59 protein-coding genes, 1 pseudogene and 1 riboswitch (1 of these 61 only partly in view) are annotated in these 53,925 nt (G+C 67.1%); of the genes and pseudogenes, 25 read left to right on the top strand and 35 right to left on the bottom strand.

Translation table 11 applies throughout. From position 1 onward, the window contains the following. The 3 genes from AC5Y4C_RS08630 to AC5Y4C_RS08620 form a co-directional block, all read right to left on the bottom strand. A protein-coding gene (locus AC5Y4C_RS08630; RefSeq protein WP_499906693.1) for a TetR family transcriptional regulator crosses the window boundary here: on the bottom strand, nt 1–466 show its 5' portion. It extends 209 nt beyond the left edge of the window; the window shows 466 of its 675 coding nt (coding positions 1–466); it begins with the start codon at nt 464–466; the stop codon falls past the left edge of the window. A 72-nt stretch (nt 467–538) separates the two neighbouring features. Beyond that, nucleotides 539–2,398 (bottom strand): putative bifunctional diguanylate cyclase/phosphodiesterase, encoded by a 1,860-nt coding sequence (locus AC5Y4C_RS08625; protein WP_499961754.1) that lies wholly within the window; start codon nt 2,396–2,398, stop codon nt 539–541. A gap of 44 nt (nt 2,399–2,442) precedes the next feature. Then, a complete protein-coding gene (locus tag AC5Y4C_RS08620) occupies nt 2,443–4,605 on the bottom strand; it encodes an Rv1355c family protein (protein ID WP_499961617.1) in 2,163 nt (720 codons plus the stop codon). A 413-nt stretch (nt 4,606–5,018) separates the two neighbouring features. On the opposite strand from AC5Y4C_RS08620, the gene AC5Y4C_RS08615 reads away from it, so the two are divergent. Beyond that, a complete protein-coding gene (locus AC5Y4C_RS08615; RefSeq protein ID WP_499906697.1) occupies nt 5,019–5,747 on the top strand; it encodes a hypothetical protein in 729 nt (242 codons plus the stop codon). Nucleotides 5,748–5,838: 91 nt separating this feature from the next. Continuing rightward, the gene (locus AC5Y4C_RS08610; RefSeq protein ID WP_499961615.1) at nt 5,839–7,071 is read left to right on the top strand and encodes an alpha/beta hydrolase family protein; all 1,233 of its coding nucleotides are present in this window, start codon (nt 5,839–5,841) and stop codon (nt 7,069–7,071) included. Between the two features lie 9 nt (nt 7,072–7,080). On the opposite strand, the gene AC5Y4C_RS08605 is transcribed toward AC5Y4C_RS08610, so the two are convergent. After that, complete coding sequence (locus AC5Y4C_RS08605; RefSeq protein WP_499906701.1) at nt 7,081–7,416, bottom strand: nuclear transport factor 2 family protein; 336 nt, start codon at nt 7,414–7,416, stop codon at nt 7,081–7,083. Nucleotides 7,417–7,487: 71 nt separating this feature from the next. On the opposite strand from AC5Y4C_RS08605, the gene AC5Y4C_RS08600 reads away from it, so the two are divergent. After that, nucleotides 7,488–8,423: a LysR family transcriptional regulator gene (locus tag AC5Y4C_RS08600; protein WP_499906703.1), complete on the top strand. Its 936-nt coding sequence runs from the start codon at nt 7,488–7,490 to the stop codon at nt 8,421–8,423. On the opposite strand, the gene AC5Y4C_RS08595 is transcribed toward AC5Y4C_RS08600, so the two are convergent. The 3 genes from AC5Y4C_RS08595 to AC5Y4C_RS08585 form a co-directional block, all read right to left on the bottom strand. Beyond that, nucleotides 8,377–10,050, bottom strand: coding sequence for a 4Fe-4S binding protein (locus AC5Y4C_RS08595; protein ID WP_499961613.1), 1,674 nt, complete (start codon nt 10,048–10,050; stop codon nt 8,377–8,379). The genes AC5Y4C_RS08600 and AC5Y4C_RS08595 overlap by 47 nt on opposite strands. Before the next feature lie 4 nt (nt 10,051–10,054). Further along, a complete protein-coding gene (locus tag AC5Y4C_RS08590; protein WP_499906707.1) occupies nt 10,055–11,080 on the bottom strand; it encodes an AurF N-oxygenase family protein in 1,026 nt (341 codons plus the stop codon). Nucleotides 11,081–11,225: 145 nt separating this feature from the next. Beyond that, a complete protein-coding gene (locus AC5Y4C_RS08585; protein ID WP_499961612.1) occupies nt 11,226–12,074 on the bottom strand; it encodes an aldo/keto reductase in 849 nt (282 codons plus the stop codon). 55 nt (nt 12,075–12,129) lie between these two features. Here AC5Y4C_RS08585 and serC point away from each other — a divergent pair, with 55 nt between their 5' ends. Both serC and sepH read left to right on the top strand, forming a co-directional pair. After that, nucleotides 12,130–13,248 carry a phosphoserine transaminase gene (gene serC, locus AC5Y4C_RS08580; protein ID WP_499906713.1) on the top strand — a complete coding sequence of 373 codons (1,119 nt, stop codon included), beginning with the start codon at nt 12,130–12,132 and terminating at the stop codon, nt 13,246–13,248. A gap of 83 nt (nt 13,249–13,331) precedes the next feature. Next, a complete protein-coding gene (gene sepH / locus AC5Y4C_RS08575; RefSeq protein ID WP_499914059.1) occupies nt 13,332–14,099 on the top strand; it encodes a septation protein SepH in 768 nt (255 codons plus the stop codon). On the opposite strand, the gene AC5Y4C_RS08570 is transcribed toward sepH, so the two are convergent. Further along, entirely contained in the window at nt 14,096–14,371 is a 276-nt protein-coding gene (locus AC5Y4C_RS08570; protein WP_499914057.1) for a DUF2537 domain-containing protein, read from the bottom strand. The genes sepH and AC5Y4C_RS08570 overlap by 4 nt on opposite strands. Further along, nucleotides 14,368–15,186, bottom strand: a complete 819-nt coding sequence (locus AC5Y4C_RS08565) for a TrmH family RNA methyltransferase (RefSeq protein WP_499961610.1) — start codon at nt 15,184–15,186, stop codon at nt 14,368–14,370. The genes AC5Y4C_RS08570 and AC5Y4C_RS08565 overlap by 4 nt, the downstream gene beginning before the upstream one ends. A gap of 37 nt (nt 15,187–15,223) precedes the next feature. Here AC5Y4C_RS08565 and AC5Y4C_RS08560 point away from each other — a divergent pair, with 37 nt between their 5' ends. Next, on the top strand, nt 15,224–15,487 hold the full coding sequence (locus tag AC5Y4C_RS08560) for a DUF2530 domain-containing protein (protein ID WP_499906721.1): 264 nt from the start codon (nt 15,224–15,226) through the stop codon (nt 15,485–15,487). 16 nt (nt 15,488–15,503) lie between these two features. Next, nucleotides 15,504–15,959, top strand: a complete 456-nt coding sequence (locus AC5Y4C_RS08555; RefSeq protein WP_499906723.1) for an SRPBCC family protein — start codon at nt 15,504–15,506, stop codon at nt 15,957–15,959. Here AC5Y4C_RS08555 and AC5Y4C_RS08550 read toward each other — a convergent pair. After that, entirely contained in the window at nt 15,956–16,726 is a 771-nt protein-coding gene (locus AC5Y4C_RS08550; RefSeq protein ID WP_499914053.1) for a DUF3027 domain-containing protein, read from the bottom strand. The genes AC5Y4C_RS08555 and AC5Y4C_RS08550 overlap by 4 nt on opposite strands. A gap of 188 nt (nt 16,727–16,914) precedes the next feature. Here AC5Y4C_RS08550 and AC5Y4C_RS08545 point away from each other — a divergent pair, with 188 nt between their 5' ends. Together AC5Y4C_RS08545 and AC5Y4C_RS08540 are read left to right on the top strand one after the other, a co-directional pair. Beyond that, on the top strand, nt 16,915–18,501 hold the full coding sequence (locus AC5Y4C_RS08545) for an MFS transporter (protein WP_499914099.1): 1,587 nt from the start codon (nt 16,915–16,917) through the stop codon (nt 18,499–18,501). Beyond that, entirely contained in the window at nt 18,498–18,983 is a 486-nt protein-coding gene (locus tag AC5Y4C_RS08540) for a DUF2771 domain-containing protein (RefSeq protein WP_499906727.1), read from the top strand. Before AC5Y4C_RS08545 ends, AC5Y4C_RS08540 begins: the two co-directional genes overlap by 4 nt. Here the strand turns inward: AC5Y4C_RS08540 and AC5Y4C_RS08535 are convergent. Together AC5Y4C_RS08535 and AC5Y4C_RS08530 are read right to left on the bottom strand one after the other, a co-directional pair. Beyond that, a complete protein-coding gene (locus tag AC5Y4C_RS08535) occupies nt 18,980–19,990 on the bottom strand; it encodes a glutathione S-transferase family protein (protein WP_499961608.1) in 1,011 nt (336 codons plus the stop codon). The genes AC5Y4C_RS08540 and AC5Y4C_RS08535 overlap by 4 nt on opposite strands. An 82-nt stretch (nt 19,991–20,072) precedes the next feature. Beyond that, on the bottom strand, nt 20,073–20,483 hold the full coding sequence (locus AC5Y4C_RS08530; RefSeq protein WP_499914049.1) for a cold-shock protein: 411 nt from the start codon (nt 20,481–20,483) through the stop codon (nt 20,073–20,075). A 175-nt stretch (nt 20,484–20,658) separates the two neighbouring features. Between AC5Y4C_RS08530 and AC5Y4C_RS08525 the strand changes: the two genes are divergently transcribed. The 4 genes from AC5Y4C_RS08525 (at nt 20,659) to AC5Y4C_RS08510 (ending at nt 23,854) form a co-directional block, all read left to right on the top strand. Further along, nucleotides 20,659–21,051: a YccF domain-containing protein gene (locus AC5Y4C_RS08525; protein ID WP_499906733.1), complete on the top strand. Its 393-nt coding sequence runs from the start codon at nt 20,659–20,661 to the stop codon at nt 21,049–21,051. After that, the gene (moaA, locus tag AC5Y4C_RS08520; RefSeq protein ID WP_499961606.1) at nt 21,048–22,109 is read left to right on the top strand and encodes a GTP 3',8-cyclase MoaA; all 1,062 of its coding nucleotides are present in this window, start codon (nt 21,048–21,050) and stop codon (nt 22,107–22,109) included. Before AC5Y4C_RS08525 ends, moaA begins: the two co-directional genes overlap by 4 nt. 1 nt (nt 22,110) lies before the next feature. Then, nucleotides 22,111–22,380, top strand: a complete 270-nt coding sequence (locus AC5Y4C_RS08515; RefSeq protein WP_499906737.1) for a MoaD/ThiS family protein — start codon at nt 22,111–22,113, stop codon at nt 22,378–22,380. A gap of 233 nt (nt 22,381–22,613) precedes the next feature. Next, nucleotides 22,614–22,780: riboswitch (cyclic di-AMP (ydaO/yuaA leader) on the top strand. Between the two features lie 9 nt (nt 22,781–22,789). Next, complete coding sequence (locus AC5Y4C_RS08510) at nt 22,790–23,854, top strand: transglycosylase family protein (protein WP_499914044.1); 1,065 nt, start codon at nt 22,790–22,792, stop codon at nt 23,852–23,854. A 6-nt stretch (nt 23,855–23,860) separates the two neighbouring features. On the opposite strand, the gene AC5Y4C_RS08505 is transcribed toward AC5Y4C_RS08510, so the two are convergent. From AC5Y4C_RS08505 to AC5Y4C_RS08490, 4 genes are read right to left on the bottom strand one after another with little or no spacing between them, the layout of a single operon-like run. After that, entirely contained in the window at nt 23,861–24,286 is a 426-nt protein-coding gene (locus tag AC5Y4C_RS08505; protein ID WP_499961605.1) for a molybdenum cofactor biosynthesis protein MoaE, read from the bottom strand. Further along, entirely contained in the window at nt 24,283–24,759 is a 477-nt protein-coding gene (locus tag AC5Y4C_RS08500) for a MogA/MoaB family molybdenum cofactor biosynthesis protein (protein WP_499961604.1), read from the bottom strand. Before AC5Y4C_RS08500 ends, AC5Y4C_RS08505 begins: the two co-directional genes overlap by 4 nt. Continuing rightward, entirely contained in the window at nt 24,756–25,238 is a 483-nt protein-coding gene (gene moaC / locus AC5Y4C_RS08495) for a cyclic pyranopterin monophosphate synthase MoaC (RefSeq protein WP_499961602.1), read from the bottom strand. Before moaC ends, AC5Y4C_RS08500 begins: the two co-directional genes overlap by 4 nt. Before the next feature lie 8 nt (nt 25,239–25,246). Continuing rightward, nucleotides 25,247–25,441 carry a hypothetical protein gene (locus AC5Y4C_RS08490; protein ID WP_499906749.1) on the bottom strand — a complete coding sequence of 65 codons (195 nt, stop codon included), beginning with the start codon at nt 25,439–25,441 and terminating at the stop codon, nt 25,247–25,249. Between the two features lie 65 nt (nt 25,442–25,506). On the opposite strand from AC5Y4C_RS08490, the gene AC5Y4C_RS08485 reads away from it, so the two are divergent. Together AC5Y4C_RS08485 and AC5Y4C_RS08480 are read left to right on the top strand one after the other, a co-directional pair. After that, a complete protein-coding gene (locus AC5Y4C_RS08485) occupies nt 25,507–27,759 on the top strand; it encodes a helicase-associated domain-containing protein (RefSeq protein ID WP_499961601.1) in 2,253 nt (750 codons plus the stop codon). 27 nt (nt 27,760–27,786) lie between these two features. Further along, nucleotides 27,787–29,436, top strand: a complete 1,650-nt coding sequence (locus AC5Y4C_RS08480; protein ID WP_499906753.1) for a DNA repair helicase XPB — start codon at nt 27,787–27,789, stop codon at nt 29,434–29,436. A 22-nt stretch (nt 29,437–29,458) separates the two neighbouring features. Here AC5Y4C_RS08480 and AC5Y4C_RS08475 read toward each other — a convergent pair whose 3' ends face one another. Continuing rightward, nucleotides 29,459–30,832 (bottom strand): HNH endonuclease signature motif containing protein, encoded by a 1,374-nt coding sequence (locus AC5Y4C_RS08475; protein ID WP_499947797.1) that lies wholly within the window; start codon nt 30,830–30,832, stop codon nt 29,459–29,461. 133 nt (nt 30,833–30,965) lie between these two features. Between AC5Y4C_RS08475 and AC5Y4C_RS08470 the strand changes: the two genes are divergently transcribed. Continuing rightward, the gene (locus AC5Y4C_RS08470; RefSeq protein ID WP_499947799.1) at nt 30,966–31,985 is read left to right on the top strand and encodes an NADP-dependent oxidoreductase; all 1,020 of its coding nucleotides are present in this window, start codon (nt 30,966–30,968) and stop codon (nt 31,983–31,985) included. Here AC5Y4C_RS08470 and AC5Y4C_RS08465 read toward each other — a convergent pair. Next, a complete protein-coding gene (locus tag AC5Y4C_RS08465; RefSeq protein ID WP_499947800.1) occupies nt 31,982–32,968 on the bottom strand; it encodes an LLM class F420-dependent oxidoreductase in 987 nt (328 codons plus the stop codon). The genes AC5Y4C_RS08470 and AC5Y4C_RS08465 overlap by 4 nt on opposite strands. A 57-nt stretch (nt 32,969–33,025) precedes the next feature. Here AC5Y4C_RS08465 and AC5Y4C_RS08460 point away from each other — a divergent pair, with 57 nt between their 5' ends. Genes AC5Y4C_RS08460 through AC5Y4C_RS08450 form a run of 3 tightly spaced genes read left to right on the top strand, consistent with a single transcriptional unit; the run spans nt 33,026 to nt 34,178 of the window. Continuing rightward, entirely contained in the window at nt 33,026–33,148 is a 123-nt protein-coding gene (locus tag AC5Y4C_RS08460; protein ID WP_499906759.1) for a hypothetical protein, read from the top strand. Nucleotides 33,149–33,181: 33 nt separating this feature from the next. After that, on the top strand, nt 33,182–33,607 hold the full coding sequence (locus AC5Y4C_RS08455; RefSeq protein WP_499947801.1) for a pyridoxamine 5'-phosphate oxidase family protein: 426 nt from the start codon (nt 33,182–33,184) through the stop codon (nt 33,605–33,607). A gap of 1 nt (nt 33,608) precedes the next feature. Further along, the gene (locus tag AC5Y4C_RS08450) at nt 33,609–34,178 is read left to right on the top strand and encodes a class I SAM-dependent methyltransferase (RefSeq protein WP_499906763.1); all 570 of its coding nucleotides are present in this window, start codon (nt 33,609–33,611) and stop codon (nt 34,176–34,178) included. Here the strand turns inward: AC5Y4C_RS08450 and AC5Y4C_RS08445 are convergent. Next, the gene (locus AC5Y4C_RS08445) at nt 34,161–34,781 is read right to left on the bottom strand and encodes an NADPH-dependent FMN reductase (RefSeq protein WP_499906765.1); all 621 of its coding nucleotides are present in this window, start codon (nt 34,779–34,781) and stop codon (nt 34,161–34,163) included. The genes AC5Y4C_RS08450 and AC5Y4C_RS08445 overlap by 18 nt on opposite strands. Before the next feature lie 76 nt (nt 34,782–34,857). Between AC5Y4C_RS08445 and AC5Y4C_RS08440 the strand changes: the two genes are divergently transcribed. After that, a complete protein-coding gene (locus tag AC5Y4C_RS08440) occupies nt 34,858–35,250 on the top strand; it encodes an antibiotic biosynthesis monooxygenase (protein ID WP_499906767.1) in 393 nt (130 codons plus the stop codon). A 6-nt stretch (nt 35,251–35,256) separates the two neighbouring features. Next, nucleotides 35,257–35,898, top strand: a complete 642-nt coding sequence (locus AC5Y4C_RS08435) for a TetR/AcrR family transcriptional regulator (protein WP_499906769.1) — start codon at nt 35,257–35,259, stop codon at nt 35,896–35,898. A 25-nt stretch (nt 35,899–35,923) separates the two neighbouring features. Here the strand turns inward: AC5Y4C_RS08435 and AC5Y4C_RS08430 are convergent, their stop codons facing one another. The 8 genes from AC5Y4C_RS08430 to AC5Y4C_RS08395 form a co-directional block, all read right to left on the bottom strand. Then, complete coding sequence (locus tag AC5Y4C_RS08430) at nt 35,924–38,068, bottom strand: 3-hydroxyacyl-CoA dehydrogenase NAD-binding domain-containing protein (RefSeq protein WP_499906771.1); 2,145 nt, start codon at nt 38,066–38,068, stop codon at nt 35,924–35,926. Between the two features lie 5 nt (nt 38,069–38,073). After that, entirely contained in the window at nt 38,074–39,285 is a 1,212-nt protein-coding gene (locus tag AC5Y4C_RS08425; protein WP_499906773.1) for an acetyl-CoA C-acetyltransferase, read from the bottom strand. A gap of 146 nt (nt 39,286–39,431) precedes the next feature. Continuing rightward, the gene (locus AC5Y4C_RS08420; RefSeq protein ID WP_499906775.1) at nt 39,432–40,202 is read right to left on the bottom strand and encodes a hypothetical protein; all 771 of its coding nucleotides are present in this window, start codon (nt 40,200–40,202) and stop codon (nt 39,432–39,434) included. After that, nucleotides 40,199–41,218 (bottom strand): hypothetical protein, encoded by a 1,020-nt coding sequence (locus tag AC5Y4C_RS08415; protein WP_499914032.1) that lies wholly within the window; start codon nt 41,216–41,218, stop codon nt 40,199–40,201. The genes AC5Y4C_RS08420 and AC5Y4C_RS08415 overlap by 4 nt, the downstream gene beginning before the upstream one ends. Continuing rightward, entirely contained in the window at nt 41,215–42,225 is a 1,011-nt protein-coding gene (locus AC5Y4C_RS08410; protein ID WP_499906779.1) for a hypothetical protein, read from the bottom strand. Before AC5Y4C_RS08410 ends, AC5Y4C_RS08415 begins: the two co-directional genes overlap by 4 nt. Further along, entirely contained in the window at nt 42,216–42,689 is a 474-nt protein-coding gene (locus tag AC5Y4C_RS08405) for a hypothetical protein (protein WP_499906781.1), read from the bottom strand. Before AC5Y4C_RS08405 ends, AC5Y4C_RS08410 begins: the two co-directional genes overlap by 10 nt. Beyond that, on the bottom strand, nt 42,679–43,542 hold the full coding sequence (locus tag AC5Y4C_RS08400; RefSeq protein WP_499906783.1) for a DUF58 domain-containing protein: 864 nt from the start codon (nt 43,540–43,542) through the stop codon (nt 42,679–42,681). Before AC5Y4C_RS08400 ends, AC5Y4C_RS08405 begins: the two co-directional genes overlap by 11 nt. A gap of 6 nt (nt 43,543–43,548) precedes the next feature. Then, entirely contained in the window at nt 43,549–44,550 is a 1,002-nt protein-coding gene (locus AC5Y4C_RS08395) for an AAA family ATPase (protein WP_499906785.1), read from the bottom strand. A 160-nt stretch (nt 44,551–44,710) separates the two neighbouring features. Here AC5Y4C_RS08395 and AC5Y4C_RS08390 point away from each other — a divergent pair, with 160 nt between their 5' ends. Then, a complete protein-coding gene (locus AC5Y4C_RS08390) occupies nt 44,711–45,880 on the top strand; it encodes a pyridoxal phosphate-dependent aminotransferase (RefSeq protein WP_499906787.1) in 1,170 nt (389 codons plus the stop codon). Between the two features lie 165 nt (nt 45,881–46,045). Further along, the gene (locus AC5Y4C_RS08385; RefSeq protein WP_499906789.1) at nt 46,046–46,531 is read left to right on the top strand and encodes a DUF2834 domain-containing protein; all 486 of its coding nucleotides are present in this window, start codon (nt 46,046–46,048) and stop codon (nt 46,529–46,531) included. Nucleotides 46,532–46,535: 4 nt separating this feature from the next. On the opposite strand, the gene AC5Y4C_RS08380 is transcribed toward AC5Y4C_RS08385, so the two are convergent. The 6 genes from AC5Y4C_RS08380 to AC5Y4C_RS08355 form a co-directional block, all read right to left on the bottom strand. Then, nucleotides 46,536–47,000: an SRPBCC family protein gene (locus AC5Y4C_RS08380; protein WP_499951629.1), complete on the bottom strand. Its 465-nt coding sequence runs from the start codon at nt 46,998–47,000 to the stop codon at nt 46,536–46,538. A gap of 55 nt (nt 47,001–47,055) precedes the next feature. Beyond that, nucleotides 47,056–48,135, bottom strand: coding sequence for a CaiB/BaiF CoA transferase family protein (locus tag AC5Y4C_RS08375; RefSeq protein ID WP_499906794.1), 1,080 nt, complete (start codon nt 48,133–48,135; stop codon nt 47,056–47,058). 9 nt (nt 48,136–48,144) lie between these two features. Further along, a complete protein-coding gene (locus AC5Y4C_RS08370) occupies nt 48,145–48,591 on the bottom strand; it encodes an SRPBCC family protein (RefSeq protein ID WP_499906796.1) in 447 nt (148 codons plus the stop codon). 70 nt (nt 48,592–48,661) lie between these two features. Then, nucleotides 48,662–49,453, bottom strand: a complete 792-nt coding sequence (locus AC5Y4C_RS08365) for an SDR family NAD(P)-dependent oxidoreductase (protein ID WP_499961598.1) — start codon at nt 49,451–49,453, stop codon at nt 48,662–48,664. Between the two features lie 28 nt (nt 49,454–49,481). After that, nucleotides 49,482–50,498, bottom strand: a complete 1,017-nt coding sequence (locus AC5Y4C_RS08360) for an SDR family NAD(P)-dependent oxidoreductase (RefSeq protein ID WP_499961597.1) — start codon at nt 50,496–50,498, stop codon at nt 49,482–49,484. An 81-nt stretch (nt 50,499–50,579) separates the two neighbouring features. Next, the gene (locus tag AC5Y4C_RS08355; protein ID WP_499961595.1) at nt 50,580–51,776 is read right to left on the bottom strand and encodes a lipid-transfer protein; all 1,197 of its coding nucleotides are present in this window, start codon (nt 51,774–51,776) and stop codon (nt 50,580–50,582) included. A 114-nt stretch (nt 51,777–51,890) separates the two neighbouring features. On the opposite strand from AC5Y4C_RS08355, the gene AC5Y4C_RS08350 reads away from it, so the two are divergent. Continuing rightward, nucleotides 51,891–52,763 carry an alpha/beta fold hydrolase gene (locus AC5Y4C_RS08350; protein ID WP_499961594.1) on the top strand — a complete coding sequence of 291 codons (873 nt, stop codon included), beginning with the start codon at nt 51,891–51,893 and terminating at the stop codon, nt 52,761–52,763. On the opposite strand, the gene AC5Y4C_RS08345 is transcribed toward AC5Y4C_RS08350, so the two are convergent. After that, nucleotides 52,760–52,924 (bottom strand): hypothetical protein, encoded by a 165-nt coding sequence (locus AC5Y4C_RS08345; protein ID WP_499906805.1) that lies wholly within the window; start codon nt 52,922–52,924, stop codon nt 52,760–52,762. The two genes, AC5Y4C_RS08350 and AC5Y4C_RS08345, sit on opposite strands and share 4 nt — an antisense overlap. 428 nt (nt 52,925–53,352) lie before the next feature. Here AC5Y4C_RS08345 and AC5Y4C_RS08340 point away from each other — a divergent pair, with 428 nt between their 5' ends. Next, a complete protein-coding gene (locus AC5Y4C_RS08340; RefSeq protein ID WP_499961593.1) occupies nt 53,353–53,679 on the top strand; it encodes an LGFP repeat-containing protein in 327 nt (108 codons plus the stop codon). Between the two features lie 75 nt (nt 53,680–53,754). Here the strand turns inward: AC5Y4C_RS08340 and AC5Y4C_RS08335 are convergent. Then, a pseudogene (locus tag AC5Y4C_RS08335) lies at nt 53,755–53,862 on the bottom strand (short-chain dehydrogenase); the annotation flags it as partial. Nucleotides 53,863–53,925 lie beyond the last annotated feature (63 nt).

The following is a 53,925-nucleotide window of genomic DNA, read 5'->3' as shown; positions in this document are numbered from 1 at the left end:
CCGCCGCGTCGGGCGCCACGTCTGCCTTGACGTCACCCTCGGAAATCGCGCGCTCGAAGATGATCGCGAATGCGTCGATCCATTCGCCGAGCAGTTTCGCCTGCACACCGTCGGCACGACCGACGCTCTCGACCAGGTTCATTGCGGCACGGCACACCTCGTCGCTGAGGTCAAGTGTGGCAACGAGATACGACATGTCGATCAACGTCTCAAGACCAGAGAGCCGACGCGAGAAGGCAGCCTTCGCGGCGACCCGGCCTCTGTCCAGTTGTTCCTCGATGATCGCCAGTGCCAATGCGTACTTGGACCGGAAATGGAAATACATCGCGCCCTTGGTGACCGCGGCATTGGCGAGAATGTCGTCGAGGCTGACCTGACTGTAAGGCCGATGCGCGAACTGATGAGCCGCGGCATGAAGAATCTGCCGACGTGTGAGGTCGGCTCGCTTATCGCTCGGTTCGGTCACGTGACGCTCGGAATACCTTTACGGAATACGGACTTTCTTTGAGGTATTGTGCCACTTCGGTCTGCACTTCGGTCAATGGACCCGGTCGGTAGACGAATGGTGACCGTGTTCACCGCCGTCGGCGTCGGATCCACCGGCCGCCTCGGTGACGGGAAATCGCATCGGAACTCGACCGGCAGCCAAAAGCCTCTCGGTCGCATCGTGAGGCAGCGGCCGCGACAGCAGAAAGCCCTGAGCGCGGTAGCAGCCGTGGGCCACCAGTGTCTGAGCGGCCAGTTCGGTCTCCACTCCTTCGGCGACCAAAGTGAGATCGAACGCCTCGGCAAGTCCGATGATGGCGCGCACGATCGCCAGATCCCCGGCGTTACTGCCGAGTTCACGCACGAAGCTCCTGTCGATCTTGAGTGTGTCGACAGGCAGGTCCTTGAGGTAAGACAGCACGCTGTAGCCGGTGCCGAAGTCGTCGATGGCAACTTGCAAACCCAGCGCGCTCAGCCCCGCGAGAGTCGTGCGTGTGGTCTCAATGTCTTGCACCACAACGCTTTCCGTGATTTCGAGGCATAACGAACTGCCGTCGAGCGAATACTCGTCCATGATGTTGGCGACTGTCGATACGAAACCGGCCGCGACGAGCTGCACGGGGGATACGTTGAGCCGCAGAAGCGCATTGTGTCCCAGACCACGTTCGCGCCAGGCTGCGAATTGCGAACATGCTGCCCTGATCACCCAGCGGCCCAATTCGCCTGCGAGGTTGACCGATTCCGCGACACCGATGAACGCGTCCGGCGACAGCAGGCCCCACACCGGATGCTGCCATCGGACCAACGCCTCGAGCGCCAGGATCTCGCCGGTGCGCATGTCCACCTCGGGAAGGTAGTGCAGCGTCAGCGCCCCACTGTCGATCACGTCTTGCAGGTGCAATTCGATGTCGTTGCGGAATTCACTGCGCTTCGCCATTTCGTGGGTGAACACCGCGATCTGATTCCCGCCGGCATTCTTCGCGGCCAGCACCGCCTGATCCGCACGCCGCAGCAGATCCGTTGTGCTGTCTTCTCCGGGAATACCGGTCGCTACCCCAATGCTGACGGTCCGCGTTACCAATTCGCCTTCTATATTGACGCGGTCGCACAATGCGGCGTGCAATTCCTGCGCCAGCGCTTCCGCGTCGTGGATATCGACAGCCGAGCGCGGAACCACCACGAATTCGTCGCCGCCGAGTCTGGCGATCAGCGCGGTAGTACCGACTTTGTCGGAGAGCCGCTGCGCGACGGCCCGGATGAACTGGTCTCCCGCGGTGTGCCCGAGGAAGTCGTTGATGGCTTTGAGACGGTCGAGGTCCAGGAACAGCAGCGCCACCGCAGGAGGCTGGCTCGGTTGCAACCGCCCGTCGAGATAGCTCAGCAGGGACCGGCGGTTGTGCATGCCGGTGAGGTCGTCGTGGTCGGCGAGGTAGCGCAGCTGCTCTTCGGCGTTGATCCGCGCTTGAAGCTGGGCGAACAGCGACGCGATCGCTTCCACCGCATTCAGCTCTTCGGTGGTCCATTCACGGTCGCCGTATTTCACGAAACCGAGTGCCCCGGTGGTGGTCTCACCCGAGACGAGCGGCGCTGCGGCCATGGACGTCTCCACGATGTGGCGGCCCTCTTCGATGCGACGCTGGTAGTCGTTGGTCGTGGGATCCGGACGAATCACCAGCGGCGCTTTGGCGTGCTCAGATACCGCGAACACCGGATCGGCGTTTTCGAAGTAGACCACCGCGAGTGGGTCCGGATCCGGGATGTCCTCGCGCGGTGGCCATTCTGCGATCAGCCGCGAGGCCCGGATCTTGTGGTCGTTGTGCCGCAGAAAGCTCACGTCGACGTCGAAGTACTCGACCATGGTGGCCAGAACGTCCTGACTCACCTGAGCGGCATTCGCCGCCGTCGCCGACATCAGCTTCGTCGCAACGGAGGTGACCAGGACATCGAGGGTTACGGTCACCGCAGCTCCGCAGATCGAAGGTGCGCGTCGGACCGACCGGCAGTCAACGGACGCCGACGGCTCTTCACCGACGGACGCGCTGCGTAGAACATCCGCAGCACCAGCACCGGCGACTCCCCCGTTTCCAGACCGACAAGATCAGCGAACTCGTCTCGCAGCGTTGTCAATTCGGCGACATGGGAGGGCGACAGACTGATGAGCTCGTCAGCGGTGTGGGCGTACAGGAACACCGGCGAGATGGGCTGCACCGCAATGCCATGCTGCTCTGCCACCACCCAAACCGCTTCCAGCGCTGATCCGCCGCGTGCATAGTCCAGCAGCGTACGGCCATGCACGTAGACAACCGCAACGGCGGATGATCCCGCGACACGGTCACGGGTGTCAGCGGCCAAGGCGGCGCCGCCATCCCACGCGGCGAGTTCAGCCATCACATCGGATCGGCGGAGAATGTCGAGCACCGCCCACTGGTTTGCATCGAGTTCCAGGCTCGCAACGTCGATACCCGACTCGGCCGCGTCGTCGCCTGGCCACCGCAGTTCCGAGATCATCTCCGCGTGCAGCTTCGGTGTCAGATAACGGATTCGGTCGGATTCGCCGAGAATCGCTGCGCAAGAGTTGATTTCGGCGGCGTCGGTCAGGAGCCGCAGCCGGCCGCCTTCGCTGGCGGCGGCGGCCGTCAAATCCGCAATTGCGGCGGGGGGCAACGGTTTCGTTGTTCCCGCGTGCCGGTTGGTCGCCCTGTTGCGCATGGCATCGGCCAGCGCGGACAACCTATCCGGCTGCTCGTCACCGAGGGTCAGCACCGCATGCAGCGGTGAGCCGTTGCCGCCTTCCGATATCGACACCGGACCGAGAACGCCTTGCGCGGCCGCGGCGACACGCGCATTGAACACGGCCGCGCCCAGGGCGACTGCGCTGGCGCGAAGGCCGACATCCATGGTCGACGTGTGCTCCGGCACGAGCGACACACTGACCGAGTGGTCGCTGAATTCGATTTTCCACGGCTGTGCGTTCCCGCCCGATGGTGCCCGGATGGCTGCGGCAGCAACGGATTCCGCAACGCGCTCCGGCTCTGCCGTCTCAGGCGCAGAGGTCGACGGAGGTGGCGTCGGGGTGGGCCGTGACAGCGGATCGTCGAGGTTGCACAGCGCGGCTGCGACGTCGACGCGGATTCGTCCCGACGGAAGGGGTTCGCCGAGTCCTATCCGGCGGATGGCCTCCGCGATCGTCCCGGCGCCGACCGCGACGTCGCCGGCCAGTTGAGGCCAGGTGAACAGCGTGTGGCCGATTTCGAGCAGCGATGCTGCGCCGCGTGAGGAGAGCGCGGCACCGTCGATCAGGCGCAGCAACTGTGCAACCCTGTCCGCGCCTCCAAGCGAGCCGATTCCTTCGCCGTCGATATCCCCTATCAGGCCGTGAAAAATCGGGCGATCGGGTTGGAGGTCAAAGCGTTCCACGTCGACCAATCCACGGTCGCTGGTCGCCATCAGCACCGGTCGACGGCGGGCCCGCGCCGCCAACCGCACACCGGCCTTCATCTGGAACGAATCACATTCCTCCACAACGATGTCGACACCGTCGACGAATTCGTCGAGAGACTCCGGCGTGATGCCGCAGGGCATCACGTCCACCGAAAGATACGGGTCGACCTCCGCGATGCGACGGGCTGCGACTACCGCCTTGCTCAGGCCGAGGTCGAGGACGGTGGCCGGCACCCGGTTGAGATTGGTCAACTCGAGATCGTCGAAGTCCGCCAGCCGCAGCGATCCGCACACTCCTTGCAGCGCAACGGTGTGCGCGATGGCGTGACCGACGCTGAGCCCCACGATTCCCACGCGCAGCGCGGCGAGCCGCTCGTGCTCTGCGGCGGTGATGAGGTTGCGGTTGCGGTCCAGTCGCACCAGCCGATACCCACGCGGACCCAGAATCGCCGCGAGCGTTCGGCGCCACGGGAAGTACGCCCAGCGCGTCGGCTCGGTGGTCACCTCGGGTGGCGGCGAGGGCACGATGCCGGCGAGGGTGCGCTTCTGTTGCGCGACTGTGTCGACCACGTCGATGCGCTCGTCGGCGCGCAGCCGCGTCAAGAGCGCATGGTCGTCAGCATCGCCGGCGTCGAGGACGCGCGCGCGGTGCTCATCTGGGTCAGGCGCCTGTGTCACAGCAGATGTAGGGTGGCATGCGCACGTCGCCGTGTCGAGGCGGCCCGCGCTCGTCAGTACCTCGAGTCGCCGGTCGAATTTGCGCCATGGCGACGGCTAAAGGGTGTCGTAATGGTCGCCCGCCGCGTTCGGAAAAGCACCCGTCAATAATGGCGATTGCCGGAATTCCGTCGCAGCATAACCGCAATACGTTGTGGTGGTAGCCGCGCCAAGGGCACCGGGCTGTGGAAAACTAAAAGTATGAAACTAGCACTAATTACATACCCTTCGCATCTAGATTTGCATTAACCGAACTATTAGAATTAGCCCGGGATTTATGCCTGGTCATTATGAAAACATATGACCCTCGGGGTGCGAGTTGATGCAGGGAGCAAAAGTCGTCCACCCCAGCCAACCCGCGAAGGAGATGAGTAATGCCGATCGCATTCTCGCAACAGCAAATCACGAATTTCCAACTCAGCGAGCGACTGTGCTGGCATGACGACGAAACGGGCTACCGCCTCATGGTGTCTCAGCCCGGCGTGGATCCGCAGTTGTGGGAGCAGTACGGCGAAGGTGCCGTGCACAGTTACCGGCGCCACGGCGTCGAATGCGCCCTCGACCAAGCCGCTCTGGAGAGCGGAGACGACACGATCATGTTCTTCGCAGCCCTCGACGCCGACGACACCGTGGTTGCCGGGGTGCGCGCGATCGGTCCGCTGAGCTGCGCTGACGACTCGCATGCCGTCGTCGAATGGCAAGGCCAACCCGGGCAAGAAGCCGTACGCAAGATGATCGAGGACCGGATTCCCTATGGCGTCCTGGAGATGAAATCCGCCTGGGTCGGCGAGAAAGTTGCGCACAGCCAGCAACTGACCGAGGCCATTGCCCGCAGCGGATATCACATCGCCACGCTGCTGGGCGTGCAGTTCCACATGGCCACTGCCGCCGCCTATGTCCTCAACCGATGGCGGTCGTCCGGCGGCGTCATCGCCCCCATTCCGGCGGCGCCGTACCCCGACGAGCGCTACCAGACCAAGCTCATCTGGTGGGACCGGCGTACCTTCATCCGCCACGCTGCGCCGCACCAAGCCGCCAAGATGCTCATCGAAAACAGTGCGATCCGAAGTAACTTTGCTGCCGTCGCCGAATCGACGCGCTGAGCCTCGTCCGAGGCGGCCGGCCTGCCGGTGAGTCTGGGCAGGGGTGGGCGACTGTCCGGTGCCGTTGGCACTAGGCATAACATCGCCTTACATGGCAGCACCCCATCGCGACGAGCCGCAGGACAAGCCCGCACAAACGTCTGCCGACAAGCCTTCCCGGGTGCAGGCGGTGCGGTCGGCGGTCATTCGCCCGTTCGCTCGCACGGGTCGCTACTACGCCCAGTCCTGGCGCGACTACCTCGACGGTAAGCCCAGCGAGCTGCCGATCGCCCGGCCTACCGTGTCGCTGGCCGCGCAGGCGTTGCGCGACGAGATCGTGCTCAGCGGGCTGCGGATGAGCCGGCCGGTGAGCGAACCGGTGGCCTTCGAGCGGATCACCCAAGAGGTGACCGCCGCGTTGCAGTTCTATGGCGACAAGGGCTGGCTGGACGCGCCCGAGGGCTTCTTCGCCGCGCCGCCGGAACTGACCGACATCGGACTGCGCGAGGTCAAGCGGCGCAACCGGTCCTACCACCGGTTCGCATTCGATAGCGGCTACGAACCCTACGACGGCGAGCCCGGCCGCGAACGCTGGCTGTCCTACACGGCCAACAATCGTGAATACGGCTTGATGCTGCGGCATGACGAGCCGCGCCCGTGGCTGGTGTGCGTGCACGGCACAGAGATGGGCCGCGGCGGAATCGACCTGAGGCTGTTCCGCGCCTGGCACCTGCACGAGGACCTGGGCCTCAACGTCGTGCTGCCGGTGCTGCCGCTGCACGGCCCACGCAAGCGCGGGGTGCCCAAGGGCGCCGTCCTGCCCGGCGAAGACGTGCAGGACGACGTGCACGCGGCGGCGCAGGCTGTGTGGGACATCCGCCGGGTGCTGTCGTGGATCCGGTTGCAGGAGCCCGAATCGCCGATCGGGCTGGACGGCATCTCTCTGGGTGGTTACATCGCGGCGCTGGTGGCAAGCCTCGAAGACGGCCTGACGTGCGCGATCCTCGGTGTCCCGGTGGCCGATCTTGTCGACGTCCTGGCCCGTCACTCGGGGCTGAGCAGTGACGACCCGCGCCGCGAGACGATCCGGATGGCCAGACCGATCGGTCGGATGGTGTCACCGTTGTCGCTGACACCGAAAGTGCCGATGCGTGGCCGCTTCATCTACGGCGGTGTCGCCGATCGCCTGGTCCACCCGCGCGAGCAGGTGGTGCGGCTCTGGGAGCACTGGGGCCGCCCCGAGATCGTCTGGTATCGCGGCGGCCATACCGGATTCTTCCGCTCTCGGCCGGTGCAGGACTTCATCGAGGCGGCCCTGGTTCAGTCGGGGCTGCTGCACCGCTGAGGGGGTCCGTTACAGCAGCGGCCGCGGATCGAAGGTCACCCGGACCCGCTGCACACGGCCGTTTTCCAGGTGGCACCAATTGACGACGGGCACCGGGTCGCCTCCTTTGGGGTGGAGGTGAAACCAGGTCAGCACGTCGCTGTCGTCGGCGATCATCTTCTCCACCGAGACGCCATCGAGGGCTTGCGCGAACCGGGCGAGCGACGCGACGTAGTCGTCGGCTCCGCTCGCCGACCCCAGCGGCCCGGAGAATGTCACATCATCGGCGAGAATCGACCGCAACCGGTCGAAGTCCTTGTCGTTCCAGCTGTCGAAGTAGGTCTGGGCAATCGTCATAGGTTCCATGCCCTCATGGTGCGTCGGTTCCCGTCCATAAGTCCAAGATATGATCCTTATGCGATCCATAATGATTGGTTATGGAACTTCACCAGTTGGAATACTTCGTCGCGGTCGCGGAGGAGAACAGCTTCACCAAGGCAGCGGCCAGGCTGCATGTCGCGCAGCCCGGGGTGAGCACACAGATCCGCCGGCTGGAGCAGGAGCTCGGACAGACCTTGTTCGACCGCTCCGGCCGTTCTGTGCGGGTCAGCGACGCTGGCATCGCGATGCTGCCGCTGGCCCGGACCGCATTGGCGGCCGTCGCCGAAATCCGTAGCATTGCAAACGAATTCAGTGGAGTGCTACGCGGCCACGTCGCGGTGGGAATGATGACGTCGTGCCCGCCCGGCGTCGTCACCGCAACACTGGCGCGGTTTCATCACCGCCACCCCGACGTACGGGTCACCCTGATCGAAGCGCCGACCGCCGAGCTGGTCGCCGGTCTGCGCGACGGGTCGCTGGATCTGGCCGTCATCGGGTTCTCCTCTCCGCCGGGCGGCCTGCACGTCGAGGTGATCAACGACGACGTCCTGGTGGCGGCGGTCGACCCGGCTCACCCGCTGGCCAGGCACGGCACTGTGTCGTTGCGCCGTCTGGTCTACTACGACCTCATCTGTCTGCCACGGGGGGCCGGCATTCGGGCCAGCCTGGACGAGGGGTGCGCGCACACCCGGCTCACCGCCCGGGTCACCCTCGAGGTGAGCAATCCGGAGGTGGTCGCGGACCTGGCGGCGCAGGGACTCGGGGTGGCAGTGCTGCCAGAGTCGTATGCGCGCACCCGCGACGACGTGCGGCTGGTGCGCATCGTGCGGCCGGTGCTGCGCGGAGGAGTCGCTGTCGCGTGGCGGGCGGACCGCCGGCTGTCTTCAGCGGCCGCGGCGCTGGTGCGGCTCTGGCCTCTTCCCGCAGCCGCTTCCCGGGCCGACGCTACTGCAGCACACCGGCCAGCAGGCCGCGGCGTGGCCGGGCGCTAGCGGCCACCTGCAGCATCTCCTCGACGGTGGCGAACTTGTCGCGCGGCCGGCCGTCCGCGCGACCGCGTTCGATCTCGGCGCGATCGATGGCCTGCCAGCCCGTCCGGTCGATGACCTCAGGCTGGCGCGCGCGCAGCAGCCGGTCCAACGCCCGAGGGCCTGCCACCGGATCGGCGAGCCTGCCGGCGTTGTAGTCGTCGACGAGCGCGTTGACGGTCTCTTGGGCGCACGACTTGTTGGTGCCGATGAAACCTGTTGGCCCCCTTTTGACCCAACCGGTGACATAGCTGCCCGGCATCGCCGAACCGGTCTGCGGGTCGAGCACGCGGCCGCCCCGGTTTGGCACCACGCCCGCGTCGTCGTCGAACGGCAGACCCGGTACCGGCCGGCCGCGGTAGCCGATCGAGCTCAGCACAAGCCCAGCGGCGACGTCGCGGACCGTGTCGGTGCCGGTGACCAAGAACTCGATGCCTTCGGCGCGCCGACGCCCGCGCACCCGCGACGGCGTCATGCGGTAGGCCAGCCGGACCACCGGCGCGTCGCCGTGATCGTCGTGAACGTCAAGGGAGGCCAGTAGTTCGAGCTTGTGCCGGGTGAGGCGATCGGAGCAGTGGGCGAGATCCGCTCGGACCAGCTCGTGGTCGTCGGCGCTCAACGCCACCCGCGCGGCATTCGTCAGCCCGATCATTTCCGGCAGGGTGAACGCCGACGCGGCCGGGCCCCGACGGGCTGCGACCAGCACCTCGCGCACCTTGCTGCCCGCCAGTGCCGTCAGTGCAGCACGCGAAATATCAGTGGCGGCAAGCTTTTTAGGGTCTGCGGTGAGCAATCGTGCGACGTCGAGCGCGACGTTGCCGTTGCCGACGATAACCACGCGCTCGTGGTCCAGCGGCACGTCCAGGTCACGGTAGTCGGGGTGGGCGTTGATCCAGCCGACCAGTTCGGTGGCGGTGGCGGTGCCGGGCATGCCGAAGCCCTCGATGTCCAGGCGCCGGTCTGCCGATGCGCCGACTGCATAGACCACCGCGTGGTGGTGGCGCAGGAGCTCTTCGTGCGAAAGATGCTTTCCCACTTCGACATTGAGATAGAAGCCGAACCCGGGCTGGCTGGTGATCCGGTCGAACAGCCGCGTCACACGCTTGGTGGTCTGGTGGTCGGGCGCCACGCCCGCGCGGACCAGGCCGTACGGCGTGGGCAGCTTCTCGAACACGTTGACCCGCACGTCGGGTTGGGTCAGCAACTCGTCGGCGGTGTACATCGCCGCGGGACCCGATCCCACGATGGCCACCCGCAGCGGGCCGCGCCGCCGGATCGCCGGCGCCTCGATGACGGGCGCGAGTTTCGATGTGAGAGGCAGCTTTTCGCCTGGCGGCCGAGGCGGATAGAACGACGCGTTGAGCTCGACGAACGGCAACTGCTCAGCCGTGAGCCGAGTGTCCGGGGCGATCGCACCGACCGGGCAGGCCGATACGCAGGCGCCGCAGTCCACGCACGCGTCCGGATCGATGTGCAGCATCTCCGCGGTGGCGAAGCCGGGTTCGTCGGGCGTCGGGTGAATGCAGTTCACCGGGCACGCGTAGACGCAGGACCCGTCGCTGCAGCACGACTGGGTGATGACGTGCGGCATCCGATTACGCCGCCGGAAGGTGCTGGCGCTGCGGCTCTGAGCGGTAGCGCGACGGCCGGCCGTCGATCTTGCAGAGCCGCCACATCAGCCGCGCCGGCCGGTTCATCAGGCCGACCTCGTGGCACAGCATGCGGACGTCACCGAACATGTCGCGCAGCCACTGCCGCGAGTCGGGTGAATCGAAGAAGAGCTCCTTGCGCACGGAGCGCGGGATGTCGAACTCTTTGAAGAACTGCCGCGGCGGCACCGTGATCGCTTGGCACAGCACCCTCATGATGATCGGCACGTGAAGCGACAGCCAGAACTTCGGCCGCCGGCGCATGTGCGGGACGCGCTTGCGCAGGTATTCGTGCGCGAACGAGATGTGGCGAGCCTCCTCGGCGACGTGGATCGCCATCACCTTCTCCATGATCGGGTGCAGTGACTTGCCCTCGCGAAGGATGTTCTTCTGCGCGTGGTCGATCGGCTCCTCCCCCGCCAGCACGCCGAAGAAGAACACGATCGGAAGTGGCCCCGCTGCAAGCGGAATCAGCGGCGAGATCCACCGCAAAAGCCTCGGCATGCCCGGCACGTCGACGCCGATGCGGTTGACCATTTCCTGGAACATCATCGTGTGGTTGCACTCCTCGACCGACTCGTGCAGGCAGTACCGGTACTCCGGCGACCCGTTGGGCACCCAGAACGTGTACTGCATCAAGCCGCGGACCAGGATGCTCTCGAAGTGCAGGCCCACCTTCGCGACGTTGGCCTGACGCCACATGCCGATCGCGATCTGCTTCTCCAGCGGTTGGGCCTTGTACCACGGGTGCCGCCCGAGCGGGTCGGTGGCCGGCAGCACCCACCGGGGGTCGTTCTCGGTGACGGCGAACGCGGGGTCATCCCAGTCGATGTCGGTGTACGGGTTGAAGTTCCGGCGCACCGAGCCCTCGGAGAGGACGGCCAGGGTGTCGACGTATTCGCGGTCGGCCGGGTTGCCAGGGTCGACCTCCATGTTGCGCTTCCACCGCTTGATCACGCGCGTCCGAGCCATTCGTACCCTCCCCTATGAGGTTTACATCGATGCGCTTTATGTCCAGAGACGGTACCGCGGGTACTGGGTAACTGTCTAGACCTTGCGCCGTCGTGTGGGCGACGGGCACTTGACGCATGTCACGTGATCTAGGTCACTGCCATGGCTAGTCGGGGATGTAGTCGAAGGTATCCGGGTGGGCTCCGGTCCTGCCGTTTTCACCGCGGTCGAGTCCGGAGATCGCCTCCACCTCGTTGTCGCTGAGCTCGAAGTCGAACACCTCGAAATTGGACCTGATGCGCTCGGGCGTCACCGACTTCGGAATGACGATGTCGCCGCGCTGAAGATGCCAGCGCAGCACCACCTGGGCGGGCGACTTGTCCACCGACGCGGCGATCCGCATGATCACCGGGTCGTCGAGCACCTTGCCCTGCGCGATCGGCGAGTACGCCTCGGTCGCGATGCCGTGCTCGCGGTTGTAGTCGCGGACCTCGTCGTTGGTGAAATACGGGTGGATCTCCACCTGGTTCACCGCGGGCACGGTGTCGGTTTCGTTGAGCAGCCGCAGCACGTGATGCGGCTGGAAGTTCGACACCCCGATGCTGCGGGCGCGCTTGTCCTTCGCGAACTCTTCGAGGGTCTTCCAGGTCGAGACGAAGTCGCCGTCGTAGAGCGTCGGAAGCGGCCAGTGGATCAGGAACAGGTCGACGTAGTCCGAGCCCAATTTGCGCAGCGTGTCGTCGAACGCGCGGCGAGCGTCGTCGGGCCGATGGAACCCGTTGTTGAGCTTGCTGGTGACGAACACGTCCTCGCGGTCCAGGCCGGCGTCGCGGATGCCCTGCCCCACGCCTTCCTCGTTGCCGTACATCTGCGCGGTGTCGATGTGGCGGTAACCGATTTCCAGCGCGGTGCGCACCGCCTCGGCGGTGTCCTGCGGCTCGATCTGGTACGTGCCGAAGCCCAGCTGCGGAATGCGGTTGCCGTCGTTGAGGTCGATCAGTGCCACAGTGCTCATACGGAGGCTGTGCCCGATAGCCGACGGCCACAAACGCTTGCCTAACCTGGACCCCATGGCGCAAGCACTCACGATCCCCGACTCGATCAAGCCGAAAGACGGCAGGTTCGGATCGGGACCGTCGAAGGTGCGACCGGAGCAACTGCAGGCGCTGGCCACCACCGCGGCGCCGCTGTTCGGCACCTCGCACCGGCAGGCTCCGGTGAAAAACCTGGTGGGACGCGTGCGCAAGGGACTGGCCGAGCTGTTCTCGCTGCCCGACGGTTACGAGGTGGTGCTGGGCAACGGCGGCGCCACCGCGTTCTGGGATGCCGCCGCCTTCGGGCTGATCGACAAGCGTTCGCTGCACCTGGCGTACGGCGAGTTCAGCTCCAAGTTCGCAAGCGCGGTGGACAAGAACCCGTTCGTGGGCGAGCCGATCATCGTCAAGGCCGAGGCGGGCAGCGCGCCGCAGCCACAGTCGGACCCGTCGGTGGACGCCATCGCCTGGGCGCACAACGAAACGTCGACCGGCGTCGCCGTCCCGGTGCGTCGGCCCGCGGATTCCGGCGGCGCGCTGGTGCTGATCGACGCCACTTCTGGCGCCGGCGGTCTGCCCGTTGACGTGTCACAGGCCGACGCTTACTACTTCGCGCCGCAGAAGAACTTCGCCAGCGACGGTGGCCTGTGGCTGGCCTTGCTCAGCCCGGCGGCGCTGGAACGCGTCGAGTCGATCGCCGCGGCCGGCCGCTGGGTGCCGGACTTCTTGTCGCTGCCGATCGCGGTCGAAAACAGCCGCAAGGACCAGACCTACAACACTCCGGCAATCGGCACGCTGGTGCTGCTGGCCGAGCAGATCGACTGGCTGTTGGACAACGGTGGACTCGAGTGGGCGGTGAAACGGACCGCCGACTCGTCGCAGCGGCTGTACTCGTGGGCGGAGGCGACCTCGTACACCACGCCCTTCGTCGCCGACCCCGAGCTCCGCTCGCAGGTCGTGGGCACCATCGACTTCGCCGACGAGGTCGACGCCAACGCAGTGGCCAAGACGCTGCGGGCCAACGGCATCGTCGACACCGAGCCGTACCGCAAGCTCGGCCGCAACCAGCTGCGGGTGGCGATGTTCCCCGCCGTCGACCCCGACGACGTCAGCGCGCTGACCGCGTGCGTGGACTGGGTGGTCGAGCGGCTTTAGCGCGTGTCAGCGCCGCTTGCGCCCCGTCCTCGTCTAAAGTGCGCAGCTGACGGGCATGTCGTGACAGCCCGGAGGAGGTCGGCATGCGAGAACTCACGGTGGTCGGCCTAGACGTCGACGGCAAACACATCATCTGCGAGAGCAAGCACTCGGGCGAGAAGTTCCGGCTGCGCGCCGACGACCGGCTGCAAGCCGCTGTGCGGGGCGAGGTCGCTCGCAACCGCCAGCCAGAAGTCGACATCGAGGTCACAAACGTGCTCAGTCCCAGGGAGATTCAGGCCAAGATCAGGGCGGGTGCGTCCGTCGAGCAGGTCGCCGAGTCGGCCGGGGTGGACGTGTCCCGGGTGGAGCGGTTTGCGCACCCGGTGCTGTTGGAGCGCTCCCGCGCGGCTGAGCTGGCAACCGCATCGCACCCAGTGCTCGCCGACGGGCCCGCGGTGCAGACCCTGCTCGAGACCGTGGCCAGCGCCCTCGTCGCGCGCGGCCTGGACCATGACGCCACGTCGTGGGACGCCTGGAAGAACGCCGACGGCCACTGGACCGTGCAGCTGACCTGGCAGGCGGGCCGCTCGCGAAACGTCGCGCACTTCCGGTTCACCCCCGGCGCGCACGGCGGCACGTCGACTCCGCTCGACGACACCGCCACCGAGTTGATCGACCCGAACTTCGAGCGGCCGCTTCGCCCGGTGGCAGCGGTGGCCCAGCTGGACTTCGAGGAGGCACCCGCCGAGGAGCCGGCGCCGACGCCCGAGCCGCCCGCTCAGCCCGCGCCGCCTCGGGCACGGCGCCGCAGGCCCGCCGTGCCGGCGTGGGAGGACGTGCTGCTCGACGTTCGCTCCGGCAACCACTAGACGGCGATGGCGAGCAGCGCCAGCCACGCGATCAGCACACCGGCGCCGCCGCCCAGCACAAACCACCTCAGCACCGGGACAGTCCGCCACCCCCACAACGTCGGCGCGAGGCCGCCGACGGCGATCAGGTTCAGCGCAACAGTCAACAGCGGATGCACCCGCGACACGCCAAGGCTCAGCACCACGACGGCAGCCGCAGTGACGGCCGCGACGAATCCGGCGACCGTCAGCCCTGTCCCCCACGGCGTGCGCGCAAGGTCGTCGTCGGTCATCGGCCGAGCCTAGCCCGCTCGTAGAACGCCAGCGCCGCCGCTGTCGCGACATTCAGCGAGTCGGTGCCTCGCGACATCGGAATCCGCACCCGAATGTCGCTGGCGCACATGGCTTTTCGGCTGAGGCCGGGGCCTTCGGCGCCGACCAGGATTGCCACTTTCTCATGTCGCAGACTGGCCATCGCGTCGGGCAGGGCCACGGCGCTCGAGTCGGGTGTCATCGCCAGCACGTGAAAGCCCTTGTCGCGCAGGGTGTTCACATCACCAGGCCAAGCCTGCGCACGAGAGAACGGCACCAGCAGGACATGACCCATCGACACTCGCACCGCGCGTCGGTACAGCGGATCGGCACAACCAGGACCGAATACCACCGCGTCGACGCCCAGTCCGGCCGCGTTCCGGAAGAGCGACCCGAGGTTTTCATGGTCGTTGACACCCTCGAGCACCGCGATCGTGCGGGCGTCGGCGATCAGTTCGAGCAGCGGGGGCATCGGCGGTCGGCGTGCCGCCGCCAGAACCCCGCGATTGAGGTGGAAGCCCACCACCTTGGCCATGACATCGGCGTGCACCCGGTAGTACGGGACGTCCACGCCGGCGAGGTCGTCGCGAAGCTCGCCGAGGCGCCGGTCGGTTCCGAGCAAGGCGAACGGGCGAAAGCGCGAGGCCAGCATCCGCTGCACCACGAGCACGCCCTCACCGATGACCAGGCCCTTGCCGCTGGGCAGATCGGGGCGGCGGTCGATGCTGTTGAGGTCGCGGAAGTCGTCGAGGCGCGTGTCGGCGGGATCGGCGACGTCGATGACCTGTGCAGCCACGGCCGAACACTATGACAGTGGGCTAGGTTTGGTGCCGATGAGCACCGACGGGAACCCGGACCACGACGTGAAGCCGCCTCCGCTGCCCGATGCTCTGCTCGACCCCCGTCCGGTGATCGCCGTGTGCACGCTGGCCTGGATCGCCGCGGCGATCGCGGCTTTCACTGTGCCTGAGCTGCAGACTTGGCGGCCGGTCACCGTCGCCGGCCTCGGCGTCGCGGCATTCGGCACGTTGCTGTATTTGTGGCAGCGTCGCGCGGCCCGCAGCGGATCGCGCGGCGCTCAAACCGGCCTGTACTGAAGAACAGGAGGCACCAATGGCCGCACCGCTGTTGCAAGCCCAGATCGACATCGACGCTCCCGTCGAGAAGGTCTGGCAGTTGATCACCGACTTCCGCCGGATGCCGGAGTGGAGTCCGCAGTGCCGCATGATGAAGCCGCTCGGACCGTTGCGTCCGGGCACCCGGACCGTCAATCTCAACCGCCGCAACCGGCTGTTCTGGCCGACCACGAGCACGGTCATCGAGGTTGTGCCGCAACGCAAATTCGCGTTCCGGGTCAACACCAACAACACCGTCTGGAGCTACGAGCTCGAACCGACCGCCACCGGTACCCGCGTGGTGGAGTCGCGGCACGCCGAAAATGGTGTGAAGGCGGCGTCGAACATGTTGGTCAACATGTTGTTCGGCGGAGTGCCCAGTTTCGAGCAGGAGCTGCTCGACGGGATGAACGCATCGCTTGCCAAGATCAAAGCGGCGGCCGAAAAGGCTTAGCCCTGTTGAGGTTCCACTAGATCCAGCACGCCGTCGTCGAACGGGTCATAGCGCGGCGAACCATTGCCGGGGGGTGCCGGAGTGTCCGAGTGCGCGCCGCATCCGTATTCGGAGTCGACGACGTGGCCGTCGGCGGACATCTCGTTGGCGCACACGCCGAACATCCTGCCGAGCGAGCCCGCGAGTGGAAGGTAGAACGCGCAATCACGGCAGACCCTCCGAACGGACCGCGCCATCGGCGACTGCGGGCCGTAGTCGCCGTCGTGCCAACGCTGCGCGGCCGCGGCGCGCCCGAACGCGCTGAGCACCTGCCGCCGCCCCAGACCGAGTTCCACCGCGACGTCGTCGACGGCCGGGTCGCCGGTGAGAACGTAGCCGGGTTCGAGTCTGGGATCGTCGCGCGGCGGGGCGAGCAGGTCGCCGGGGCCGAGGTCGCCCGGCCGGATCCGGTCCTGCCACGGCACCCACTGCGGGGCCAGCAGCGCCGTCGGCCCGGGCACCAACACCACCTCGCTGATGGTCGCGTGGTCGGCGCCCGGATGCGCGGCCACCACCACCGCCCACTGCCAGCCGCAATAGCCGGGCAGGTTCGCCAGGAAGCGATGGGTGGCCGCGGTGGCGTCGTCGAACGTCACGCCGATGTACTCGCCGACGGTCTCACCGCTGAACTCGACGATCGCCGCGCGGGCCTGCTCGACCGCGCCGGCCAGCACGTCCGCGGCCGGCGCTTCGGTGGCCTGCGCGTCGGCCACGGTCACGTCGTCCATTGCATCCCCAATAGTGCCCGACGCACCCGCCCGCAGCCACACCGGCTAGCTGCGCCACCGCGTCCGCCCGATAGTGGACAATCGACGCTGTGAGCGGACCGCGGCGAGACGCCCTCGGCGGTGATCGCGGCGGTGATCACCGGTATTACCCACCCCGGCCGGCTCCCGACGCCGACGAACATCCCGGCATGGCCAACTACCCCACCGACGGCGTGCCGTACCGCCGGGCTTCGCGGTCATCGATGCCCAGCGGCAACCGGTATCTGCCGCCGCTGGACGAGCCGGCAGGCCAGGGGTATTCGCCTCCGCCTCGCTCCGGAGTATCCGACGGGCAGAAGGTCACCGTGACCCGGGCAGCTGCGATGCGCAGCCGGGAAATGGGTGTGCGAATGTACGGGCTGTTCCATCGGGCGGCCACCGCTGACGGCGCCGACAAGTCCGGCCTGACCGCGTTGACCTACCCGGTGATGGCCAACTTCGCAGTCGACGCCGCGATGGCCGTCGCACTGGCCAACACACTGTTCTTCGCGGCCGCGTCGGCCGAAAGTAAAAGCCGGGTGGCGCTGTACCTTCTCATCACGATCGCGCCGTTCGCGGTGATCGCTCCGCTCATCGGTCCGGCGCTGGACCGGCTGCAGCACGGGCGCCGTGTCGCGCTGGCCATGTCGTTCGCCTTCCGGACCGCGCTGGCGGTGATCCTCATCGCGAACTACGACGGCGCCAGCGGCAGCTTCCCGCCGTGGGTGCTGTACCCGTGCGCGCTGCTGATGATGGTGATGTCCAAGTCGTTCAGTGTGCTGCGCAGCGCGGTCACACCGAGGGTGATGCCGCCGACCATCGACCTGGTGCGGGTGAACTCCCGGCTCACGGTGTTCGGGTTGATCGGCGGCACGATCGTCGGCGGCGGCATCGCCGCGGGTGTCGAGTACGTCTTCACCAAGCTGTTCGGCCTGCCCGGCGCGCTGTTCGTGGTCGTCGTCGTCACGGTCATCGGCGCCTACCTGTCGATGCAGATTCCCCGCTGGGTGGAGGTCACCGCGGGTGAGGTGCCGACCACGCTGACCTACCACAGCCACAGCGCGCCGTTGCGCCGAGACCGCGAACCCCGGCCTGCCAAGCGGGCCAAGCCGCGACAGCCGTTGGGCCGCAACATCATCACGTCGCTGTGGGGCAACGTCACGATCAAGATGATGGTCGGGTTCTTGTTCTTGTATCCGGCGTTCTGGGCCAAGTCGCACGACGCGACCGGGCTGGAGCAGGTGGCCATGCTGGGGCTGATCGGGGCAGCGGCCACCGTCGGCAACTTCGCGGGCAACGGGCTGAGCGCGCGGCTGAAGTTGGGCCGGCCGTCGATTCTGGTGGTGCGCTGCACGATCATCGTCACTGTCGCCGCACTGGCGGCGGCGTTCTTCGGCAACCTGCTGTTCACCGCGATCGCGGCGCTGTTGACGTCGGGCTGCAGCGCAGTGGGCAAGGCGTCGCTGGACGCGTCGCTGCAGGACGATCTGCCGGAGCAGTCGCGGGCGTCGGCATTCGGGCGTTCGGAGTCGCTGCTACAGCTGGCCTGGGTGGCCGGCGGCGCGACGGGCGTGTTGGTGTACACCGATCTGCGTGTCGGGTTCACCGCGATCTCGTCGTTTCTGATTCTCGGCCTGGCGCAGACCATCGTGAGCTATCGCGGCGACTCGCTGATCCCGGGCTTCGGCGGCAACCGGCCGGTGGTCGCGGAGCAGGAAGGCAGCACGCCTGCCGGCGCGATGGCAACACCGCAGTGACCCGCGCCCTGACGGCGATAGGCGCCGTCATCGTGGTGTGCGGCGTTGTCGCCGTTGGCATTTGGCTTGTTGTGCGCGGCCATCCGCCGGCGCGACCGGAGATCAGCGCCTACTCGCGCGGCCAGCTGGCTCGGGTGGGACCGTATCGGTACTGCAGTCCGATCGACCTCAACGACTGCGAAAATGCCGGAGCCCAAGGCGAATTGGCCGTGGACGACCGCAATGTGGTGCAGCTGTCGGTGCCGCCCTCGATCGGGCGCACGCCGTGGCTGCTGCGGGCCTTCTACGACGATCCGCGCGACACCTCGCTGCAGGTCTTCCGACCGAATTCCCGCCTGGCGGTGACGATCCCGACCGTCGGCGCCGCCGGGGGGCGGCTGAATCGGGTGGTGGTGCAGATTCTGACGTTGGTGTCCGACGAGAAGGGTGATTTGTTCCCGATGCCGCACGCCGAATGGTCGGTGCGGACGGCCTGGGCTTAGCCCAGCGGTGTGTGACCCGGCGGCACCTGCTCCCCTTCCGCCGGCGGACCAGGCGGTGTCCCGTCACCAAAAGGCCTGCCGCCCAGCTCTTCTCGACCATGCGGCGTCAGCCAGTTGGCGAGGTCCGGCCCCTTGGGCACGATGCCCGTCGGGTTGATGTCCTTGTGGACGATGTAGTAGTGCTGCTTGATCTGGACGAAGTCGATGGTGTCACCGAAGCCGGGGGTCTGGAACAGGTCGCGGGCGTAGGCCCACAGCACCGCCATCTCCGAGAGCTTCTGGCGGTTGCACTTGAAGTGGCCATGGTAGACGGGGTCGAACCGGGCCAGCGTGGTGAACAGCCGCACGTCGGCCTCTGTGATGGTGTCGCCCACCAAAAACCTTTGGCGGCTGAGTCTTTCGGACACCCAGTCCAGCGCGGTGAAGAGCCGCTCGTAGGCCCGCTCGTAGGCTTCTTGTGACCCGGCGAACCCGCAGCGGTACACGCCGTTGTTGATTTCGGTGTAGATGCGCTGGGCAACCTCGTCGATCTCGTCGCGCAACGGCTCGGGGTACAGGTCGGGAGCGCCGTCGCGGTGGTATTGGCGCCATTCGGTGGACAGATCGAGCGTGATCTGGGCGAAGTCGTTGGTCACCACTTCACCGGTGCGCACGTCGACGATTGCCGGAACTGTGATGCCTTTCGGGTAGTCCGGAAACCGCTTGAAGTAGGCGTCTTGCAGCCGCGGGATCTTCAGCACCGGGTCGACGCCACCGGGATCCAGGTCGAAGGTCCAGCTGCGCTCGTCGTGCGTGGGACCGCAAAAGCCAATGGACAGCACGGGTTCCAGACCAAGCAGCCGGCGCACGATGATGGCCCGGTTGGCCCACGGGCACGCCCGCGCGACGATCAGCCGGTAGCGGCCGGGCTCCACCGGATAGCCGTCACGACCGTCGGCCGTGATGCGGGTGGTGATGTAGTCGGTGTCGCGTTCGAACTCGCCGCCACTGGCGACATAGGCTGCCATGGCTTCAGGATGCCCGGCGAGTGCCGGCTTAATCCACGCCTCCCCGTCGCGGCCATGCCTCGAGTCACCACTCGGCGCGCGGTCAGGCGTCCAGTTCGCGTGCTACCCGCTTGAGCGTCTCCGCGACCATGTGGCCAGTCTTGCGGTCCGGATAGCGGCCTCTGCGAAGTTCCGGCTGCACCTTGCCCTCCAGCAGCTTGATCATGTCCTCGACCAAGGCGTGCAATTCGTCGGGCGTGTGCTTGTGCTCGTGCTGTGCCGCTTCCCGACGCGTGCGCAGCGGCGACGGCGGCGGGTCGATCAGCTTCAGGCTCAACGCTTGCGGGCCTCGCCGCCCCGTCGCCACACCGAACTCCACCCGTTGGCCGGACTTGAGCGCCTCGACGCCGGCGGGCAGCGCAGACGAGCGGATGTAGACGTCCTCGCCGTCCTCTTGGGACAAAAAGCCGAAGCCCTTCTCCGGGTCATACCACTTCACCCTGCCGGTCGGCACTTGTCTCACCTGCTTGTCTCGACGGTCACTCGCAAAGATCGCGCCCCGCACAGTCGCAGGACGCGATGAGCAAATCCTACTCGGCTCACCCAGCGCGAAGCAGCCCCGTTTGGTCGGTAGGCTGGGGAAACCCCCTGGAGGAACTGATGAGCCGCTTGGGCGAAGAGCCGATACCATGCGCTTGATACTGAACGTCATCTGGTTGCTCTTCGGCGGCCTGTGGCTGGCGCTGGGATATCTGCTCGCGGCCGTCATCTGCTTCGTCCTGATCATCACGATCCCGTTCGGTTTCGCCGCCCTGCGGATTGCGCTGTTCGCCTTGTGGCCGTTCGGCCGCACGATCGTCGACAAGCCCGGCACCGGCACCGGCGCGCTGGTGGGCAACATCATCTGGCTGGTGCTGTGCGGCGTGTGGCTGGCGATCGGTCACGTCGCGACCGCGATCGCGCAGGCGATCACGATCATCGGCATCCCCCTGGCGCTGGCCAACCTGAAGCTGATCCCTATCTCGCTGGTGCCGTTGGGCAAAGAGATCGTGCCGGCCGACGACGCGAGGTCGTGGATATGACGGTCACCGCCCTCGGTCTGCCGTCGGTGCGCCCGCACCGAGCGGCCGCTGGCGACGCCCCCGCCGACGGACCGCTCGTCGACCGCTTCGGCCGCGTCCACACCGACCTGCGGGTCTCGCTGACCGACCGCTGCAATCTGCGATGTACCTATTGCATGCCTGCCGAGGGCCTGGACTGGATGCCGGCCGAACGGCTGCTGCGGCCCGACGAACTGCTGCGCCTCTTGCAGATCGCGGTCACGCGTCTCGGCATCACCAGTGTGCGATTCACCGGCGGTGAGCCGCTGCTGTCCAAGAACCTGGAAGAGATCATCGCGGCGACGGCCGAGCTGCGGCCCCGGCCGGAGATCACGCTGACCACCAACGGGATCGGCCTCGCGACGCGCGCCGAGCGGCTGGCCGCCGCGGGGCTGGACCGAATCAACGTGTCGCTGGACACCGTCGACGCCGCCCGGTTCGCGGCGATCACCCGGCGCAACCGGCTGCCTGACGTGCTCGACGGACTCGCGGCCGCGCGCGCCGCGGGACTGGATCCGGTGAAGGTCAACGCGGTGCTCGATCCGGTAACCGGCCGCGACGACGCCGTCGCGCTGCTGCGGTTCTGCCTGGAGCACGGCTATCAGCTGCGGATCATCGAGCAGATGCCGCTGGATGCCGATCATCGCTGGAGCCGCGGCGAGATGCTGACGGCCGACGACATCCTGACCGCACTGCGGCGCCATTTCACGCTTGCAGCCAACCCTGGGCCGCGCGGCTCGGCGCCGGCGGAGCTGTGGCTGGTCGATGGCGGCCCTGCGACGGTCGGGGTGATCGCGTCGGTGTCGCACGCGTTCTGCGCCGCCTGCGACCGCACCCGGTTGACCGCCGACGGACAGGTGCGCAACTGCCTGTTCGCGCGCAACGAGACCGACCTGCGCGGACTGTTGCGCGGCGGTGCCGACGACGCGGAGATCGAGGCCGCGTGGCGTGCGGCGATGTGGGCGAAGGCGGCCGGCCACGGGATCAACGACCCCAGCTTTGTGCAACCGGCACGACCGATGAGCGCGATCGGCGGCTGAGATGACCGACGTCACGACGACGATCCAGGTGACGGTCCGCTACTTCGGGGCCGCGCAGGCCGCCGCTGGCATGGAAGCCGAAGTGCTCGCCGTGGATCCCGGGGTGACTGTCGCCAGTCTGACGAACACCCTCGCAGCGCGCGATCCCCAACTGGCCGCCGTGCTCGCACGGTGTTCGTATCTGTGCGACGGGGTGGCGGTGCGCGACCCGTCGCTGCAGCTTCGCGCAGGGCAGACCGTGGATGTGCTGCCGCCGTTTGCCGGCGGCTGACGTGATTTCCGTCACATCACGGAATAGTCACAGATTGGCTTCGGGGCGGTGTCGGCCGCAAGCGACCTGCAGGTACGCCGTCCCTTCTTGGGGCTTTCCCGTTTGCCGGGGACCGAAACGCCGTAGGCGCCTGAAGGTGACGAATTTCCCGTAAACCGTTACGGTCTTGCGCAGGCCGGCCCACCCCAATGCGGTTGGCCCTCCTTCCCTTTCGCGCCGAGCTCCATCCGTGAGGGAAGGACACGACGACACCGTGGATGGAGGCGGGGGACCCAATCGGTCCACCGACACGGACCCGGAGCCCACGCGGCTCCTTGGGGTGAAGCCGGTTCTTCCGGCCGGGCGACCTCTCTTGCCCGAACCCGACAGCTGACTCCGCAGGCGCATGTAGAGAGGACGAAACTCGCGCATGAGTGGACGGCATCGCAAGCCCACGCAATCCAACATCAACGTCGCGAAAGTCGCCTTCACGGGCGCAGTCATCGGAGGAAGCGGCCTGGCGCTGAGCGCCCACGCGGCCGCGGCCACCGACGGCGAATGGGACCAGGTCGCCCGCTGCGAGTCCGGCGGCAACTGGTCGATCAACACCGGCAACGGCTACCAGGGCGGTCTGCAGTTCTCGCCGAGCACCTGGAGTTCCGCAGGAGGCAGCGAGTTCGCCCCGTCGGCGCACATGGCCACCCGCGAGCAGCAGATCGCGGTCGCGGAGCGTGTGCTGGCCCGTCAGGGCCGCGGCGCCTGGCCCGTGTGCGGCACCGGCCTGTCCGGCGCCAGCCAGCGCAGTGTCACGCCGCGGACGGCCAACCAGGTGCAAACGCTGGACGCAGCCACGCCGCCGGAGGGTCAGTTGCCCGCCCCGGAGGCCCCGGCTCCCGAGGCACCGGCTCCCGAGGCACCGGCCGCTGACGCCGGGCCCGCGCCCGAAGCCCCTGCTCCGGTCAACGAGGCACCGCCGGCTCCTGAGGCGCCGCGCGCGCCCGAAGCTCCGCCGGCCCCCGAAGCGCCCCCGGCTCCCGAGCCGGTCATCGAGACGGTCGACGCACCCGTCGCACCGGCAGATGTCGTGCTGCCGGCCGTGGACCAGGTGCCCGCGCCTACCGACGGCGTGATCGTCGACGCCGCGGCTGCGGTCGACACGCCGCCCGCCGGCGAGGCCCTGGGCGTCGCTGCGCCCGACTCGGCCGTCATCGAGCAGACCTCGCTCGAGGTGCCGCTCGCTCCGGCCGACCCGGCGCCGCCCGCACCGCTGCCGGCGGATATCCCGGCTCCGGCCTACGACGCCGCCAACCAGTTCATGACGGACGGCAAGCTGCCCACGCTGCCGCAAGGCATCCTGCAGCAGGGCGCCGGCTCTGGCTACCTCAAGGACCTGTGGGGCGCGATCAGCAACCAGGACATCGCGCTCAACGACGCACTGCTGGGGCTCGCCCAGCAGGCCGCGCCCGCGGACGCGCCGACCCCGGCTGCCGGCTAAGACAGGTCAGGCCGAACCGACCCACTCGTCGCTGCCGTCGGCGAAGAACTGGTGCTTCCACACCGGTAGCCGCGCCTTGATGGCGTCGACCAGCTTGGCGCACGTCTGAAACGCGGCGGTGCGATGGTCGGCGGCAACCGCAGCCACCAGCGCCGCGTCACCGATGGTCAGCGTGCCGACGCGGTGGCTGGCGGCCAGCGCGCGCACGCCGGGGCTGTCGCGGGCGATGTCAGCGAGCACCTCGGCCAGCACGTCCGGAGCGGACGGATGCGCCGAGTACTGCAGCCGTGTCACCGAGCGGCCGGCGTCGTGGTCGCGGATCACGCCGGCGAAACCCACCACCGCGCCGGCCGCGGCATGCGCCACCAGCGCTTCGTGCTCGGCGAGGTCGACGGGCTGCTCGGTGATCTCGGCGCGCAGAACCTCTGTCATCCGTGGTCCTTTCCGCGCAGCTGGTCCAGCGCGTGATCCAGCACGTCGGCGAGCACCGCGAGGCCGTCGCGGACGCCGCCGGGTGAGCCCGGCAGATTGACCACCAGCGTGCGGCCGGCCACCCCGCACAACCCGCGCGACAGCACGGACGTCGGCACCTTCGGCAGCCCCGAGCGCCTGATCGCGTCGGCCAGCCCGGGGATCTGGTAGTCGAGCACTGCAGCCGTCTGCTCGGGTGTCGCATCGGTAGGTGAGATCCCGGTGCCTCCCGAAGTGATGACCACGTCGACGGTATCGGCGACCGCGGCGCGCAAAGCCGCACCCACGGCGTCGCCGTCTGGCATCACCGCCGGCGGCGGCACGGTGAAGCCGCGCTGCGTGAGCCAGTCGAATATGATTGGGCCGCAACGGTCTTCGTATCTTCCGGCCGCGGCGCGCGTGGACGCAATCACCACTCGAGCCGACCGCGTCATCTGGTCCAGCTGCCGCTGCGCCCGCCTGCTTTGTGCAGCACCCGCACGTTGTCGATGCGCGCGGCCCTGTCGACGGCCTTGATCATGTCGTAGAGGGTGAGGGCCGCGACGCTGACGGCGGTCAGCGCTTCCATCTCGACGCCCGTGCGATCGGTGCTGTGCACAGTCGCGGTGATCTCGATACTCGACGGGCCGATCTCGAAGTCGACGTCCACGCCGGTGAGCGCGAGCTGATGGCACAGCGGGATCAACTCGCTGGTGCGCTTGGCCGCCTGGATGCCGGCTACCCGTGCGGTCGCCAGCGCGTCACCCTTCGGCAGGCCGCCGGTGGAGATCAACCCGACCACCTCCGGCGTCGTCACCAACACTCCGGCCGCGACCGCAGTGCGCTTGGTGACGGCCTTGGCGGTCACGTCCACCATGTGCGCCGCTCCTCGTTCGTCGAGGTGCGAGAGTCGGCCGGCGCCGGAAGCGCTCATGGGCCCAGCTACTTGTTGACCACCGTCACCGGATGGGTGTACGGGAGCTCGTCGGCGGGCAGGGGAAACGTGACGTCCCCGAACGGCGACAACGCGCCGGTGCGGTCGGCAGCGAGCTCGCTGACGGCGTGGTCGTTGTCGCCGTCGAGGGTCGGCCAGCCGGGATCGACGTATCGACTCTTCGCGGATTTGTTGTCTGCCACGGCCCCATTCTGACAGGCGTTACGGCGCGTCGCGACACTGACCGGCTGCTTTAGGCTGGTCAGCAATGAGCAACAACACCCCGCGCCTGCCGCTGGGTGCCTGGCTGGCCGACCTGCCCGATGACCGGCTGGTCCGACTGCTGCAACTGCGCCCCCACCTCACCCAACCGCCTCCGGGCAGTATCGCCGCGTTGGCAGCGCGGGCCCAGGCGCGCCAGTCGGTGAGGGCCGCCGGCGACGACCTGGACTTCCTGACGCTGGCCGTGCTCGATGCGCTGCTGGTGCTGCAGGCCGACGCGGCGCCGGTGTCCGCAGCCAAGGTGGCGGCGCTGCTCAGTGACCGCGTGCCATTGAACGCGCTCTCCGAGGCTCTGCAGGAGCTGACCGACCGCGCGCTGGTGTGGGGCGAGGGAAACCTTCGAGTGGTTGCCGAGGCGCCCGCGGCGCTGCCCTGGCATCCCGGTCAGGTAACGCTGGAGCAGGACATACGCGACGCCCACGACATCATCAGCGCGGTCGACGGGCTCGACGATGCGCAGCGCCAGTTGCTGGACCGGCTGGTGTCCGGCTCGCCGGTGGGTCGCACCCGCGACGCGGCGCCGGGCACTCCACCGGACCGGCCGGTGCAGCGGCTGCTGGCGGCCGGGTTGCTGCGGCAGGTCGACGACGAGACCGTGATCCTGCCGCGAGTGGTCGGACAGGTACTGCGCGGTGAAGAGCCGGGGCCGGTGAGCCTTATGGAGCCGACGCCCGCGGTGCGTTCGACCTCAATGGTCGACGTCGACGCGGCCGCTGCCGGCGCGGTGCTGGATATGCTGCGCGAGATCGAGCTGCTGGTCGAAACCCTCGGCGCCGCACCGGTTCCCGAGCTGCGCAGCGGCGGACTCGGAGTGCGTGAGGTGAAGCGGCTCGCCAAGGTGACCGGCATCTCCGAGCAGCGGCTCGGGCTGCTTCTCGAGCTTGCGGCGTCTGCAGGGCTGATCGTGTCCGGCATGCCGCACCCAGAACCGCTCGACGGCGACGGACCGTACTGGGCACCCACCGTGCAGGCCGACCGCTTCGTCGAGTCGCCGCCCGCGCAGCGCTGGCACCTGTTGGCGACGACGTGGCTGGAGCTGGCGTCGCGTCCGAGCCTGGCGGGCCGCCGCGGGCCGGACAACAAGCCGATCGCCGCGCTGTCGCAGGCACTGTTTTCCACCGCGGCCCCGCTGGACCGTCGGCTGCTGCTGTCGCTGTTGGCCGACTTGCCCGAGGGAGCGGGCCTCGATGCCGCGGAGGCGTCGCGATTGCTGCTGTGGCGGCGGCCGCGGTGGGCGCTGCGTTTGCAACCTGGACCGGTCGCCGATCTGCTGGAGGAGGCCACCGCGCTCGGGCTGGTGGGCCGGGGGGCGTTGACGTCGCCGGCGCGGGCGCTGATTTCCGGCGCGTCCGAGGACGAGACCGTCGCCGCGATGAAGCGCATCCTGCCCGCGCCGATCGACCACTTCCTGGTGCAGGCAGACTTGACCGTGGTGGTGCCGGGTCCGCTGCGCCGCGAGCTGTCCGACCAGTTGGCGGAAGTCGCCACCGTCGAGTCGGCCGGCGCCGCGATGGTCTACCGGATTTCCGAAGCATCGATCCGGCGGGCACTCGACGTCGGCCGCACAGCCGCGGGGCTGCATGCCTTCTTTCGCGAGCACTCCAAAACCCCTGTGCCGCAAGGACTTACCTATTTGATCGACGACGTGGCGCGCCGCCACGGTCAGCTGCGAGTGGGTGTCGCTGCGTCGTTTGTGCGGTGCGACGACACCGCGCTGCTGGCCCAAGTGGCCGCTGCACCGTTGGCCGAGACGGTGCAATTGCGGCTTCTCGCCCCGACGGTCGCCGTGGCGCAGGCGCCGATCGCCGACGTGCTCAAAGCGTTGCGCGACGCCGGGTTCGCGCCGGCGGCCGAGGACGCCACGGGGGCGGTCGTCGACCTGCGGCCGCGCGGAGCCAGAGTGACTGACGTCCCGCAGCGTCGGCCGTACCGCAGCCCGCCGCCGCTTGCCCCGCAGACCCTGGAAGCGATCGTCGCGATGCTGCGCAAAGTCGCGGCCACTGCGCCCGCGGTGCGCGTCGACGCCGGCACCGCGGTGCTGCTGTTGCAGCAGGCCGTGCGTGACCAGGCCTCGGTGGTGATGGGCTACGTCGACCCGGCGGGGGTGGCCACCCAGCGGGTGGTGTCGCCGATCAGCGTGCGCGGCGGCCAGCTGGTGGCGTTCGACCTGGCGTCGGGCCGGGTGCGCGACTTCGCCGTGCACCGCGTCACCTCTGTGGTGTCGGTGGACGACGGATAAGTCGGTAGACGACGGATAATGGGTGAAATGACCGACGGACCCCTGATCGTGCAGTCCGACAAGACGGTGCTGCTCGAAGTCGACCACGAACTCGCCAACGAGGCGCGCGCGGCGATCGCCCCGTTCGCCGAGCTCGAACGCGCACCCGAGCATGTGCACACCTACCGAATCACGCCGCTGGCGCTGTGGAATGCCCGTGCCGCAGGCCACGACGCCGAACAAGTGGTCGACGCGCTGGTCAGCTATTCGCGGTATGCGGTGCCGCAGGCGTTGTTGGTCGACGTCGTCGACACCATGTCGCGCTACGGGCGGCTGCAGCTGGTCAAGCATCCCGCGCACGGGCTGACGCTGGTCAGCCTGGATCGCGCGGTGATGGCAGAGGTGTTGCGCCACAAGAAGATTCAGCCAATGCTGGGCGCGCGTATCGACGACGACACGGTGATCGTCCACCCCAGCGAACGTGGCCACATCAAGCAGATGCTGCTCAAGATCGGCTGGCCCGCCGAGGACCTCGCGGGCTACGTCGACGGCGAGGCCCACCCGATCAGCCTGCGCCAGGAGGGCTGGCATTTACGCGACTACCAGGAGGTGGCCGCCGAGTCATTTTGGGCCGGCGGCTCCGGCGTGGTCGTGCTGCCGTGCGGCGCCGGCAAGACGCTGGTCGGCGCGGCCGCGATGGCCAAGGCCGGTGCCACCACGCTGATCCTGGTGACCAACACGGTGGCGGGCCGGCAGTGGAAGCGCGAGCTGATCGCCCGCACGTCGTTGACCGAAGAGGAGATCGGCGAGTATTCGGGCGAGCGCAAAGAGATTCGGCCCGTCACGATCGCGACCTATCAGGTGATGACGCGCCGGTCGAAGGGCGCCTACCGGCACCTGGAGCTGTTCGACAGCCGAGACTGGGGCTTGATCATCTACGACGAGGTGCATCTGCTGCCCGCGCCGGTGTTCCGGATGACGGCGGATCTTCAGTCACGGCGCCGCCTGGGCTTGACTGCGACGTTGATCCGCGAGGACGGCCGCGAGGGCGACGTGTTCTCTCTCATTGGGCCGAAGCGCTACGACGCGCCATGGAAAGACATTGAGGCGCAAGGCTGGATCGCTCCGGCGGAGTGCATCGAGGTGCGTGTGACGCTCACCGACAATGAGCGGATGCTGTACGCCACCGCAGAACCCGAGGAACGCTACCGGCTGTGCTCCACGGCGCATTCGAAGATCGCGGTCGTCAAGTCGATCCTCGACAAGCACCCCGACGACCAGCGGCTGGTGATCGGGGCATACCTCGACCAGCTCGAGGAGCTGGGCGCCGAACTCGACGCACCGGTGATCCAGGGTTCCACCAAGACCGCCGAACGCGAGGCCCTGTTCGACGCGTTCCGCAACGGCGAGGTGTCGACGCTGGTGGTGTCGAAGGTGGCGAACTTCTCCATCGATTTACCGGAAGCCTCTGTAGCCGTTCAGGTTTCGGGCACGTTCGGGTCACGCCAGGAAGAGGCGCAGCGACTGGGCCGGCTGCTGCGGCCGAAGGCCGGCGGTGGCGGCGCCTACTTCTACTCGGTGGTGGCCCGCGACAGCCTCGACGCCGAGTACGCCGCACACCGGCAGCGGTTCCTGGCCGAGCAAGGCTACGGATATGTGATCAAGGACGCCGACGACCTGCTGGGCCCGGCGATCTGAGGGTCCGCGCGACTGCAGCACGCTAAGGGTCATCGTCGTCTCCGAGTCGAAAGTACCGCTCGGGGTGCCAGTACCCGTTGGTGCGCGGTTTGCCGAAGTCGAGATGCGGCGGCGGCAGCCATTCGGTGACGCCGTCGGCGTTCTTGTGGGTGGTCCAGCCCTGTTCGTCGAGCAGCTTGTGGTCGGGCCCGCACGCAAAGGTCAAATCGTCGATGTCGGTGCGATGGCTCTTGGCCCACTCGGTGACATGATGCACCTCGCACAGGTAGCCGGGTGCGGTACAGCCCGGGCGACTACAGCCACGGTCCTTGGCGTGCAACACGATTCGCTGTGCCGGGGACGCGATGCGTTTAGTCTCGCCGAGATACAGTTCGCGGCTGGTGTGCTCGTCGTATATGCGTAGGTAGTGACGAGCGTGGCTGGCCATGCGGATCACATCGGCCATCGGAAGCCACGATCCACCCCCGGTGTGGGCAAGGCCGGCGGCGGATTCAAGTTCCTGCAAGGTGGTCGACACCACGATGCTGACCGGCAGCCCATGATGTGACCCCAACTGACCAGAGGCCAGCACGCTGCGACACATTGCCACGAGCGCATCATGGTTGCGCTGGGCGGTGCTGCGGTGATCCTGCTTGATCGCTTCTTCCGATGGGCTGCCGTCCACGGTCGGGGACTCGTCCGCCGGATTGCACATAGCCGGCGCCGCCCACTTGCCCAGCACGGCATCCAAGCCGGCGCGGGCTTCAGGCGTGAGCCACCCGCTGATCTTGCTCATTCCGTCAGTGTTTTGGCGCCCGATAATCAGCCCGCGCCGCTGCGCCCGGTCGGCGTCGGTGAAGATGCCGTCGGGATTGAGGCAATCGGCGAGCTTGTCGGCCAGCACCGCGAGCTCGTCGGGGCGAAACTTCGCCGCCACTCCGGCCAGCTCCGCTTCGGCACGCATCCGGGTCGACTCGTCGATCCAATCCGGAAGTTGATGGAAGAAGCGGCGTATCTCCCTCACATGGTCAGCGTTGAGCACCCCGCCGCGCTGCCCGGCAGCGGTGCCCGCCCACGCCGGCGCCAATCGCTCGCCGGTCAGCGTCGACCGTTCGCCGAGCATCTCGGCGTCGGCGATGCGCCGGGCCGCTTCGGCGGGCCGGATGCGCAGCCGCTCGGCCAGATACCTCTTCAACGACCGGCCGATCTGGTCGGCGCCGGCCGTCGCCGCGATCCGGTTGATGGCCTGATGCTCGATGATCGGTAGCCGACAGCGTCCCGACTCCACGGCATCGAGCACCGCACACAGGTCCGGCAGCGCCAGCCCGTCCAGCGCCACCTCCGCCAGCTCGGCCACCGCGGCGCGGTACCGTTCCACGGCTGCGAACACCGCATCTCGCCCGGCTTTCGAACGCATGGTCGAATGATAGCCGCGACGACCGACACATCACGCGGTCATCCACCGCTGAAAAGGTCTGTGAATAAAGCAGTTTCAATGACCGCGGTTTGTCAGGCCGTTGTGCTAGCGCAGCCCGTGTAGGTTCACCCTCGTGGCTGACCTGATGAACCGCCAGATCGTGCTGCGCCGCCGCCCGACGGGACTGGTGCAGCCCGACGACACCGAACTCGTCACGGTCCCGGCGCCCGAGCCCGCCGACGGCGAGGCGCTGGTCCGCACCACCTACGTCGGCATCGACGCTGCCGTCCGAACGTGGCTCAACGACCAACCGGGCTACCTGCCTCCCGTGCAGCTGGGCGAGGTCATCCGAGCAGCCGGCATCGGTGAGGTCGTCGCGTCCCGGTGCCCGGCATACCAGGTCGGCGACATCGTCACCACGCTCACCGGCTTCCAGGAGTACGTGCTCATCCGCGACGACATCTTCACCACCCCGATCCCCGGCGAAACCGACCAGCTCGCGATCATGTCGGTGTACGGCCCCACCGGCGCCACCGCCTACTTCGGCATGACCGACATCGGCCGGCCGCAATCCGGTGAAACCGTCGTGGTTTCGGCAGCCGCAGGCGCCACCGGGTCGATCGCAGGCCAGATCGCCAAGATCGCGGGCGCCCGGGTGGTCGGGATCGCCGGCGGACCGCACAAGTGCCAGGCCGTGGTTGACGACTTCGGCTTCGACGCCTGCATCGACTACAAGCACGACGACGTGCCCGCCGCGCTCAAGCAACACTGCCCGCGCGGGGTGAACGTGTACTTCGACAACGTGGGCGGCCCGATCCTCGACGCGGTGCTCGGCCGGCTCGCGCACAAAGCGAGGGTGGTCCTCTGCGGTGTCATCTCCAGCTACCTCACCGGCGAACACCCAGGCCCGGCCAACTACGTCAACCTGCTCGCCAGGACCGCGCTGATGCAAGGGTTCAACGCGCTCGACGAATGGGGTCGTTTCGACGAAGCCTTCGCCGCGCTTCGCCAATGGGAGCACGAGGGCCGACTTGTCCACCGCCAGACCATCTTCGACGGCATCGAGTCCTGCGTCGACGCGCTCAACGGACTGTTCACCGGGGCCAACATCGGCAAGACGCTGGTCAAGGTCGGCGAGCCTGCGACGGCCTAACTCAGCGCCGGGATCACCTCGCGCTCGAACAATTCGATGCCTGAGCGGTCGTAAGCGGCTTCGGGGAAGTACACGATCGCATACTCGCATCCGAGATCACGGATGGACCGCAGCTTTTCGATGACCTGCTCGGGTGTTCCGGTCGCGGCATCGGTGCCGGTCGCGGCAAGCATGGCGTCGGTCGCTTGCTCACCGACGTGCGCAACCAAGCGATCGCGGATCCGATTCATGCGATCTTTGAGGTCTGCCTCCGAATCGCCAAGTACGCCAGTGAAATTCGCCGACCGCACGATCGCGTCGAAGTCCGTGCCGACATCACGGCAGTGCTGGGCCAGGATCTCCGACTTGCGCTTGAACGCCTCCGGCTCGGGCGTGTAGTTGGTGTACTGCGCATACCTGGCCGCGATCCGCAGGGTCTTCTGCTCACCACCGCCGGCGATCCACAGCGGAATACCGTTAGGCTGCAACGGTTTCGGCTGCACTATCGCTCCGTCGGACTGGTAGTGCTTGCCGGAGAACGTCACCGTGCCGTCACGCCATGCGTCGCGCATGATCTGCACACCCTCGTCGAGCCGGGCCAGTCGCACACCGGCTGACGGAAACCCGTAGCCGTAAGCGCGCCACTCGTGTTCGTACCATCCGGCGCCGATGCCCATCTGCACGCGGCCGCCGGAGATGACGTCGACGGTTGCGGCCACCTTCGCCAGGTAGACCGGGTTGCGGTAACTCATCGCCGTGCACATCTGGCCGAGCTTGATCCGCGACGTCGACGCCGCGTACGCGGCCATCAGGCTCCACGCCTCGTGGGTGGCCTCGGCCGTCGGCACCGGCACGGTGTGGAAGTGGTCGTACACCCACAACGAGTCCCACGCCCCCTCGTCGGCATAGCGCGCGAGGCCTGCCATCACTTCCCAATGTTGCTCCGGCGGAATGCCGACGAGATCCAGACGCCAGCCCTGCGGGATGAACAGCCCAAAACGCATACCTGCAGACTCTAAGTGCCCACAGGCGGGTATACCTAGATGTCGAAGGCGAAACCCATGCTGACCATCGTGATCGTCGTAATCGTGGCCCTGCTCGCGGTGGGGTTGGTAATCGAAGAGCTTTTCCGCCTGCGAGATTGGTTGAACAGACCGCCGCGCAGCAAGCCACCTGATGAGTGAGTCCGTCGCGTGGCCGCGACTAGCCTGTTGTGCATGGCGCTGTCGAAGCAAGAACGTGAAGAATTCCTGGCCCAGCCGCACATCGCGGCCTTGTCGGTGAGCGCGGGCGCTGATCGCGGACCGCTCACGGTGCCGATCTGGTACCAGTACACGCCGGGCGGCGAACCGTGGGTGCTGACGGGCACGGGGTCGCGCAAGCACCGGCTGATCGAGGCGGCTGGGTGCTTCTCGCTGATGGTCGAGCGGCTGGAGCCCACCGTCCGGTACGTGGCGGTCGACGGTCCGGTCAGCCGGATCGAGCCCGGCACCGACGAGCAGCTCGTCGAGATGACCAAGCGCTATCTGGCCCCCGAGAAGGTCGAGCCCTATCTCGAGTTCGCCCGCCGCGAGCACGGTGACAGTGTGGCGATCTATCTCAAACCGCAGCACTGGCTCTCCGCGGATCTGGGTGAGGCGTGACGTGAGCTCGCGGCACACTCTCTTCCGGATCTTCTATCGGCTCGGATTCACGCCGTGGGACGGCCACCCGATTGCAAGCAGCCTGCAGCAGCTGGTCGCTGAACTTACACCCGGCTCTGCGCTCGATGTCGGCTGCGGTACCGGCGACACCGCAATTTATCTTGCCGAGCACGGATGGCAAGTCACCGCAATCGATTTCGTTCCGAAGGCCGTCGAGACTGCCCGCGCAAAAGCCCGTCAGCGCAACGTGACCGTCGATTTCCGCCACGCCGACGCAACCCGCTTGTCGGACGAAAACCTGGGCACCAGGTTCGACTTGATCGTCGACAACGGCTGCTTGCACGGCATGAGCGACGCCGACCGCGACAGCTACGTCCGTGAAATCACCACAGTGGCCGCTGCGCAGGCACGCCTGCTACTCATCGAGTTCACTCCGGGCGGCTCCTTCGCCGTCCCAGGCATCGCACAGGACGAAATCGAACGACGCTTCGCCGACGACTGGACGCTCGTGCGGAGCGGCGACGAATCATGGGCGAAGAACCTGCGCTTCTACCTACTGCAGCGCCGCTGAGTTCTTCCGCAGTCCACGCAACGCCTGAGCCCAAGCCGCCACTTCGTCGAACATGCGGTGCAACACCGACTCCCGATGCTCTGCAGGGGTGAACCGCCCTGGCTGCGTGACGTCGTCCAGCTGAAAGTCGGTGAAGAGCCCCAGCGACACCTGGCTGCGCACACATGCCACCTTGACTTCGGCCAGTGTGAGCCGCAGGTGCTCGACAGCCCTTGTGCCACCGTCGATTCCGTAGCTCACGAAGCCGGCTGCTTTGTCGTTCCACTCGGCGAACAGGTAGTCGACGGCGTTCTTCACCGCCGCGGGCATCGAGTGGTTGTATTCGGGGACCACGAACACGAACCCGTCGAAGGATCCGATGGTGTCGGCCCAGCGGCGTGTGTGCTCGCCGCTGTAGCTGCCGATCGCGGCCGGCACCGGTTCGTCGAGCAGCGGCAGCCCGGCGTCGGCGATGTCGACCAGCTCGACCTCGACCGGCTGTCCTTCGAAATGCCGACGCGCACACTGCACCACCCAGTCCGCGACCATTGCGGCACGCCGACGCGGACGCGTGCTGCCGACCACGATCGCCAGGCGCAGCGGAGCGGCTGTTTCGGCGGACATCAGGATCGCCCTCCTTACAACATCTGTTGTAGCAATTACAATGACTATTGTAGTTCGAGTTTCGAGGAGGACACGCATGTCGACACCGACTACCGACGGCGAGGTGACCGTGTTGGTGGAGTTCGACCTCGCCGACCCGCGAAACGCCGAAAAACTGGCCGACGACCTGGCCGACACCATTGCCGAAACCTTCACGGAGCGTGACGGATACATTTCGGCGACGCTTCTGGTCAGCACCGACGGCAAGCGCTTGGTGAACGTCGCGCGCTGGGCCTCAGAGCAACAGTGGCGCGTGGCCACCCAGAGTCCCGACCAACAGTCACCGCCGGCGAATCGCGGCGAAGACCCGAACTGGTTGCAGCGCCGCAGTTCCGACGAACCAGCGGCTCGCGTGCTCGCGCAAGGTGGTGCGTCGCTGGAGCGCGTGACCGCCTTCAAGGCGGTGCGCACGGTGACGCCGGACCGCTGAGCGCCGATGCCGTCGCCACGACCCGACAAACAGCGCGATCTGTTGGACGGCGCGCTGCGGGTGTTCGCGCGTGACGGCTACAGCCGCGCGAGCATCGAGGCTATTGCGGACGAGGCCCGGGTCTCGACCAGAACCATCTACAACCACTTCGACGACAAGGCCGCCCTGTTCCGCGCGGTGATCATCGACAGCGCCGAACGCACCGCCGACCATCAGATCGAGATCGTCCGCCGCCATCTCGCACGCATCGTCGATCTCGAGGAGGACCTCGTCGAGTTCGGCATGGTGTGGTCAGCGCCCGACCCCGCGACCGCAACACATTTCGCGTTGGTGCGGCAAGTCCTCGCGGACATCGCCCACATTCCCGACGACACCATCAAGGCATGGCAGCGTGCCGGTCCGGAACGTGTGCGCGCCGAGATCGGTGTGCATCTGCGCCGCATCGCCCGGGCGGGAATGCTCGACATCCCATCCGGCAAGCATGCGGAACTCCTTGCCGCACACCAGCTTGTCGCGCTCACCGCAGGAGTGGTCGACCGCCCCGGACCCCCGATGTCCACCCGGGCACGCCACCGCGCGGTGCGCGCCGGTGTGCGCACGTTCCTCCACGGCTACGGCGTCCGATTTCGGTGCGATTCCAGGCGCTGAGCGCCGCGAATCGCACCGAAATCGCTCAGCCCAGGGAGGCTGGCGGGTTGAAGCGGTCGCCGTACTTGGCCGCGAGCTCGCGTGCCCGTGCGACAAACGCCTCCTTGCCCCGGCCGGCCGGGCCTTCGTATCCGACGATGAACTGCGCGGTGCCGCCGGTCCACGGCGGGAAGCCGATGCCCATGATCGAGCCGATGTTCGCATCCGCTGTCGAGGTGATCACACCTTCATCGAGGCACTTCTGCGTCTCCAGCGCCTCGGCGAACAGCATCCGGTCGATCATGTCCTGCAGCGGCGGTTTCGACGACCCGGAGTTGAACGTCTCGCGCAAGCCCGGCCACAGCCCGACCCGCTTGCCGTCGGCGTACTCGTAGAACCCGGCGCCCTTCAACCGACTCGGCCGGCCGATTTCGATCATCTTGTTGACGACGGCTTCGGCGGGGTGCGGCTCGTAGGTGCCGCCGGCCGCCTCCACGCCCTTGCGGGTCTCAGTCGCGATCTTCTGCATCAGCTCGAGGTTCAGTTCGTCGGACAGCTGCAGTGGCGGCGCCGGATAACCGGCCTGTGAACCGGCATGCTCGATCGAAGCCGGTTCCACGCCCTCCCCCAGCATCGCCAGCGCCTCGTTGACGAATGTGCCGATCACGCGGCTGGTGTAGAAACCGCGGCTGTCGTTGACCACGATCGGGGTCTTGCCGATAGCCAGCGTGTAGTCGAACACGCGGGCCAGTGCCTCGTCAGATGTCTTCTCGCCCCTGATGATTTCGACCAGCGGCATTTTGTCGACGGGTGAGAAGAAGTGGATGCCGATGAAGTCCTCTTGGCGCTTGACACCGGTTGCCAGGCCGGTGATCGGCAGCGTCGAGGTGTTGGACCCCAGCAGCGCGTTCGGCTCGACGACGTCCTCGATTTCCTGGAACACCTTGTGCTTGAGCTCCTGGTTCTCGAACACCGCCTCGATCACGAAGTCGACGCCGGCGAGGTCGGCGACGTCGCCGGTCGGCGTGATCCGCTCCAGCAGCGCCTTGCTCTTCTCCTCGGTGGTCTTACCCCGTTGCAGCGCCTTGGCTTCCAGCTTCTCGGAGTAAGCCTTGCCCTTCTGCGCGGCTTCCAGACTGACGTCCTTGAGCACCACGTCGAAGCCGGCTTTGGCTGACACATAAGCGATTCCGGCGCCCATCATCCCGGCACCCAGCACGCCGATCTTCTTGGGCTTGCTCTGCGGGATGCCCTCGGGCCGCGAGCCGCCCGAGTTGATGGTCTGCAAATCGAAGAAGAACGCCTGGATCATGTTCTTGGCGATCTGCCCGGTCACCAGAGACGTGAAGTAGCGGCTCTCGATGCGGCTGGCGGTGTCGAAATCCACCTGGGCGCCCTCGACTGCAGCATCGAGGATCGCCCGCGGCGCCGGCATCGGCGCGCCCTTGAGTTGCTTCTTCAACAGCGCGGGGAACGACGGCAGGATCGACGCCAGCGCCGGCGACGACGGTGTGCCGCCGGGCATCTTGTAGCCCTTCTGGTCCCATGGCTGCGTGTGCGCATCGGGATTGGCCTTGATCCACGCCTTGGCGGCAGGCACCAATTCGTCGACGGAGCCGACGATCTCGTCGATCAACCCGATCTCTTTGGCCTTGTCCGGCTTGAACCGGTTGCCCTGCGACAGCACCTCCATGAACGCCTTCTGAATGCCGAACATCCGCACCGATCGGGTGACCCCACCGCCTCCTGGCAACAAGCCCAGCGTCACCTCCGGGAAGCCGACCACCAATCCCTTGACGTCGGCGGCGATGCGGTGATGACAAGCCAGCGCGATCTCCAGACCGCCACCGAGCGCAGCTCCGTTGATGGCCGCGACGACCGGCTTGCCCAGCGTCTCCAGCGTGCGCAGGTCGCGCTTGATCTCTTCGACCTCGGTGAAGACGTCGCCCGCGTTCTCCGGACCGGCGTTGATCATGCCCTTGAGGTCACCACCGGCGAAGAAAGTCTTCTTGCCGCTGGTGATCACCACGCCGGTGATCGAATCCTTTTCTGCGACAAGCCGTTCCACGGCCTTGTGCATCGACTCCTTGTAGTGCTCGTTCATCACGTTGGCCGAGCCGGTGGGGTCATCGAGGGTCAGGGTGACGATCCCGTCGTCGTCCTTGTCCCAAGCAATTGTGTTCTCAGCCATGCGAATCAAACCCTCTCGATGATGGTGGCCACGCCCATGCCGCCGCCGACGCACAGTGTGATCAGCGCGCGGCGTGCACCGCGGCGCTCCAGTTCGTCGACCATGGTGCCGGTGATCATCGCGCCGGTGGCACCCAGCGGGTGCCCCATCGCGATCGCGCCGCCGTTGACGTTGAGCTTCTCGTCGGGAATGTTGAGATCCTTCTGGAACTTCAGCACCACCGACGCGAACGCCTCGTTGAGCTCGAACAGGTCGATGTCGTCGACGGTCAGCCCGGCGCGGTCGAGCACCTTGCGGGTGGCCGGAGTGGGACCGGTGAGCATGATGACCGGGTCTGAGCCGCTGGTGGCGGTGGCCACGATACGTGCCCGCGGCGTCAATCCCTGTGAGGTGCCTGCCTTTTCGCTGCCGACGAGCACCAGCGCCGCGCCGTCGACGATCCCGGAGCTGTTGCCGCCGGTGTGCACGTGGTTGATCTTCTCCACCCAGTGGTACTTCTGCAGCGCCACGTCGTCGAACCCGCCCATCGAGCCGATCCCGTCGAATGCGGTCTTCAGCTTGGCCAGCCCTTCCATCGTGGTGTCCGGGCGCATGTGCTCGTCGTGATCGAGGATCACCAGGCCGTTCTGGTCACGCACCGGCACCACGGACTTCTCGAAGTAGCCGCCGGACCAGGCCGCAGCCGCCTTCTGCTGCGAGCGCAGCGCGTACGCGTCGACGTCCTCGCGCGAAAAGCCCTCGATTGTCGCGATGAGGTCGGCGCCGATGCCTTGCGGGACGAAGCCGATGCGGTAGTTGGTCTCCGGGTCGGTGGCCCACGCGCCGCCGTCGGAGCCCATGGGTACGCGGCTCATCGACTCGACGCCGCCGGCCAGGACCAGGTCGTCCCAGCCGGAGCGCACCTTCTGCGCGGCGGTGTTGACTGCTTCCAAACCCGAGGCGCAGAACCGGTTGAGCTGCACGCCGCCGGTGGTGTCGGGCAGTCCCGCGGCCAGCACCGCGGTGCGGGCGATGTCGCCGCCCTGGTCGCCCACCGGGGAGACGACGCCGAGGATGACGTCGCTGATCAGCGTCTCGTCCAGGTCGGGATAACGCCGGCGCAGCTCGTCGATCAGGCCGGTGACCAGGTTGATCGGCTTGACCTCGTGCAGCGATCCGTTCTTCTGCTTGCCGCGCGGGGTGCGGATGGCCTCGTAGATGAAGGCTTCTTCGGGCATGACTGATTCCTCTTCAGATGTCGTGAGGGCGGCACATCGAGCAGGCCGGCTCCCAAGAGCGTAGACCTCTGACACCGGAGCCTAGCAGCGACGCAAACCAACCTGTTGGTTGGGCCGCTCAGCGGCCCGAAACCGATCCGGCGCGGCTAGCCTGGCGCGCCGGCGTCGGAGTCGCGCAAGGCGTCCTGCAGGCGATCGAGCGGATCGCCGCGGCCCGGCTCCAGCCGCAAGACCGGTGGCTGACCACGCCCCGGAAGCCAGTCGGGATCGATGCCGCCCGAAGCGCCTGACGCAGCCGCGGGTGGCGGAGGAGGCGGCGGAGGTACAGGTGGCGCGTCGACCGGGGACGGCGGTGTCGGCGACGGTGCAGCGTGCAGCGCGTTGATCTTGCCGAGGAGCCGGGCGGCGGCGGCGTCGCGGATCGCGCGGCGTGCGGGGTCATGGTCGGAATTTCCCGCGAAGCAGCCGGCGGGGGCGGCATCCACCACCGCGAGCGCGTCGCGGTAGCGGTGCTCGGCCAGCGCAGCGTTGCCGTCGCGGGCCGCGTTGTCGCCGTGCGTTTCGCGTACCAACTCCAGGTCGACGCGCACCGGGCAAGACCGGCCGGCGGGGGTGGTGGCCAAGATTGCACTCAATTGCGTGTCGGCCTCCTGCACGTTGCCGTCCAGCGCGGCGGAGTCAGCCGCCCAGAACGCCGCGCGGCCCGGCTCCACGATGTTCACGAATTGGGCAATCTCGAGGTGGTGGCGTAGTCCATCGGCGTCACTGCGGGCCAGGTCTGCGGACGCAGCGTGGCCGGCAAGCACCACCGAAATCAGCTTGGCCGCAACGCATAGCGCGACGAGGAGCACCGGCGCCGAGTAGGTCAGCAGCCGACGGCGCAGTCGTAACCGCGACGGCCCGTTCACTGCGGTCACTGGTCGACCTCCAGGCGCACGACGCGACTGCGGCGGTAGTGGCGGATTGTCACGTAGATTTCGCACAGAACCAGAGTCGCCGCCATCAGCGAAAGAACCCAATACAACTCGACGCGCTCGGCGGATGCCGCGCTCACATTCACCCGCGGGCTCGACGACAGCGCTGTCGCGAGGCTCTGACCGCTGTCGCGGTGAATGTAGGGCACGCCGAGTTGTTGGGCGATCGACGTGAGGCGGGTCTCGTCGATGCCGAACCGCAGCGGAGCGCCGCCCGGCGACTCACTCAGGTACGTCACTGTGCCATCGACTATTTCACCGGGCACCGGCCCGCCGTCCGGTGTGCCGTAACCCAGCACTGCGCCGCCGGCGACGGGAGCCGATCCGATGTCGAAACGGCCCTGCGGTGCACGCGAACCGGCGGCGCCTGAACCGAAGTAGAACACGACGTTCGGTGCGCCCGGGAACTGCTGGGCGGACTGCTCGAGCTCGTAGCGCAGAATTCCACTGGCCCCAGCCGCATTCGTGTCCTGCAGCGCATCCGGTGAAGTCGACGGGTACGACGACAAAGCGGCGATCTTGGGTTTGAGGCTCCAAACATCTTGCGACAGCGGCCAATCCAGATCTGAGTCGGTGGCGAACGAAATAATCGCGAACCGTGCGCCTGGATACCGCTCGACGAGTTCGCCCATGTCCCGGCGGATGCCCGCCATCCGCGCGGCGCCGTCACCGTAGTCCTCGACCCTCGACGCAGCAGATCGGTCGACCACGAAGAACACGTTGGGTGCAGTGTCGGCCAACGAGTTGTGAGGTGCGCTATCTCCAATGACAGGGCGCGCAGCGGCGAGAACCAGCAGCAGCATGGCCACGGTCAGCCCGCCCCAGCGCAGCAGCACAACGCCGAGATGGTCACGGCCACTTCGCCGTAGCGCATGCCGCAGGGAGATGGGGCGGACCGCCACGATCAGGATTGCGCACAACACCAACACCACGGCGGGTAGCACCGGCTCGAATCTCATCTCTGCGACACCGCCAGCGAGACGCACAGCAGCGCGGCCAACACCACGGCGGCGATCAAGGCCGCGTCTGGTCTGTCAGTCATATGCGTTGCGACGATCCCCGGACGCTCGGTGATGCGGTCGAGCACCCGGGTCAACTCCGGATTGGTACCCCCGGCCAGATCGGCCTCGGCGCCGGCTGGGCTGTACGTGTCGAACGTTCCGCCGGTGGCGGCGGCCAACGATCGCAGATTGTCGACGTCAGCGGTTGGCGCCAGCACGCTGACCCGAACCCCGGCCTGACGCGCCATCTGTGTGATCTGGTCGGGGCGAAAGAGTGCTGGCCGTTGCTCATCGACGTCGCGAATAGCGTTGTCACCGAGGAAGATCAGCGAGCGCTGTGGTGATGCTCCCGACGCCGGGAAACCAGCCAGACACAACGCGAGCACGTCCTCGACGCTGCGCGCGTAGTCGACGTACTGCATGGGAGCGCTGAATTCAACTGCGCGGGAACGTACTTCGAGAGTCTGCGCCGGCGAGAGCTGACCCTGCCGCTGCAACGCGGCGAGCCTGGCGTAGCGCGAGAAGGTGTCTGCGGCGTACCGGTAGTCGCGGGTCAGCGGTACGACCCGCAGGCTCGACGAGGTGAGACCGAGCCGATCGTCATCGAATCGCGATGTGCGGTGCGCGAAGTAGTTGAGCAGCCCGGCGGTTGCCGGATCCGTCACGGGCGCACCGACACAGACCATGACGTCGCTCGCCGCGGATTCCTCGGGTGCGAGCGGGCGCGAACCGGCCAGCACAGCCGCAGCGAACACGCCGGTCAGCAAGAGCACCGCGGTCAGCACCGACCACAGCTGGCGGCGCACCACGCGGGCATACTCCGGCAGCCGGGTGACCCGCTCGAGATGCGCGAGGGCCCGTAACCCGTTGCGCTGCAAGGCCGGCCGCTGCATCACCGCGACCGCGACAACCGCGCCCAGCCCGACGAGCCCGACGACCGCGATCGCCCACCACTTCAGCTCCACGACTGGATCAACTCCTCGGCGCGGCGCCCGACGTCTCGGATGTCGACCGTGCTCGCGGTGTTGAACTGCGCATCGTCGAGTGCCGAGACCAGCGGTGCGGCCGGGGCCAGATCACTGGCCGCCAACTGCCCCGCATGCAGATAGCGCACATGGTCGCCGGTGCGCAGGGCCAGGAAGCTGCGCAGGGTGCGTCTCATCGTGGCGGCGGCCTCTGGTGTCGCGACGGTTCCGGCCGCGTGCGCGTCGATCACGCCGCTGATGGTCCGGCTGAACCGGCGCCGGATGACGTAGGAGTGCACGTCGCGGATGAGCGGCATGCGCTGCAGCGTCGACGAAGGCAGCGTCCAGATCACAACGGCTGTGCACCAGGCGACGACGGCAACCACCAGCAGCACCCCCACCAGCAGCCACCACCACGAGTAGGGTCCCGGCCCGCCGAGATAGCGCAGCAGATCACCGGACATTGCCGAGCCTCCTGGTCATGTCGACGACTTTGGCGCGGATTTGCTCGGTGCCGCGAATCTTGGTGTACGGGATCGCATATGAGGTCATCAGCTCGTGGAGGCGCTGCGCGCGCTGTTGCTCGGTGCGCCGATACGCCGAAACCAGCCGACGATCGGCGGCAGCGGCGCCGACCAGGTATTGGCCGTCAGCCACGTCGTAGCCGTCGACCGCCTCTGCCAGCGGAGGCATATCCGACACCATCACCCACATCAGGTCGTGGCGCCCCACGAGCCGCGCAAGCACGTCCGATAGCCGATCGTCGACGTCGGGTTCGTCGGAGACGACGACGATCATCAACCGGCGGCGGTGCGCGGCGGCCACGTATGCCAGTTGCGTGACGATGTCACTGCGGCCGGGCCGCCCGCACGCGTGCCGGTAGAACCGGTCGAGCAGGCTTTCGATGTGCGTCTCGCCGCGCCCGTTTCCGGTGGTGGTGTAGCCGCGGGCGTCGCCGAACACCATGCTGATCTCGTCGAGGCGGCCCAGCGTGATCTGACCGACCGCCCCCATGACGGCAAGGGCGATGTCGCGCTTCGGTTCTGCGCTGGGGGCCAGTGCGGACATGTTGCGGCCCGCGTCGGCCACCAGCAGCACCTTGTGGTGTTTTTCCGAGACGAATCGCTTTGTCAATACCGTGCCGGACCTCGCTGACGCCTTCCAATCGATGTCGCGGACGTCGTCACCGGGCACGTAGGGCCGCAACTCGTCGAATTCGAGAGTGCGGGTGTGCAGCAACGCATAGCGGCCGCCTTCGAGCAGCCCACGGGTGTCGGTGCCGAAGTGCAGCCGGGCGTAGTTGAGGTACTTGCCCACGGTCCCCTACGGCACTCGTACCGCGCGCAGCACCGCGTCGACGACGTCGTCGGCCGTCACCTTCGCGGTGACCGCCTCGAAGCCGAGGATCAGCCGGTGACGCAGCACCCGGTGTGCCAGTCGCTGGATGTCCTCCGGCAGCACATGGCTGCGGCCGGACAGCACGGCCAGTGCGCGCGCGGCCATGCAGAACGCGATCGTCGCCCGAGGGCTGGCTCCGTACTCGATGAGTCGCGCCAGTTGTGCGGGCAACACCCCGTGCGGCTCCCGGGTGACGGCGACGAGCTCGCTGGCATAGGTCATCAGCACCGGATCCATGTGCACGTTGCGCACGACGGCTTGCAAACGGCGCACGTCGTCGAGCTCGACCACAGGCTGCGCCCGGCGCGACTTGTCATACACGCCGGCGTCGATGCGGGTCATCACCTCGACCTCTTCCTGCGGAGAGGGGTAGCGCAGCACCTCCTTGAGCATGAAGCGGTCGGTCTGGGCCTCCGACAGCGGATACGTGCCCTCCTGGTCGACGGGGTTCTGGGTGGCGATCACCAGAAACGGCTCGGGGATGGGATAGACAGTGCCGGCGATCGTGGTCTGCCGCTCCTCCATCGCTTCGAGCATCGCGCTCTGGGTTTTGGCGCTGGAGCGGTTGATCTCGTCGAGAAGCAGGATGTTGGTGTGCACGGGCCCGAGCTGGGTGGCGAACGTGTGGGTTTCAGCCTCGTAGATCTGGGTGCCGACGATGTCGCTGGGCAACAAGTCCGGGGTGCACTGCACCCGCTGAAACCCGCCGTGCACCGACTCGGCGAGCACTCGCGCGGCGGTGGTTTTGGCCAGGCCGGGCACGCTTTCGAGCAAGATGTGTCCGCCGGCGAGGAGCCCGATCAGCAGCGACTCCCGCAGATTGTGCTGGCCGACGATCTTCGCGTCGAACGCGCGGGTCAAGGCGCTGACAACGCGGTTTGCGTCTGCCATGCCAACGTTGTTGTGCTGCGGGCGTGCGGCGGTCATTGATTCCCGTTTCGTCGTCATCGTCGGCTCGCGCTGCGGCGCGGCGTTGCTGGGCAGGCTCGTTGGCTGAACCGTGCCCCGTGGATGAGGCGGCAAATGTGGCCGGGCGCAGGCCGCCCGGCGAGACCGTCGCCATTGTAGGCGCGCAAGATAGACCGCTATGACCGTCTCGCGGTTGGCACCGTTCGCCACCACGGTTTTCGCGGAGATGTCGGCGCTGGCCGCGCGCATCGGCGCGGTGAACCTGGGCCAGGGTTTTCCTGACGAGGACGGGCCGCCGGCGATGCTGGAGGCCGCCCGGCAGGCGATCACCGACGGCGTCAACCAGTACCCGCCCGGCCTGGGGATCGCCCCGCTGCGCGAAGCGATCTGCGCCGACCGGCAGCGCAAGTTCGGCGCCAGCTACGACCCCGACAGTGAGGTGCTGGTCACCGTCGGCGCCACCGAGGCCATCGCCGCCGCGGTGCTAGGCCTCGTCGAGCCGGGCTCCGAGGTGATCTTGATCGAGCCGTACTACGACTCGTACGCACCAGTGCTGGCGATGGCACAGGCACACCGGGTGACTGTTCCGCTGGTTGCCGACGGCCGCGGTTTCGCGCTCGACGTCGACGCGCTGCGGAAGGCGGTGACGCCGCGCACGTCGGCGATCATCGTCAACTCTCCGCACAACCCGACCGGGACCGTGCTCACCGACGCGGAGCTGGCCGCGATCGCCTCGGTCGCGGTGGACGCCGACCTGATGGTGATCACCGACGAAGTCTACGAACATCTGGTGTTCGACGACGCGCGTCATGTTCCGCTGGCCACGTTTCCCGGGATGGCCGACCGCACCGTGACGATTTCCAGCGCCGCGAAGATGTTCAACTGCACCGGCTGGAAGATCGGCTGGGCGTGCGGCCATGCCGACCTGATCGCCGGGGTGCGCGCCGCCAAGCAGTTTCTCTCGTATGTCGGCGGGGCCCCGTTTCAGCCCGCGGTAGCACTGGCACTCGACACGCAGCAGGATTGGGTGGCTGAACTGCGAAAAACGTTGCAGGGCAGGCGAGATCGGCTCGCCGCGGGACTGACCGAGCTGGGCTTCGAGGTGCACCACAGCAACGGCACGTACTTTTTGTGCGCCGACCCGCGTCCGCTCGGCTACTGCGACAGCAGCTCATTCTGCGCCGAACTGCCGCATCGGGCGGGCGTGGCGGCGATTCCGCTGTCGGCGTTCTGCGACCCCGACGGGCAACACGCCGCGGCGTGGAATCATCTGGTGCGCTTCACGTTTTGCAAGCGTGACGACACCCTCGACGAGGCGCTACGCCGGCTGGCGGTGCTCCGAAGCTAGCGGAGACCCTCGATCGTGCGATTTCGTGGGCGAAACGCCGAGGGGGGTATGCGAATTCGCACAGTCGGCGGAATCCCCCGGCGCCGCAGCGGGATCGGCGGCCACCGTACCCGAAAATTTTGTCATCATTGACATGGGCTATGGGCCGGCGCAGACTGCGGCACCATGGTTCCGGTTGTGGTGCATGCGGTCGTCGGCGTCGTCATCGTCGCGCTGATCGTCGGCGTGAATCCGCAGATTTTCAAGCAGTCGGTCACCCCGAAGGTGTCGGCGCTCGAGGCGATCTACTACCTCGCCGGCATCACGGCGACAGTGCTGGGCTACTACTTCATCGTCCGGTTCACCGACGAATACGCGCAGGGTTCGGTACACAATCCGTTCTGGGGGCCGGGCAGCTTGGCCGACTTCATCCGGCTCGGATACGTCAACCCGGCCGCCAGCAATGCAAGCCAGGACTACACGATCATGAGCGTGGTGCTGCTGCCGTTGTTCACCATCGTCGACGGCCGACGCCGCGGCATCCGACATCCCTGGTTGTATTTCCTGCTGGTGTGGACGCTGAGTTCGGCCTTCCCGTGGGCGTTCTACCTCGCGACGGTCGAACGGCAGCGTCGCGCCAACACCGTCCGCGAATCGGCGTTGCAGGCGTAATCGCTTACGGCGCTTCGGGATTGGCGGGCACCGCCCCCTGGCCGCCGAGCACCCGCCGGCGCAGACCTTCGGTCGCCACGTCGAGCACCTGCTTTTTGGCCCGCCTCATCAAGAACTCCGGAATGGGCGCGCGCAGCTCCATCGTGATGTCGAACCGCACCCTCGTCCCGCCGCCCTCCGGACGCAACGTGTACTCCACGTGCTGGGCGTGCTGATTGAACGTCTCCTCGGCGTCCCAGACCATCCAGTCCCGGCCCCAGTGGTATTCGAGCACTTCCTTGTCGGTGATGCCCATCAATTTGTAGTGGACCTTGACGTGGTGGGGCCGACCGTCCTCGTAGGTGTCGAGCACCTCGACGTGCTTGTGCAGCGGCGACCACGACGGCACCGATTCCACATCGGCGAGCGCATCGAGGACCGCCTCCGGAGGAGCATCGATCACGATTTCCCGCGACGCGCGCACAGCCACGAGTTCGAGGGTAATAACCTCCCCGCGGTTGGCAAGCCGGAATCCAGCTAACCCGCTACCAGCCGATCTCGTCGAGCGGTGTGGTGTGGGCGGGCGGCGGTCCGAAGTCGGCTGCCGGTGTTCGCGAGAAGCGCGGTGCAGGTGCTGCCTGGTCGAAACCGTTGCGGTGCACGATCGTCGAACGCGCGCGCAGGTGTTCGTTTTGCGCCGCCTCGCTCCATGTCAGCACCGGCGTGACACACGCGTCGGTGCCGGCGAAGATCTCCGTCCACTCGTCGCGCGTCTTGCCGGCGAACCGCTCGGTGAACACCTTGCGCATCTGCTCGAAGCCCGCAGGGTCGAGTTGATGCGGCAGGTCCTCCCCCGCCAAGCCGAGACCGTCGAGCAACTGGGCGTAGAACTGCGGCTCGATCGCGCCGACGGCCATGTACTTGCCGTCCGACGTCTCATAGGTGCGGTAGAACGGCGCGCCGCCGTCGAGCAGGCTGGACTCGCGCTCGTCGGAGAGCGAGCCAACGGCCTTCATCGTCCACTGCATCTGCGCCAGGATGCTGACCCCGTCGACCATCGCGGCGTCGATCACCTGGCCCTTGCCCGACTTCTCCCGCTCGTAGAGCGCCGCGACGATGCCCAGCAGCACCAGCATCGAGCCACCGCCGAAGTCGGCGACCAGGTTCATCGGCGGCAGAGGCGGGCGATCGCGGTAGCCCATCGATCCCAGGGCGCCGGTCTGCGACAGATAGTTGATGTCATGCCCGGCGGTCAGCGCCAGCGGACCGTCCTGCCCCCAACCCGTCATCCGCGCGAAGATCAGCCGGGGATTGACCGCGGCGCAGTCATCGGGACCGATGCCCAGGCGCTCACAGGTGCCCGGACGGAACGGGTCGAGCAGCACGTCGGCCTTCGCGACGAGATCCAGCAGCTTCTGCGGCTCGCTTTTCACATCGAGGTCCACGATCCGCTTGCCGCGGTGCATCAGATCACGGTCCTCGCGCGGCATCCCGGTGCTGCCGGGTCGGCGCACCCGCACCACGTCGGCACCCAGGTCCGCGAGCACCATCGCCGCATGGGGTCCCGGTCCGATACCGCCCAACTCGATTACTCTCACCCCGGCCAGGGGTCCGCTGTTCGTCACGCCAGCAGACTATCGGCCGCCCTTCTTCAGAGACAGGACCCGCTTGCGCAGTCCGTCGGTGGCGTCGTTCATCGCACCCTTGATGGCCCGCTTCATGACGAAGCCGGGGATCGGAATCGCGGGTTCGACGGTCAGCTCGAATTTCACGCGCGTCTTGTCACCCTCGTCGGTGAGGGTATAGCTGGCGTCCTGACGTTTCTGCTGTTTCGAGCTGACCAGCGACCAGCTGACGACGTCGTCGGTCCATGTGTATTCGACTTCGCAGTCGTCGGTGATGCCCGCCGACTTGACCTTCATCTTGACCCGGTGCGGACGGCCGTCGTCGGTGGTGTCGACGATCTCGACCTTCTGTTGGGCCGACGACCACTCCGGGGCGGACTCGACGTCCGTGATCACGTCGAGCACCTCTTGCTTGCTCGCCTCGATGACTACTTCCTTGGTTTCGGTGATCGCCATGCCCCGGACCGTAGCGTCGAGACTGCGGTCAGATCGTCGATTCGCGTGTATTCGCGATCTGGACGCAGCGTCAGCGCCGCAAACCCTGGCCCAGCCGCAGCGCCGGCAGCAGGAAACTGCGCGGCGCGAACCGGCCGCCGATGCCGACGATCTTGGGCACCAACCCAGGCACCACGCTGCGTTTGCCTTCGAGCATGCCGGCGATCGCAGCCTCGGCCACGTCATGCGGGGACACCTGTGCGATCCCGACGCTCCACTGCTGGGCGTCGGCGATGTCGGCCCATTCCGTGGGGACTGGTCCCGGACACAGCACCGTGCACGAGACTCCGGTGCCGTGCAATTCCTCATGCACTGCCTCGGAGAAGGTCTGCACGAACGCCTTGGTGCCGGAGTACACGGCCATGCCAGGCAGCGGCTGGAAGCCCGCGACCGACGCGATGTTGAGCACCGCGCCGGCGCCGCGCTCCACCATGCCGGGCAGCGCGGCGTGGGTGAGCTCCATCAGCGCCAACGCATTGAGCACCACTTCTTCGCGTTCGCGTTCGATCGGCAGCGTGTAGAACGGTCCGCTGGTGCCGAACCCGGCGCTGTTGCACAGCCCGGCAACTGGGTCACGTTGGACCCGCTCGACCAGCTGCGTGCGGGCCGCGTCGTCGGCCAGATCGAGCGGCAGCACGTCGACGCGCACCCCGTGTGCGTCGCGCAATTCGTCGGCCAGCTCGACGAGCCGGTCCTGCCGGCGCGCCACCAGCACCAGCGGATAGCCGCGGCCGGCCAGCCCGCGGGCGAGTTCGGTGCCGATCCCGGACGACGCGCCGGTGATGACGACGTTGGTGTCAGCGCTTGGCTTCGGAAGACTCATCGCTCTTTGTGCTCCTCACGTCCGCGGCCTACCAGTGGATCCCGCGCGTGGCCTTGACGAAGGCCTCGCTGCGCTTGTCGAACTTCGGTTTCTCCTGGGCGGCTTCGTCGCCCTGCGCGGCCGCCGAGTCGTCGAACATCGCGAAGGCGCGATTGCGCACGAAGTCCATCAGCATCGGGTTCACCGCGTCGGCGAACGACGCGAATTGGCCGAACGGTGGGCTCACCCGGCGCGGCCGGTGCACGATCGCATCGGCGATCACGCCGGCCGCCTGCTCAGGGGTGAGCGTGGGGAACTTGTCGTAGACCTTGGTGGGGCTGATCATCGGCGTCTTCACCAGCGCCATGTAGACGGTCGTGAATCTCACGCCGTCGCTTACGGTTTCGGCCTGCAGCGAGTCGCAGAGCGTGTCGAGCGCGGCCTTGCTGGCAATGTAGGCGCCGAAGCGCGGAGCCCTGGTCTGCACTCCCGCCGACGACAGGTTGATGATGTGGCCGAATCCGCGTTCGCGCATGCCGGGGATGAACTTCAGGATCAGCTGCACTGCGCCCAGGTAGTTCAGCTGCATGGTGCGCTGGTAGTCGTGGATACGGTCGTAGGACAACTCCAGCGAGCGCCGGATGGAGCGTCCGGCGTTGTTGACCAGGATGTCGACGCGGCCCAGGTCGGCAAGCACTTTGTCGGCCATGTCCGCAATCGCGTCCGTGTCGGTCAGGTCGCACGGGTAGACGTGCGCGGTGCCGCCGGCGTCGGTGATGTCCTCGGCTACCGCTTCGAGTTTCTCGCGGGTGCGGGCCACCATCACCAGCTCGCCGCCGGCCTTCGCCACCTTCTTCGCGGTGGCCTCACCGATGCCCGACGAACCGCCGGTGATCAGGATGATCTTGTCGCGGACCGCGTCCTCGAGAGTGTGGCCGGTGAGCGCGTCGACGAGGTTCTGCAGATAGAACGGCCGGTAGCGCCCCGCCGAGTTGGGGGTGTTGAGCAGATTCGACACCGCCGAAAACGGCTTTTCCACCAGGCTGGCCAGATCACCGAGATTCATGCAGCAGTGGCTGCCCGTAACGCGCCGTCATCAAACGTGCGACACCGCTTTGACGCCGTAGTAAATCCGCGCGGAGTTGCGTCAACCGCTCCGCTCGGCGCGCTGATAAGCGCTCACCACCACAGCGCCGCCCAGCCCGATGTTGTGTTGCAGTGCGGCGCTGACGTTCTCGACCTGCCGCGCGTCGGCCTGACCGCGCAGCTGCCATGTCAGTTCCGCACACTGCGCCAGCCCGGTCGCGCCCAACGGGTGACCTTTGGAGATCAGCCCGCCCGACGGGTTGACCACCCACCGTCCGCCGTAGGTGGTGTCGTTGTTGTCGATGAGCTTGGGTGCTTCCCCTTCGCCGCACAGGCCCAGGGCCTCATACAGCAGGAGCTCGTTGGCCGAGAAACAGTCGTGCAACTCGATGACCTGGAAATCCTGCGGGCTTAGCCCCGACTGGTCGTAAACCTGTTGCGCCGCAGCCACATTCATGTGATACCCGATCAGGCCCTTGGCCGTGCCGTCGAAGCTGTCGGCGAAGTCGGTGACCATGGCCTGCCCGACGATCTCGACGGCCTGGCCGCTCAGCCCGTGCTTGTCGACGAACTCCTCGGACGCCAGGATCGCGGCACCGGAGCCGTCGGACGTCGGCGAACACTGCAGCTTGGTCAGGGGGTCGTAGATCATCCGCGATGCCAGAATGTCGTCGAGCGTGTAGGCCTCCTGGAACTGGGCGTACGGGTTGTTCACCGAGTGCTTGTGGTTCTTGTAGCCGATCTTCGCGAAATGCTCTGCGGTGGAACCGTATTGCTTCATGTGTTCGCGGCCGGCGGCCCCGAACATCCACGGCGCCGGCGGAAACGCCAGGTCGAAAATCCCGGCCATCGCCCTGATGTGCTTTTCCATCGGCTGTGCGCGGTCGTCATAGGTCGAGCCGAGCGAACCGGGCTTCATCTTTTCGAAGCCCAGCGCGATCGTGCAGTCGGCCAGGCCGCCGCGGATCGCTTGGGCAGCCAGATACAGCGCCGTCGAGCCCGTCGAACAGTTGTTGTTCACGTTGACGATCGGGATGCCCGTCATCCCCAGTTCGTAGAGGGCCCGCTGCCCCGACGTGGATTCGCCGTAAACGTAGCCGACATATCCGTGCTGAACCTCGCGGTAGTCGATGCCGGCGTCGGCCAGCGCCTTGGTGCCGGCCTCCCTGGCCATGTCCGGATAGTCCCAGCCTTCTCTGCGGCCGGGTTTCTCGAACTTCGTCATCCCCACGCCGATCACGTACACCTTGCTCGCCACGGCTCGCTCCTCGGTTGCGTTCCTGTATGCACGTAATGTAGGCCTCCATCGCCGCACGGGCTCCGATCTCTGCGACCATGGCTCCGGATGTGACCAAAAGGGGGACCCGTCGAAATGACAGAGCTCAAATTCCTGGACCTGCACGGAGACCGGATTGCGTACCGCGACGAAGGCACCGGCGATGCGCTGCTGCTGATCCACGGAATGGCCGGCAGTTCCGACACGTGGCGGGCGGTGCTGCCGCGACTGGCGAAGAATCATCGCGTGGTGGCGCCCGATCTGCTGGGCCATGGACAGTCGGACAAACCGCGCGGTGACTACTCGCTGGGCGCCTTCGCGGTGTGGCTGCGCGATTTCCTCGACGAACTGGGCATCGCACAGGCCACGGTGGTCGGCCACTCGCTGGGCGGCGGGGTGGCGATGCAGTTCGTCTACCAGCATCCCGACTACTGCCGGCGGCTGGTGCTGATCGCCAGCGGCGGGCTGGGCCCGGATGTCGGGCTGCTTTTGCGGTTGCTGTCGGCGCCCGGCGCCGAATTGGTGCTGCCCGTCATCGCGCCGCGTCCGGTGCTCACCGTCGGCAACAAGGTGCGCAACTGGTTGCGCTCAGCCGGAATCCATTCGCCTCGCGGCGCCGAGATGTGGAGCGCGTACAGCTCGCTGGCCGACCGGCAGACTCGCCAGTCATTCCTGCGCACGCTGCGCTCGGTGGTCGACTACCGCGGGCAGGCGGTCAGTGCACTGAACCGCCTGCAGATGCGGGCGGACCTGCCGGTGATGGCGATCTGGGGCGACCACGACAACATCATCCCGGTCGACCACGCCTACGCCGCTGCGCAGGCACGCCAGGACAGCAGGCTCGAGGTGATGCCGGGCATCGGACACTTCCCGCAAGTCGAAGCGCCGATGGAGGTGGTGGACCTCATCGAGGACTTCATCGCGACGTCGGAACGGCCGTCTGTGCCCAGCGACGACTCCAGAACTTAGGCGGTCGGCTCTTCCGGCGAGCCTTCGCGCGGCTCCTTGGCCCGCTCGCTCGGCTTGCCCGCCACATCCTGCTCCTCGCGCTGTCCGATGACGTTCTCGTCCAGCTTGTCGACGATCTGCTCCAGCTCTTGGTCCCTATTGGGTTGCGCGGATTCCGTCATCTCGCTCTCATCGCTAGGCGTCGGGTCGTGTCAAGTGTCTACGGTGTCACCCGTGCCGTCTACTTACCCGCGGCGCCTATGGTTGAACCGCATGGACGTCGATCTCGCTGCCCGGCGGCCGGCCGCCCCGACGGTGACGTTGCGGCGATGTCGCGCGGCCAGACGGTCGTCTCCCGTCAAAATTCTTGGCGCACAGCAGGTTACGTCCACACCGGGACTTGTCGTCGACCGATGAGGAAGGACAACGCGTGATCAGTTGGCCTCGACGACTTCAGGAGACCGCTCTTCGTCGAGTGTTGGCCGGCGTCATCGCGACAGCCGCGGCATGCGCACTGGTGTCAGGTTGTTCGAGCTCGTCGCCAACCGATGCTCCCGTGTCGGTGCCCTCTCTGTCATCGAGCACAATCGCCACTCCCAACGGACAGCTTGTGCTTCAGGGCGCGATCCTGGAGAAGTTCATCGAGGCCGGCGGCACCAGCGGCCAGCTTGGCCTGCCCATCTCCAACGAGCAGCAGGGGCCGGCCGGCGGCCGATACGCGAAATTCCAGAGCGGAGTGATCTACTGGACCCCGGCCAGTGGCGCACACATCGTGCGGGGCGCGATCCGGCAGGAGTGGGAGAACACCGGCGGCGCCGCGGGCCCGCTCGGATATCCCACCACCGACGAGCAAGCCGTCGCGGGAGGCTTGCGAACCGACTTCGAACACGGCAGCATCACCTACTCGGACGGCCGGACTCACGTCGAAATGCATTGAGCTGCAACTCATATCAGTACAGGGGTGTCGCGTTCGCTTCCGCCCACCACATCGGGCGTCGTCTTGGGCAGATCGATAGCCGGCGTGCACCCCTAGGACATGGGTCTTCGGCGATTCACCATCTCCCCGAAGCGAATTCGTGATCGACCACATCGCGGCCTTCGACGCGCCGGGCGCCCCTGACCTTCGTCGATGCAGACACCGGCCGAGTGTCCCGGTCAATCGTCTCGGCCACCTGTCAGGGGC

The organism is Mycobacterium sp. NGS35, from assembly GCF_059812855.1.
This window is presented reverse-complemented; position numbering and strand designations above follow the sequence as displayed.

Excerpts from the sequence above, each read along its gene's own strand:
- AC5Y4C_RS08625 (WP_499961754.1), bottom strand. The coding sequence starts at position 2,398 with ATGTCGGCGACGGCGGCGAATGCCGCTCAGGTGAGTCAGGACGTTCTG.
- AC5Y4C_RS08615 (WP_499906697.1), top strand. The coding sequence starts at position 5,019 with ATGCCGATCGCATTCTCGCAACAGCAAATCACGAATTTCCAACTCAGC.
- AC5Y4C_RS08610 (WP_499961615.1), top strand. The coding sequence starts at position 5,839 with ATGGCAGCACCCCATCGCGACGAGCCGCAGGACAAGCCCGCACAAACG.
- AC5Y4C_RS08605 (WP_499906701.1), bottom strand. The coding sequence starts at position 7,416 with ATGGAACCTATGACGATTGCCCAGACCTACTTCGACAGCTGGAACGAC.
- AC5Y4C_RS08600 (WP_499906703.1), top strand. The coding sequence starts at position 7,488 with ATGGAACTTCACCAGTTGGAATACTTCGTCGCGGTCGCGGAGGAGAAC.
- AC5Y4C_RS08595 (WP_499961613.1), bottom strand. The coding sequence starts at position 10,050 with ATGCCGCACGTCATCACCCAGTCGTGCTGCAGCGACGGGTCCTGCGTC.
- AC5Y4C_RS08590 (WP_499906707.1), bottom strand. The coding sequence starts at position 11,080 with ATGGCTCGGACGCGCGTGATCAAGCGGTGGAAGCGCAACATGGAGGTC.
- AC5Y4C_RS08585 (WP_499961612.1), bottom strand. The coding sequence starts at position 12,074 with ATGAGCACTGTGGCACTGATCGACCTCAACGACGGCAACCGCATTCCG.
- serC (WP_499906713.1), top strand. The coding sequence starts at position 12,130 with ATGGCGCAAGCACTCACGATCCCCGACTCGATCAAGCCGAAAGACGGC.
- sepH (WP_499914059.1), top strand. The coding sequence starts at position 13,332 with ATGCGAGAACTCACGGTGGTCGGCCTAGACGTCGACGGCAAACACATC.
- AC5Y4C_RS08570 (WP_499914057.1), bottom strand. The coding sequence starts at position 14,371 with ATGACCGACGACGACCTTGCGCGCACGCCGTGGGGGACAGGGCTGACG.
- AC5Y4C_RS08560 (WP_499906721.1), top strand. The coding sequence starts at position 15,224 with ATGAGCACCGACGGGAACCCGGACCACGACGTGAAGCCGCCTCCGCTG.
- AC5Y4C_RS08555 (WP_499906723.1), top strand. The coding sequence starts at position 15,504 with ATGGCCGCACCGCTGTTGCAAGCCCAGATCGACATCGACGCTCCCGTC.
- AC5Y4C_RS08550 (WP_499914053.1), bottom strand. The coding sequence starts at position 16,726 with ATGGACGACGTGACCGTGGCCGACGCGCAGGCCACCGAAGCGCCGGCC.
- AC5Y4C_RS08545 (WP_499914099.1), top strand. The coding sequence starts at position 16,915 with ATGGCCAACTACCCCACCGACGGCGTGCCGTACCGCCGGGCTTCGCGG.
- AC5Y4C_RS08535 (WP_499961608.1), bottom strand. The coding sequence starts at position 19,990 with ATGGCAGCCTATGTCGCCAGTGGCGGCGAGTTCGAACGCGACACCGAC.
- AC5Y4C_RS08525 (WP_499906733.1), top strand. The coding sequence starts at position 20,659 with ATGCGCTTGATACTGAACGTCATCTGGTTGCTCTTCGGCGGCCTGTGG.
- moaA (WP_499961606.1), top strand. The coding sequence starts at position 21,048 with ATGACGGTCACCGCCCTCGGTCTGCCGTCGGTGCGCCCGCACCGAGCG.
- AC5Y4C_RS08515 (WP_499906737.1), top strand. The coding sequence starts at position 22,111 with ATGACCGACGTCACGACGACGATCCAGGTGACGGTCCGCTACTTCGGG.
- AC5Y4C_RS08510 (WP_499914044.1), top strand. The coding sequence starts at position 22,790 with ATGAGTGGACGGCATCGCAAGCCCACGCAATCCAACATCAACGTCGCG.
- AC5Y4C_RS08505 (WP_499961605.1), bottom strand. The coding sequence starts at position 24,286 with ATGACAGAGGTTCTGCGCGCCGAGATCACCGAGCAGCCCGTCGACCTC.
- AC5Y4C_RS08500 (WP_499961604.1), bottom strand. The coding sequence starts at position 24,759 with ATGACGCGGTCGGCTCGAGTGGTGATTGCGTCCACGCGCGCCGCGGCC.
- moaC (WP_499961602.1), bottom strand. The coding sequence starts at position 25,238 with ATGAGCGCTTCCGGCGCCGGCCGACTCTCGCACCTCGACGAACGAGGA.
- AC5Y4C_RS08485 (WP_499961601.1), top strand. The coding sequence starts at position 25,507 with ATGAGCAACAACACCCCGCGCCTGCCGCTGGGTGCCTGGCTGGCCGAC.
- AC5Y4C_RS08480 (WP_499906753.1), top strand. The coding sequence starts at position 27,787 with ATGACCGACGGACCCCTGATCGTGCAGTCCGACAAGACGGTGCTGCTC.
- AC5Y4C_RS08475 (WP_499947797.1), bottom strand. The coding sequence starts at position 30,832 with ATGCGTTCGAAAGCCGGGCGAGATGCGGTGTTCGCAGCCGTGGAACGG.
- AC5Y4C_RS08465 (WP_499947800.1), bottom strand. The coding sequence starts at position 32,968 with ATGCGTTTTGGGCTGTTCATCCCGCAGGGCTGGCGTCTGGATCTCGTC.
- AC5Y4C_RS08460 (WP_499906759.1), top strand. The coding sequence starts at position 33,026 with ATGCTGACCATCGTGATCGTCGTAATCGTGGCCCTGCTCGCGGTGGGG.
- AC5Y4C_RS08455 (WP_499947801.1), top strand. The coding sequence starts at position 33,182 with ATGGCGCTGTCGAAGCAAGAACGTGAAGAATTCCTGGCCCAGCCGCAC.
- AC5Y4C_RS08445 (WP_499906765.1), bottom strand. The coding sequence starts at position 34,781 with ATGTCCGCCGAAACAGCCGCTCCGCTGCGCCTGGCGATCGTGGTCGGC.
- AC5Y4C_RS08440 (WP_499906767.1), top strand. The coding sequence starts at position 34,858 with ATGTCGACACCGACTACCGACGGCGAGGTGACCGTGTTGGTGGAGTTC.
- AC5Y4C_RS08435 (WP_499906769.1), top strand. The coding sequence starts at position 35,257 with ATGCCGTCGCCACGACCCGACAAACAGCGCGATCTGTTGGACGGCGCG.
- AC5Y4C_RS08430 (WP_499906771.1), bottom strand. The coding sequence starts at position 38,068 with ATGGCTGAGAACACAATTGCTTGGGACAAGGACGACGACGGGATCGTC.
- AC5Y4C_RS08425 (WP_499906773.1), bottom strand. The coding sequence starts at position 39,285 with ATGCCCGAAGAAGCCTTCATCTACGAGGCCATCCGCACCCCGCGCGGC.
- AC5Y4C_RS08415 (WP_499914032.1), bottom strand. The coding sequence starts at position 41,218 with ATGAGATTCGAGCCGGTGCTACCCGCCGTGGTGTTGGTGTTGTGCGCA.
- AC5Y4C_RS08405 (WP_499906781.1), bottom strand. The coding sequence starts at position 42,689 with ATGTCCGGTGATCTGCTGCGCTATCTCGGCGGGCCGGGACCCTACTCG.
- AC5Y4C_RS08395 (WP_499906785.1), bottom strand. The coding sequence starts at position 44,550 with ATGACCGCCGCACGCCCGCAGCACAACAACGTTGGCATGGCAGACGCA.
- AC5Y4C_RS08390 (WP_499906787.1), top strand. The coding sequence starts at position 44,711 with ATGACCGTCTCGCGGTTGGCACCGTTCGCCACCACGGTTTTCGCGGAG.
- AC5Y4C_RS08385 (WP_499906789.1), top strand. The coding sequence starts at position 46,046 with ATGGTTCCGGTTGTGGTGCATGCGGTCGTCGGCGTCGTCATCGTCGCG.
- AC5Y4C_RS08370 (WP_499906796.1), bottom strand. The coding sequence starts at position 48,591 with ATGGCGATCACCGAAACCAAGGAAGTAGTCATCGAGGCGAGCAAGCAA.
- AC5Y4C_RS08365 (WP_499961598.1), bottom strand. The coding sequence starts at position 49,453 with ATGAGTCTTCCGAAGCCAAGCGCTGACACCAACGTCGTCATCACCGGC.
- AC5Y4C_RS08360 (WP_499961597.1), bottom strand. The coding sequence starts at position 50,498 with ATGAATCTCGGTGATCTGGCCAGCCTGGTGGAAAAGCCGTTTTCGGCG.
- AC5Y4C_RS08350 (WP_499961594.1), top strand. The coding sequence starts at position 51,891 with ATGACAGAGCTCAAATTCCTGGACCTGCACGGAGACCGGATTGCGTAC.
- AC5Y4C_RS08345 (WP_499906805.1), bottom strand. The coding sequence starts at position 52,924 with ATGACGGAATCCGCGCAACCCAATAGGGACCAAGAGCTGGAGCAGATC.